This window comes from Neobacillus camarae, assembly GCF_054950115.1.
Window position 1 is genome coordinate 405,877 of record NZ_JBUCKX010000002.1, and the last position, 57,671, is coordinate 463,547.

The following is a 57,671-nucleotide window of genomic DNA, read 5'->3' on the forward strand; positions in this document are numbered from 1 at the left end:
AAACAGCCACGGAGAGTATGAATTTAAAAAAAGTAGGGTAGGCAATCATGATGGAAAAAATCACAAAGTTATTAAGTCAGCAGGAAGATAATTATATATTTCCGTTCCTTTGGATGCATGGTGAATCAGAGGAAGTCATTAAAGAGTATGTCAAAGCAATCTATGAAAGCGGCATAAGGGCTCTATGCGTAGAGCCCCGGCCCCACCCGGACTTTGTTGGGGAAAGATGGTGGAAGGACTTAAGGGTGGTCCTGGAAGCCGCCAAAGAAAAGGATATGAAGGTTTGGCTGTTTGATGATGCCCATTTCCCAACCGGTTTCGCCAACGGAGCCATTGTCAAACATTATCCTGAGTTAAGGAAAAAGTTTTTAAAAATTAATCAGGTGGATTTTCATGGCCCGCAAAAAGATGCAGGGATTATTGTGAAATGGCATGCGGGCGGGGACAGACGGACGATTATGTCAGTAGGAACCGATCCGGCCCAGATTCAAAAAGCTTTAGCCCAATCCGGAGAGACCATTATCGGCGTTGTGGCCGCAAAGGTCAGGGATTATGAAACCGTTGATACGGATACCTTAGTCGATATCACGGAGTATTTGGAAAATGGCGTTGTTTACTGGGATATCCCTGAAGGAAATTGGCGTGTGTTTACAATGGTCGAAACGTTTAATGGCGGGGAAGCCTCGACAGAAGGATACCTAAATCCCATTGATCCGGCGGCTACGCAGGTTTTAATTGATACGGTATACCAACCGCATTTTGACCAGTTTTCCGAGTGCTTCGGAACAACCATCGCTGGGTTTTTTACCGATGAGCCTAGGTTTGGAAATGTAAAAGGGCCGGATGCCGCGATTGGCAAGATGGAGATGGTGCTTCCTTGGCGATCTGATTTACTTTCTTTAATCGAGGAGAGAGTGGGGGAACAAGGGAAAACCCTATTGCCGTTGCTCATGACCAACGGTACAGACAAACAGGGTCTGATCCGTTATGTGTATATGGACATTGTATCGCAGCTGTATTCCGAGAACTTCTCCGGAAAACTAGCGGAGTGGTGTGGGCAGCATGGGGTCGAATATGTTGGCCACTTAATTGAAGACAATAATGCTCACGCAAGATTAGGATATGGGGCAGGCCATTTTCATCGGGCGATTGACGGACAATCCATGTCTGGGATTGATGTGGTGCTGCATCAGCTTTTGCCTGGACTGGATGAGGGGTATTTTAAAACCTTTACCTCAACCGGCTGGGACGGGGAATTCTTCCATTATGGTTTAGCTAAGTTGGGCTCTTCCTTTGGCCATTTGGATGAAAAGAAGAAAGGCCGGACGATGTGTGAAATCTATGGTGCGTTCGGATGGTCGGAAGGCTTGAATCTGATGAAATGGATGACCGACCATATGCTGGTCAGAGGGGTCAATCATTTTGTCCCCCATGCTTTTGATATGGCTCCGTATCCGAATACCGATTGCCCGCCGCATTTTTACGCGCATGGGAATAATCCGCAGCATCGGTACCTGCATCATTTGATGAACTATACGAACCGTGTTTCAGAACTGTTGAGCGACGGTGTTCATGTGGCTTCATCCTTGATTCTATATCATGCCGAGGCGGAATGGTCAGGAGAGGCGATGCTGTTCCAAAAACCAGCAAAAGAATTGACCCGCAATCAAATTGATTTTGATATTGTGCCGATTGAGATGTTGGATCAAGCACTGGTCAAGGAAGGCAAGATTTATTTGAATCAGGAAGTGTTTGAAAATCTGATTATTCCTTATGCGGAGCGGCTGCCAAAAGTATTTTTTAAGAGGGCAGAGGAACTGGCCGCACAAGGGGCGGACATCCTCTTTGTGGATGGATATCCAATGGGCGACAGTGAAAATGGTACGATTGAAGCTTCTATCACGGCATTTGGAGAAAGCAACCATGTGCAAGTTGTCGCCTTGAATGATTTGGCGAAGCACTTGCGTTCGGCAGGAGCTTATGAAATCTCACTTGAACAGGAATCTCCTTCCTTGCGTTATTACCAATATCGACATGGTGGGGATGAAGTCTATATGTTCTTCAATGAATCGCCGGATGTGGAGATTGATAACACTGTGACGATGAAACAAGCAGGATGGATTAATCAATATGAAGCAATGGAGAACACGTTATATCGTATGGGTGATGAAAAACAGAATACGATTTCGTTGAAGTTAGCCCCGCAAGAAGCAACGATTTATATAGTTACTTCGGATAAAATCGATGCCGAGGAAAAGCCGGTTTTAGAAAAAGTGGAAGAGAAGGAAGTGGCGGGAGTCTGGAATGTTTCTTTAGCTGCGGCACAAGAATATCCGGTTTTCTCGAACCATTTTACTTTAGAAAAATTGCAGAATATCGCAAAGCCCAAACTGTATCCTGATTTTTCCGGGACGATTCAATATGAAATTGGCTTTGACCTGGATGAGGCAGCCTCTCACCACTATGTACTAGATTTAGGTGACGTTTACGAGGTAGCAGAAGTATTTATCAATGGGGAGTCCGTTGGAACCAAGATGGCGAAGCCTTACCGTTTTGATGTGAGCCGCTTTGTGAATGAAGGGGAAAATGTGCTTAAGGTAGAAGTAACGAATACATTAGGGACCCAGCAACAGGATTTCTTATCTCAATTTAGAGCTTTACAGCCGAGTGGCTTGCTTGGGCAAGTGAAGATTGAAAAGTTTAAGAGTTTATAGGGATATGGTATCAGGGTAAACCCTGATACCATATTTTTTTATTCTCTATTCCTGCCGACACCAAAACGAGCTTGTCTACATATTTTATTATCTATGAAGTCAATGCTTAATAGAAAGGCAGGAAAGTCTATGGGAGTAAGAAAACCAAAGAAAAAGTGGAAGAACAAAGTTTTCGATTATATTGTGATTGGGGCGGGTACGGCAGGTGGGGTGATCGCCAAAAAATTAACGGATGACCCGCACACATCCGTATTGGTGCTGGAGACTGGGGTCAATAGCACGGCCCATCAGAGCAGTCCCTACATTTTTGATGCGGTCGCATCGGCCAGTGATAATAAGTTTGCCTTTAACTATCAATCAAGCTTAGAGCCTTCGCTTCAACGGCAGCTGGCTACGGTGAATGGACGGGTCATTGGGGGAGGTTCAGAAGTAAATTATATGCTGGCCGTCCGCGGGAGCAAAGAGCTTTATGACCAATGGCGCGACCTGACCGGCGAACATCGCTGGGGCTATAGAGAGATCCGTCAGTTGTTTATGGAAGATGAAACGTATACAGGACAAACCCAAAGTCCCAGCCAAAGAGGGAGAAGCGGACCTGTCTTTATTAGGCAGCAGCATACTCCACAGGGTGGTGGACTTCCTGAATTGCTGGCAGAAGCCACGCAAACCGTATTAGGGATTCCGAAGGTGGTGGACTATAATACTGGAGTTCGGGACTGTACTTTTTCAAAAGGCCAATTAATCCAAAGGGAAGAGGCGGATGGGACGATGACCCGCTCGTCAACCGCGACAGGATATTTAAACGATAGCATCGTCACTCAGGGAGATAAGTTGGATGCCGATGAATGGGGAGTCGGACGAAGAAAGCTAGTCCTTTTCGCTAATACCACGGTGAACAAGGTGATTTTTAAGAAAAAGAAAGGCCACTTGATTGCTGCCGGAGTGGAATATGTCAAAGAAGGTGTTTCCTACAAAAGATTCGCCCGTAAAGGTGTCATTGTATCCGCGGGATTTCACTCAGCTGTGATCCTTCAACGCTCGGGGATTGGCCATCCAATGGATTTGATGAATGCTGGAATTAAACCGCTGGTCGAAAATCCGAATGTCGGATACCAACTGCAAACCCATGCCTATGCCGGATTGGGGGTAGAAGTAGACACATCTCAGTTACTCCCCTTAGTGGAAGCCGATCCTAATCAGCCGCTTCTCTACGGTGCTTTTGTGGCGGAACACCGGAATAGCCAGGAGGGACGCCGTCTGCAAATTTCAGGAGCGCCCGCCCCGCTATTTCTTCCTAATCCTGTTGTGATTGAAAGAGGTTGGGAGTTGGATGTAACGAGAGCAACCAATATTGTCAGCTTTGGCCTGATTGACCTTAATCCAACCAGCAAGGGGACCATCATGGCCGCCCATAATGACCCTGCAGCCCTTCCTTCGTTTTCCTTCAATCCATTGCAGCCAACTACCAACGATTTAGATTTTTTAGTCGATCAATATATCAATATGTACAAGATCATTGTAGAAGCTAGGAAACAGAATAGCGGCATTCATAGAGTGGTCTTTCCTGATGAAGGAATTTTCATGATGCCGGATGAAGAAAGAAGAAGAGAGCTCCGGCAATTTGTCCGATCCTCTTATTCGAATTTCTTCCATTACGGGGGCCAATGCAAAATGGCGGATAGCGAGGAGAACGGCGTGGTGAATGGGCAGCTGGATGTGTTTGGCACTATGAATCTGAAAGTGGCAGACCTATCTATTGCACCGATCCTGCCAGATGGCAACACCTCTGTAGCGGCCCGAATGATTGGATTAAATGCTGTGCGTTTTATTCAAGACAATCCTCATCCTTATGTGCTGGATGATAATGATTTTGAGGATTTATAAAAAAAGGGACCCTCGTTCTTCGAGGGTCCAAACATATATAAAGGGGGAGATGGTTGAAAAAGTTAGCCTCTTCCATGTGAATATAGTAACGGATGAACCTTAACTTTTTATTAACTTGGCCAAGGGTTTCAATCAAACGTTTGATTAAAAACAGGGGGATATTTAATCAAACGTTTGATTGAATCGTTCAAAGTGGTAGACATTTAAGGATTTTTGCAAAAAAAAGGGCTCGCTGTTCAAAGGGAAAAGAGATTATGAAAAAGAAACTTTCATGTTGAAATGGCAGCGGATGAACCTTAACTTTTGGTTCTTTTCAGAGTACATTCCCCTCTGTATTTGTTCTTTAAAGTGAGCTGTTTTTATTTGAATTAGTTTATCAACCCAACTTATCGGTTTATCAACGCTTTTTCATGTTCTATCAACCAAAAGGAACTTCCTATCAACATATTGGGATCCTTTATCGACCGATTCCCCTCTTCTATCGACATTTACCATTTTCATATAAATGCCAGGCCGTGGCCTGGCTTACTCTTTGAATTTTGACTAGGAGTCATTAAATCAAACGATTAATTAAAAATAGGGGGATATTTAATCAAACGTTTGATTAAAAGGGTTCAGTGTTTTACAAAAAAATAGCCCTCGACGATTTCGAGGGCAAAAGTATATATAAGGGGGTCATGAAAAAGTAAAGCTTTCTCATGTTTCTATCTTAACTCATAAAAATGAACAAATTATTAAGGGCATATGAAAATTTGTATAGATAGACTGGAAAAGAGGTGTCATTCTGCCATTGCATGGAACAAGGCAATCTTTAATAGAAAGTCCACGGAGACGAATCTGATGTCTATTTAAGGCAACAAAAATAGGGCCCTCGCTCTTCGAGGGCCCAAAGTATATAAAAGGGGGGGATGAAAAAAGTCAGTTAGCCTCTTTCATGCTTGTATCTTAACTCATGAAGCTTAACAAATGATTAACTTTGAGCTTAATTTAAAGTTTACAAAAAAAAACCCTCGAAAGCAGCTCGCTATTCGAGGGGAAAAGAGAAATATAAAAAGGGAGATCATGAAAAAATAAACTTTCATGTTGAATATATAGTAGCGGATGAAGCTTAACTTTATATTAACTTTACCAAGGTGCTTTTTTAATCAAACGTTTGATTAAAAAAAGGGGGATATTTAATCAAACGTTTGATTGAAAGGTTCAAAATGGTGCGCATTTAAGGGGTTTTACGAAAAAAGGCCTCACTATTCGAAGGAAAAGAGAAATAAAATATAGGAGATCATGAAAAAATTTCCATGTTGAAATAGAAGCAGATGAACCTTAACCAGTGGTTCTTTTAAGAGATTATATTTCCTTGTATATGTCCTTTAGAGAGAACGTTCTTTATTTGAATTAGTTTATCAACCCAACTTACCTGTTTATCAACGCATTTCCCTGTTTTATCAACGCAAGGGGACCTCCTATCGACCTTCTGGGACCTTTCATCAACCGATTTCCCCCTTTTATCGACATTTGTCCTTTTCATATAAAATGCCAGGCCGTGGCCTGGCTGGCACTATGAATTTTGACTAGGAAACATTTAAACAAACGTTTAATTAAAAACAGGGGGAATTTTAATCAAACGTTTGATTGAAAGGTTCATAGCATGCAAATCTAAGGATCCTTACAAAAAAGCCCTCGAAAGCGGCTCGCTATTCAAGGGAAAAGAGAAAAATATTAGGAGATCATGAAAAAGAAACTTTCATGTTGATATTGTAGCGAACGGAACTTAACTTTTTATTAATTGTAGGCCACCCAAAAATAAGCCAATCTAAATTAATGAACAAATAGATAGGTTCGTTTATCTCATGGTGCAGAATTTTCTTGCATTGTGCCTCTGTTAAATAATCAATATTTCATGTAACAGAGCCTAAATTAAAAAAAAGAACAAAGGAACCTATTTTTTTGAAAGAGGGCCGTGTTGCTTTTGATCCGCATGGTTTAATAAACTACTCGACTTCAAATCCTGCTTACTTCCAAGCAGTAGTTCCTCCTTCAATAAAAGCAACATCTTCAAACCCCATCTGTTTTAAGAGATAGGCACCTAGTGCTGCCTGTCCGCCGGCTCCACAGGTGATGATAACAGGACGATTTCTATCCGATAACCTTTCATCACGCAGATGCTCCGGTACTAGCAAATCGGCTCTTATGGGGAGAATGCCTAACGAAATATTAACACTGCTTGGTATAAGCCCACATGCTCCCGCATCAGCTGCATCCTGAACAGGCACATGCTTTTGCATCCAGTTTTAGCTAAATCACCCTCACGTCAAGCATCATATGTAAAACAAGGCCCTCCAACCCACTGGCCTTCCTTACAAGCTTATTTAAAAGCATAACTCTAATAATTTTCCTCAAAATAATGAATTTATACTAGCAGCTATGCCAATGTTTGCGAACATTGGTTACACATGCCGGGTCAATTTAAAGGGTTCATGGGGCATTACTACTATAGTGCAACAAATGAAAAGAATCATGAGGAGTGACATATAGGTGGAATTACAATTAGCATTAGATTTAGTCAATATTCCTGAAGCCCTTGAGTTGATTAAAGAGGTGGAAGAGCATATTGATATTGTTGAAATCGGGACGCCTGTGGTCATTAATGAAGGCCTCCATGCAGTAAAAGCCGTAAAGGATGCATTCCCTGATTTAAAAGTATTAGCAGACCTAAAAATCATGGATGCTGCAGGATACGAAGTCATGAAAGCAGCTGAAGCAGGTGCCGATATCATTACCATCCTAGGAACCGCAGAAGACGAATCCATCAAGGGTGCTGTGGCAGAAGCCAAAAAACAAGGCAAAAAAATCCTTGTCGACATGATTGCGGTAAAGGATCTAGCAGGACGCGCAAAAGAAGTAGATGCTATGGGTGTCGATTATATTTGTGTTCATACTGGATATGATTTGCAGGCAGTAGGAAAAAATTCATTTGAAGATCTTCACACCATTAAAAGCGTCGTAAAAAAGGCTAAAACAGCCATCGCTGGCGGCATTAAATTAGAAACACTTCCTGAAGCAATCAAAGAACAACCAGAATTGATCATTGTAGGCGGCGGTATTACCGGACAAGAGGATAAAAAAGCAGTGGCGGCAAAGATGCACCAAATGATGAAAGCAGAAATGGATGTCCTTCACTAAAAGATGCAGACTACCCAATATTTAGAAGAAATTCTGAAAGAACTAAGCCGCTCGATTCCCATCATTAAGGATGAAGATGCTGAAAAACTGTTAAACGGCATTCTTGAATCTAAGAAAGTCTTTGTGGCTGGCGCAGGAAGATCCGGATTGATGGCAAGATCCTTTGCCATGAGAATGATGCATATGGGGATTGATTCTTATGTAATCGGAGAAACGGTAACCCCTAATTTTGAAAAAGAGGATTTATTGATTATCTGCTCGGGTTCAGGTGAAACCAAAAGCCTAGTCTCCATGGCTGAAAAAGCAAAATGCATTGGTGGAAAAATAGCAGCTGTAACCATAAATCCCAGTTCCAGCATTGGACAATTAGCTGATTTCACCACTCCGTTAACCGGGTCACCCAAAAATCAATCAGAGGGCGATTCTCAGACCATCCAACCAATGGGCTCACTGTTTGAGCAAACCCTTTTGCTTTTTTTTGACGCCGTCATACTACGGTTCATGGAGAAAAAGGGATTAGACACCAATAAGATGTATGGCAGGCATGCCAATCTTGAATAAAGAAAATAAAGACTGCAAAGAGTTTAAAAAACTTTGCAGCCTTTAGCTTATCAGTAATGGAAAGTGCCTAACTGACCTGTTTTAAAGAGTGACCGGTTTCTTCTAGATGATGCTTTAAATGATGTTGGATCAGCACCACCAAGATGAGAGAAACGATGATACATCCGAATAAGGTGATGGTAATGCCGTTCCAGCCGTATCGATCGTAAGAATGGCCGCTGACCGTCCCGATGACACTCGAACCAATATAATAAAACAACAAATAAAGTGATGACGCATAGGCCTTGGCACTCGGGATGGCGGAACTCGACACCCAGCCGCTGATCAGGCTATGCCAAGCAAAAAAGCTGCAAGAAATCACAAACAGGCCAACCAGCACGATTACTAGCTGTTGAGCCGCAGTTAATGCAATGCCGATAAAGGAAAAAACAAGGGCAAAAACCAGCAGTTGCATGCGGCTATAGCGGTCACTCAGTCGGCCAGTTGTCATGGACCCTATCGACCCCATCAGTTGAAAAACAAACACGAACCCGACTAGCGTTTGGCTCAAACCGAACCGGGACATTAGTGGAAATGAAATATAGTTAAAGATCGCCACATAAATGCCCAGTGCTAGAAAGCCAAGTCCGTAGAAATACCATAATTTTTTTTGCTTGCAGGCATTCAAAATACCGGTCAGCCAACTTTTAATGGAAAAAGGCTGAGGCGTAAAGTTTTTGGATGGAGCGACTAAAAAGATAAACACGATGGACAACAAAAGCGTCATGACGCCAAGCGTCCAAACCGCGATTTTCCAGTTGGTCAAATCCAGCATCGAGCTGGAGATAATCCGTCCGATAAAACCGCCGACACCGGTGCCTGTGATATAGACCGCCAAGACTTTTGGAAACTCTTTAGGCGGCAGTTCCTCTGCCAAGTAGGTAATCGCGATGGCAGGAAAACCGGCGACTGCCAGGCCCAGCAGAGCGCGAATGACCAATAAGGTTTCAAAGTTAGGAGTAAAACCCTCAAGAATATATAAAATCGACGAGCTGATCAAAGAAAAGGCCATAATGTTTTTGCGGCCCCACCGATTGGAAATGGCCGCCATTATCAGCATGCCAAACGCGAGCGTAAAGGTAGAGATGGATAAAACCAAACTCGCTTGTGAGGCCGAAAGCTGAAATTCATGAGTAAAAGACTGAATAAAGGTTTGGGGGCCATAAATATTGGCAAACGTGACAAGACTGCCAATCAGCATTCCCCACGTAATACGACTCTTCACAAAAATTCCTCCCCATTCCATGATAGTACTTGTGTCCAATAACGTCTAATAATCGATATTAATGATGGCCATAACGATTGGTTATGGCAAGAAACACAAAAAAATAGCCCTCGAACCATTTCGAGGGCAAAGGTTAATCTTTAATAATCATTCCCATGAGTGCGGCAAACTGAATGGCCTGATGGGAGGAGACCTTGCAGCCTTTTAAGCTTTCCATTGTAACAGTAAGCGTATCAAAAACAGAAGAACTAATATCGATTCCTTTTAAAGAGGTTTGATCAAAATTCGCTCCATCAAGGTTACATTCTTGGAATTCCACTTTTTTAAGTTTACAGTCAAAAAAATCGGCACTATCTAATGAGGCTTTTTCAAAAACCACTTTTTCCAACTTAGAACTTCCGAATCCCGCCAAGTTTAATACCGAATTCTCAAAACGAACATTCCCTAAACTGGATTCAGCAAAATTTACACCGATTAGTTTGCTATTTTTAAATTCCACTCGATGGATAGAAGAATGGCTGAAATTCACATTGGCTAAATCGCAGTTTTCAAAACGAACATCTGTCAAATCAATATTGCTAAAATCGGTATTCGTGAATTTGCCATTTTTAATCACGACATTATAGAGCCGGACGCGATCGACCGATTCATTTTCAAAAGTAGAGTCGACGATTTCACACATTTCGAGTATCGGGTCTTCTTCATAAAAAATATCACGAAAATCCCTTGAAGCTAACTCTGCTGAAATTCTGGGAATATCTATTTTCATCTATTAAACCTTCTTTCGTTAGCTAACTAGTAAATAGAGTGTATCATACACCTGGTTGGTTTCAACAAATAAAAAAATGGCCCTCGCGATTCGAGGGCCTCCAGATATATATAAAAGGGGGTGGGGTGGTTATGAAAAAGGCTTGCTTGCTCTTTCATGTTTGTATCTTAACTCATAAATCTTAACAAATTATTAACTTCCAAAAAATTTTTTAAAAAATCCTAGAAAACCGGAACCTGGGCCATTTAAGAATCCTTTTAAGAGTCAAACGAGAATAAGGTGAAAAAGGTTTCTCCAGATACCATTGAAATCCATAAATGATGAAGGCATATGACATGGCCGCAATGAGATGATGGATTCGGGTAAACTTAACGTATCTGATAAATCCCACTTTTTCGAGGAAGTTTAAGATTGGAAAGGCATAAATGAAATTTTGAAGTAAATTGGTCAAAGCATATAACCAAAACTTCCGATAAGTTAAATGCAAAATCCAGATGGTTCCTACGGCAAAAGGACCTAAAATGACAGATAAGATGTTATAGATTCTCGTTTTTGTACTTCCTTTTACTTCCCAAGCTTTATAATGAGAACCAACAAAAACCGTAGTCATAACCAATAATGCTGCCAGTGTGGAAGCGGGCAGGTATCTTTTTACTGTTCGTTTAGGAATAAAATAAACTGTAAGCCAGGACAAAATGAATCCTATTCGAAGCAGAGGTGCAAGCATAAACTTTTTTCTCTCCTCTTTCCTTTTTTTATAGAATTTACTCTGACATAAAATTTATACGAAGTGGAAAATGTTGCCATTTGGTCGTTGCCAGCCAGGGTTACTCTCCTCATTTGCGAAGGACTGGAATCATTCCGGTGGACCTTTTCGCCCTTTGCAGCAAACCGTAGACCAGATAGGAAACCGTGAAAACGAGGAAGGCATCCATCAGATTCCAGAACACACTATGCGTCGCATCCCCTTCACCGAGATCGTTAAACCAGAGGTCGACCATGTCGATGAAAAAGACGTGAATCGTGTAGATCCCCAAAGACTTAGCTCCAATTTTTGAAACCGATAATCCCTTTCCCAACTGCGGATGGTTAAGGGTAAAAATAAACAGAAACACGGTCAGGAAAATCGTCGAGACAAAGTATTCGCCATGCTTTGCCGACAACACCTTCTCGAGCCAATACCCTTCCACGCCCTGCAACACCGCAAACAAACAAAACCAAAGGAAGTAGGCTCTGTTGCTATAGCTCCGCGCCTTTTGATATGAGGCAAACCAGAAACCCATGGTCGTATATAATAGGCCAATATATAAGGCGTCGCGGGTACTATCCACTGGGAGCTCATAAAAATAAGAATACGACTGACCGAACAGCCCGACCAGATTCATAATCAAACTAAGTACGAGCAGCAGTCCTATTTTCTTCAGACGGAAAAATAGATAAAGAATCGCAATGCTCCACACAAGGGCAATCACGAACCACAGCTGGTAACCGCTTGTTCCTTCCCCGTAATAGACCAGGTTGCGGAACGTCAAGTTCTCACGATACTTGGACAGCTCATTGCGCATGTTCCCGCCGTTCTCCAAATACATACGCACCAGATCATAAGCAAAATAAAAAAGCAGCCAGCAGACATATATTTTCAAGATTTTAAAGATATATCGTTTAAAATAAGCCCAAGAGTTTGGGTTATCCTTCACTTTAATGGCGAACAAGTACCCCGAGGCCACAAAAAAGTAAGGCACGGCAAACCGGGTAAAGTTATCGATAAAAAAGAATCCAAGCTCGTGGTCGGCGGGAAACGTATGGATCAGCACAACCGCCACGATGGCAAAAAATTTGATAAAATCAATCGCATAATTCCTCTGCATGGCAACGGCCTCAATTCCTGACATCATCTCACAACTAGTCGTTCTATTATTACCCATAAGACAGGCATTATGAGTGCGAGACGAGGGGCTTTGTTTTTAATTAAAAAGTATCGTTTATGTATCCTTTTTGCCAAGTTTCGGCCGCTTCCCATTTGTGTGTATCTAAAAAGCCAGGCAGCTGCCTGGCAGGGTCATTGATTTCCTTTTTTGATATTATTTTCGTTCTTTATAGAGGAGTTATTCATTTTGATTTGTTTTTTAAATAGAACTAATTTTATTTGAATTAGTTTATCAACCAGATTAATTTGTTTATCAACACTTTTCCCTGTTCTATCAACAATTTTGAACCTTTTATCAACCGAAACCGCCATCTTATCAACCAATTTCCCCAGTCTATCAACATTTCCATATTTTGGGATATTAAACCCCGCAAGTTTGATAAAATTGGTCCAAATGAAAGCACATTCTTAATCGGGTGAATGTGCCCAATCTGTTCGAGCAGACACACAAATTGCAACCAAAAAGCCAGGCAGCGGCCTGGCAAGGTAATTGGTTTTCATTCTGTATAGTGGAATTACCCGTTTTAAATTGTTCTTTTAAGCGAGCTATTTTTATTTGGATTAGTTTATCAACCAAATTAATTTGTTTATCAACGCATTTCTTTGTTCTATCGACCGGTTGGTACCTTTTATCAACCGAAACCGCCACCGTATCAACCAATTTCCCCAGTCTATCGACATTACCACATTTTGGGATACCTATTAGAAAAGCAACCCCCATCAAATTTGCTAAAATTGGTCCAAATGAAAGAACATTCCTAATCGGTTGAGTGTGCCCAATCCGTTCGGGCAGACACACAAATTGCAACCAAAAAGCCAGGCAGCGGCCTGGCAAGGTAATTGGTTTTCGTTCTGTATAGAGGAATTACCCGTTTTAAATTGTTCTTTTAAGCGAGCTATTTTTATTTGGATTAGTTTATCAACCAAATTAATTTGTTTATCAACGCATTTCTTTGTTCTATCCACCGGTTGGTACCTTTTATCAACCGAAACCGCCACCTTATCAACCAATTTCCCCAGTCTATCGACATTACCATATTTTGGAATATCTATTAGAAAAGCAAGCCCCTTCAAGTTTGCTAAAATTGGTCCAAATGAAAGAACATTCTTAGTCGGGTGAGTCGTGCCCAATCCTTCCAGCAGACACACAAATTGCATCCGAAAACATGGCTAGGTAATTGGTTTTCGTTCTGTATAGAGGAGTTACGCGAGCTATTTTTTATTTGGATTAGTGTATCAACCAAATTAATTGGTTTATCAACGCATTTTCTTGTTTTATCAACCGAAACCGCTCTCGTAACAACCGATTTCCCCATCTTATCGGCAAATCCTATGTTCTGGAATTTTTATAAAAAAAGCAAACTACCGTCATCTGTTTCTATGCCAAATCCCCCATTTATGATTTTTGTTTTTCACCATATAAAATTCATAAATGGCTCCAGTAGGAAATAATCGATGATACCTTAACCTCACGAACCAAGAACGATCGGCCACATCTTTTCCGCATGCCCTCATAACCGTTTTGTAATGATTCCTTTCAAGCCCGGTAAGTCTTGTCATTGGTTTGATTATCTCCACTCTCCATTGAAGAAGACTAGAACCATAATCTTTAGAGAAAATCTTGCCCAGGGCACGGATAAGCTCCTCTTGATCCTGGTCAGTGGTCGTCATCAGCGTTTCCGTTTTTGGACAATCGGAGCCATTCAGTTTTGCCCCCCATGTGTCGGCTGGAAAAATAAAAAGCAAGAAGAGGAAGGGGAATAAGATTTTTCTCATGTTCTCACCTCAGATATAGTCTGCGGCTAAGAACGATGATTATGTCAACCTTTGAAAAAGAACAAAACAATGAGGCAAATGATTAATCCAATGACAAAAATAGGGCCTAATCCGGTACTATATACGACATACACTTTAATATGGGTAATGACATGAGCAATCACTAGGATCACTAAGATGGATAACAAAATAAGGATTATATTGACATTCTTATTCCTATACAAAAAGACAGCCCCCATCTTGGTAGGGAATTTTGTGGACATCCTTATTTATAGATATTTTCATTTACTTTCTATTATTCATGAAAATTCTTGTCCCGACGTCCTCGGAATAATTACTTCAACCTAGTCAAATACTAGCCGCAAACACGGTCGAGGTGATTTTTTTGAAAAAAATAATTCCCCTCCTGATGGGGATGTCCCTGATTTCCAGCCTATTTTCACTACCGATACACGCTGAAGTTCCAAGATTAACACCAGATTGCCTGGAGCAAAGGAAGGTTCGGGATGAACAATTTACCAATCAAGTGATGAAAGACGTGATCGCGACTTTCAATCTTGATATTAATGAACAGAGCTACAGCGAAATATCTTCGAGGGATTTGGATGCGGCCCATATGATTTATGGCGGCAAGGAGAAAGATGATATCTATAATTCGTTAAAAAAACATTTCTTTGTGGCAACACGGGGAAATCCTAAATTGTTTGTCAGACCGCAGGAGGCTTATGTCTTATACAAGGAACACGATAACACCAATGTGATGGTCCATTTAAAACTCAAAGATAAAAAATGGTCAGTAACCGACCGGAAAAAGAAACAGGGTAACCAAATACAATATGAAATCCTTCCATGCGAGAAGGAATATCTCAAAAAGAAAAAAGAATTTTACTCGAAATGAAAATAGCAGCCATGTTTGGCTGCTATCTGATTCTCCTATTATTTTCTTGGCATTCTTGATAGTTTAATGAAAACACCCAAACCAGCAAAGAAAAATCCTAAACAAAACAAACTACCTGGACTGCCCCAAACGATATCTCCCATAAAACAACCCCCTATATTTTAAAATATAGTATAATTTTACCATATAAAAGTATTAAAAAAATCAATATTGATAGATAAAGGACCTTTTTAAAAAAGGGATTTAACAGACCTTTATCTAAATAATAGGTAGGTAAAATACTATTTTTTTCATGAGGGATAAAATGAACAGACATATTGAGTACATAGGCACAAAGATAAAAGAGATGGATAGGAACATATTACCAATAGATAAGCGTGTCGAATTTGAAAATTTGGATTTCCTATGGGGAAATTTATTTGCCCCTTTAGGGGAGTATTTAATAAACCAGACGGATGACAATAAAAATAACCTAATAGTCTTCATACGGGAATTTGGTTTTAACTTAATCCAAAGTAAAGCTTCTCTGGATGATTCCATTCATCTGGTATACCTGACTCGATACTCGATTATGGATCTACTGGAACAACAAGTCCTTCAACAAAAGATTTCCATGCAAAACTACTTTGAAGTGATGAAAATAATTGAATACATCTATCAGCTCATTTCTAAAACGCTTTTGACTATTTATAACGAGGAAATGTCATTTATTCAACATGCCTTGGATGAGTCGAGGGAAGATTTAAAAATGACGCTGAAAGAGTTGGCGGATTTAGAGACCGTTTTAAATGAGGCCACTATTTTTGCCATATCGGATCGTGAAGATAAAATTTTATATGCAAACGATAAATTTTGTTCTTTATATCAATATTCCAAGGAAGAGTTAATAGGGAAAAAGCATGATTTGTACTCTTCGAACTATCATCCCCCGGCATTCTTCGATGAAATATGGGAGACGATCGATAGGGGGGAGGCGTGGAAAGGGGTAATACTGAACCAGGCGAAGGATGGGACCCAGTATTGGCTGGATACCACGATTATTCCGTTTGTTGATTCAGATGGGCAGCGGTATAAACATATCTCCATACAATATGACATAACGGAAAAAAGGAACTCGGAAGAAACGTTACGCAAAGCGGAGAAGCTCTCAGCCATTGGTGAACTGGCAGCCGGGATCGCCCACGAAATCCGCAACCCGTTAACGACCATCAGGGGATTTGTCCAGCTGATGAATCAAAACGTAATGGAACCATACTATGCGACCACTATCCTGGATGAAATTGACCGGATTAATTTCATTGTCAGTGAATTAATGGTCTTTTCTAAGCCGCATCAAGTCCAATTCAGTGGCTGCCATATTAATAGCATCATCGTGAGTGTGGTTAAATTCCTTGAGCCAGAAGCGATTCTAAAAAACGTCAAAATCGAGTGCCAACTTCCAATTGAGGAGGTTGTAATCGCCGGCGAGAAAAATCAATTGAAACAGGTATTTTTAAACTTACTGAAGAATTCCATTGAAGCGATGCCCGCCGGAGGGAACATCATAATTCTGGTGGAAAGGGACTCCCAAAATCAAAATATTGTCATCACAATAAAGGATGATGGAATCGGAATGGACCCGGAACAGGTAAAAAAACTTGGAGAGCCTTTTTTTACGTCAAAACAGGACGGGAATGGGCTGGGCCTTATGGTCAGCTACAAAATCATTCAAAACCATAAAGGCTCTATTCGTGTAAATAGCAATCTACATCAAGGAACTACTTTTATTATTTCATTTAATGGCTCCAGAACTCATTCATGAAGATCAATGATTCAAACGGGCAAACTGAAAATATATTCATGCAAGTAAACTGAAACGATGATTCTTCCCATCCTAGGAAACCGCTAGAAAAGGTCTGTTTGAGCTAGGATGGGATCGATTATCAACCTTTTTGCCAAAGTAGCAGGCCATCCCCCTTAGGGCACAAACTTGGCTGGGCTTTCCCATGCCGTTTTGCCGGCGATTTTCCCCTCAACCGCATTTTTCGACAAACCCTTGAAACCTTTCACAAAGTCAATCGTATATATAGATGTAACACCACACATAAAAGACAGGAGAAGAAGTTATAAATGAAAAAAGCCATCAAATCGTTGTTGTCACTCGTGTTACTCGTTTCGCTTGCGATGCCGGTGAGCGCGAATGCAGCGGGATTTAGCGGCGGCCCTCAAGCAAGTGCAGTAGGGCACACCTATTCCACTAAAGCCAATTCCCCTCAAGTAACCCAAGTCAAAACCTTAAGAAGATCCGGTTCATCCTACCGTTCAGGATATCGAGCTCCTTCGAGCAGTGTGCGAAAAGCACCATCCACCTCACAGAGCCCTTATACCAATACACAGCCTACCACGAAAAGTACCAGCGGCTTTTGGAAGGGAGCAGCACTCTTTGGTGCAGGCAGCCTGTTCGGAAGCATGTTCCATCCATTTGGCGGCTATTATGGAGGCATGCACACGGGGTTCTCCCTAATGGGTCTATTATTTGATATCCTTCTCATCGTTGTAATTGTTTCAATGGTAAAAAGAATTTTTAGAAGAAGATATTAATGGCAAAAAAACAGCCCTCGACCATTTCGAGGGCTAATCTTATATATAAAGGGGGGGTTGAAAAAGGTTTGCTTCTTCAATGGTTTAATCTTATCCCATGAATGTTAACATTGTATGAATAATCTATAAAAGAAGTGTGGATTTGAACTCATTCATGCAGCAAGGGTAAGGGGTATAATCACTTGTATCATGTTAGAAACTATCCGGTAACATGACTATTTTAAAGGAGAAAACGAATCGATGAAAAAAGTCATCAAATCGATGATGTCTCTGATGTTACTTGTTTCTATCATGATGCCACTGACTGCGGAAGCAGAGAGAATGAGCGACGGCCCAAGCACAGCGGAACAAACGGAAACCACGGAACAAAATACGAATAATGAAAACTCTGTTCATATCAACAGAGCAAGATCGGTCAGAAGATCTGGTTCCTCCTACCGGTCCGGATATCGGGCTCCTTCGGGAACCGTAAGAAGAACACCGTCCACCACCCCACAAAGTCCCAATACCGGATCCCGGACAGGTGGAGGGTTTTGGCGGGGAGTCGGTCTCTTTGGTGCAGGCACCTTTTTCGGCAGCATGTTTCACCCATTTGGCGGCTATTACGGCGGGGGTTACACCGGTTTTTCCTTTTTTGGACTACTCCTTGATATCCTGGTAATCGTAGTAATTATTTCGTTGATCAAAAGAATTTTCAGAAGAAGATACTAAGGCAGGCGTTACGAAGTGGAAATTTTATTGAATGAACAAGACATCATCGACAGTATCAGTGTGTATGCGGCAGAAAGAGATCGTGTGGCACCGCAGTCTGTCCAAGTCCAATTGGAATTTAACGAAGCTTTCGGCATTAAGGCGAGAGTGGTTACGTTTGGCGGGGAATGGGGCTGCAATGAGCAGGAGATCATCGATGCGATTGCGGTCTACTTGCGGGACTACCATCAATTTCAACCCGACAACTTAATGGCAGAGCTGGCCTACGACGAGCTTGAAGGCATTACAGCCTCTATCCTCGTAAATAAATAACCAGAGGGGACGACTTTTTTGCTTCAAAAGGGGGCAAGGACCGTCCCCTGTTTTTGGGTAAATGGCTTTTCAGTGGGTCTGAAGAAGGTTACATATGAAACTTAACCCATGATTAATAACGAAAAAAAAAGCCGGCCACCATGTAACCCGTTCTGTTTGAATGTGCAAACATAACATCAACATTCTCAAAATAAGACCAAAGGAGTAGAGAGAATTAAGACCCTGGCTCATTATATTATTGTTTTCCCCCTACTATAATGAACACTGCGAGAGGCCGCAGTTTTTTTACAATAGAAAACAATAGAGCAACTTGGGGGTTTAGAGAATGAAAAAAATAGGACCAAAAGGTATGAAGTGGTTGAAAATGATCCACGTATTTCTAGTCGTATTATTTTTCGGAGGGATTTTAAGTTCGTTGGCTTTAAATCTTCATATTGATTTTACGAAATATGATGAATCATATCTTGGCTATAAGAACCTTATCATAATTAGTGATCATATTATCAGATGGGGGGCAATTGGCACTTTGCTGGTGGGCTTCACCTACGGATTTTTCACCAACTGGGGCTTTTTCAAGCATAGATGGGTTGGCGTAAAATTTGTTCTTTATATTATTCAAACGGTTGTGGGAATATTTGTTGTAGACAAGCTGATGGTGGCTAATATGGAATTATTGGAAACGCAAAAAGAAATGGCTTTAAGGAATCCTATTTTTATTCAAAATCACGAAATAAGACAATATGCGGTTTATTTTCAAGTCGTTGTAACCATTTTCATCTTTATTATTTCGTTTTTAAAGCCTTGGAGGAAGAAAAAACCTCAATCAAAATAAGTTTAATTATTTCCAATCCACCAATAAAAAAGATGCAAACCATTGAGGCTGCATCATCCATTTACATAACCTTCTTTTGAAGATGATCGCAAGGACCGTCCTCCTGTTTTACTTCAGAAACCAATGGGAACATTAACAAAAATTGTGTGCCTTGATTCAGTTCGCTTTCAACATTCCAGGTTCCGCCCATTTCTTTGATGATTTGCAGGGTGACCATGATGCCGAGACCCGTGCCTTTTTCCTTGGTGGAGTAGTAAGGGAGACCTAGGTTCTCAATTTGCTCCGGGGTCATGCCGGTACCGTTATCGGTGATTTTGACCTCGGCGTTACCCTCTTTTTTGCAGAGAGTCACCTTGACTTGGCCGGCGGGACTGGCCGCTTCAATCGCGTTCTTGATTAAATTGACGAGCATTTGCTGGACGCGCCCCGGAACACCCAACACGGCGACATGATCATTAAGATCAGAGGTTACCTCCACATTCTCCATTAGCGCATAAGAAGACAGCGATTTAACTGATTGGGCAGCAACCAAACTAAGGTTAACCGAGCTCAGCTTTTCCTGTTCGAAACTCTTCCCTAATGACAAATAATCCGAAATGATTTTATTGGCGCGGTCCAGCTCCATCATGCAGACAGAGAGGTAGCTTTTTTCCGACTCCGAAATGGTGGGCGAAGCGGATAAAAGCTGGACAAACCCGCGGACACTCGTCATCGGATTACGGATTTCATGTGCCACACTGGCGGCCATTTGCCCCACCACCTGGAGCTTCTCATTTAACCTGATCTCATTTAGCAGCTGCATTTTTTCCCGATGCGATTCCATCAGGTGGACCGCAAGCCATACGGTAATGCCATTCGCAACAATATAGATACCGTAGATAATGAGCCGAATCTTAGTGACGGGAACGTCCAGCATCACCGATCCGATATAGGGAATCGCATACGAGGTAATCAGCAAGAAGATCACCGAATTGCGGATTCTCTTTGGGCGGCTCCAATTCATAAAAAGCGGGCGGAATTTAAAAATCACTAAGCAGCAGATGGTCATAATCACAAAGGCAGGAATCATCCCATGGCCGCCTACCAAAAACCGGATCACGATAAACAAGGCAGACACCAGGAGTCCAATAGCGGGACCACCGTATATAAACGCTAAAAACCAAGGAATCATCCGCAAATCGAGAAAGATGCCATTATCAATTTTGATTGAAAAAATGACACAAAGCGACACCGTCAACGCGCATACCACAAACCAGTAGGCGGTCTCGATGTGTTTGTCCATTTTCTTATCGCTTAGGAGCGCTTGGTATAGAATAATCGGGAACAGCACCATCAACATCTGTAGCAGCAAATGGTCGTATTGAATCATCATGGAAGGTACCTCATCATACGTACTAGTAAAATAGACTCCCTAATTTTATTCGATAAGATTCGAGCAAATCCTCTTTTATTTTTACTGGGTTTTTTACCCAATTCTTTCTTATGGTTCACTGTCTGACAAAGAAAAAAGGCTGAGGAATGAATGCCTCAGCCAGTTCTTAATGTAGAATGTAATACGTCATTCTCTTAACATGCGTAGTACCAGCCCCACCTTCGCTGCGTACCGTGATGGCCACAGGCGCCATCCAACCCAAAGATAATTATAATAGAAAACGCTTACAAAATCAATATCAATCTAGGAAAATTTCAATTTTGGGTGGAACAAACGGGTTTGTTCCGTAAAAAATTCTATGGTCTATTTGTTCGATCCAGCAAGACATTTTATGTTTACCGGCGCATACCGGCGTTTTTTTAAGCCCCCGCAATCAACCGTTTTGCCCTATTTACCGGCACTTGTCCATGCCAAAAATAAAAGGAGTCGATTCCATTGTGGTGAAGTGGCTTGTTACGTGCTAATCTAAATTTATCATTTGGTATTTTGAGAGGGGATTTTTGTCGATGCAACTATTAGAGCGTGTGAAGCTCTCTAGAGAATTTCAAGAGGTGAGAAGAAAACTCGATGGTCATATCCAAACCAAGCTAGAGGAAATTGAACCTGAGCTGCGAAGCCATGTCATAGATTGGATCAATGAAACATGGCATCAAGCAACCGGAAACGTTCGCGAAAACAGTGCCGCTAAACTCCAACAGATGCAGGACCATTTTGCGGCACAGGCCGAGCTGGTCCACAGTGAGCTTTTTCGGATTGGGGAAGACGTTACACTTTCCGGTTTTGAACAGGGATTCTTCCAAAAGAGCAATCGAATCCATGTGATTTCTGCCGCCTACAGTGAAATCGACTACCTCTTCAAACGAATCGGCCTATCCGATGAGGAGATTGTAAAAGAATTTCGGGCGGCCGCCTATGAGTTGTTTGAATTGGGTTTTGAATTCGGCGAAAAACACCGTGTTCAGACCCATCTATTCATCGGGCATGGTCCATTGGGTGATAACCGGGAAAGCAGGCCGACAACAGCAGCGGATACCTCTGCTATGGGCCAGTCCTCTATTAAAAAAAGAACCAATCAACTGGCAAAGAAACACGAACAACTTCAACACGAATTTGATCAAAAGAGGACAGAATTAGAAAGTCTTATAACAGAAAAACAAGCCGAAATCGAAGCATTAGAGAGGACGCCGGATGATGATCGCTTTAATGGGTCGACAGCAATTGGGTTAGGGAATGTCATGATCATTAACGGATTTATTGCGGCATTTTTTGCGATGGCCTATACATTTGGAGAAACGGAACCGCAGCCAGTGCAGAAAACTCTGTTTATTATTGCTACCATTTGCATTTTTCTCTTTGGATTCTTTAAAAGAAAACAGGGGAAATATTTTAAAAAATTGGCGGAAGAAAAAGAAGCGGCGGCCTCCAAAAGAATCGATGAACTAAAAGAAGAAATTAATAACATCCATTCAAAAATCAACACTTATGATCAGAAACTGCAAGAAGACATCCAACTCGAGGAAAACAAAGCCCAAGTGCAATGGCCATTCGAATAGGAAACAGATAGGCGGGACATGTACGTGACCGTAAACGCTGAAGGAACTAGTTTTGGGTCATGTAGACAGACTCTACGTGACCGTAAACGCTAAAAAATCTAGTATTGGGTCACATAGACAGGCTCTATGTGACCGTAAACATTGAAAAATCCCGATTATGGTCACGTAGGCATTCCATTCCCTCCTGCGTGACCATAATTATTTTTCAGTGGCCCCAATTCCAAATTCAAGGGCGGCGGGTAAAAGGTTGTTCTGATTATATAAAGAAACAGCAGCGAAGAGACATCGCTGCTAGTTTTTAACTACCCCTTTTAAACCTTCTCGAATCCTTATACAAGAAGACAATGAGTAAGATTAATGATATAGGGAAGACAAGCCATGTTCCAAATATAACGGCTAAAAATATGCTATGAGCCAGTGGTCGATTTGGCACAGCAGGCTGATCGATAAGATTGGCAAAACCCCAGCCATCGTTTGAGGTGGAAATCATCACAAACAAAGTGGTAACCACGACAACAAACATCGATATGATTCGATTCCTTTTATCATTGAGATCTCTTTTTTCTTGGTCAAGATCCCTTTCTTCTTGTTCCTCTTTCTCGATTTGCTGCCTTACTAAAGTGGACAAATCCTGTATTTCTCTATAGATCTCAGATACCACTTGTTCGACTCTGAATGCCAACCTAAATGTTTCATAGAACGATTGTACCGCCATAATATTTGAGACTTGACTAAAACAGGCCTTTAATTTAAAGAGGGCTAATTGTTTTTCTACATCAAGAACCGTTTCCTTGTGAACATCCAGCATAGAAGCCACACTATAAAAGTTCATTAAGTATAACCGTTGGTAAAGAGCCAATAAAGTTAAGTAAAAATCCACATGTTTGGTCCGGCCATACAGATTGTGCAGTATATATGGATCGACTTCATCATTTTCTAGAATACTGACACAAGCAGCTCCCTCAAGTGAAATTTTCCAATAACTATTTCTTATAAAAGAGATGACTTCATCCTTTTGGTCATTGGAAGCTAAGAAACGAAGCCCGGATGTTTGGGTCAGGGAGACTAGTTCTCTTTGTACAAGGTTTTCAAATGTATCTTTGTCTAAATGTTCCGGTGCACCCATTACAGCCGATGTATACTGATAGGAATCGTACAATTCACTTCCCGTCGAGAAGGAATGGATGATTTGTAAAACCGTTTCTTTTAAATCGACTTCTATTGTTTGGGACGCATCTCTACTTATTTTTCGCTCATAGGATACCGTTACATTTGGAAAATGACCCAATCCATTTTTCAACAATTGGTTTAGGAATGATAATTCTTCTATTAAATTTGTATCTGCCTCAATATACAATGATAAGAATCCTATAGGATGGAATAAAAAAAGCTCTATGTCTTTTAATCGAAAGAAGTGAGTGGCTCCCTTACGCGGCCGGCCGATTCCCAATAAGCCATTAGGGTTGTGAGGCAGACCAAAATTCTTACGTTCGTTAGGGTTCAATTTGAATACTTTATAATTCTTTTCGTTGAGGAAAAACTCTTTCACATGGGGTTGGAGATCCATGCCAAGATGAAATTTCTGCTCCACCCAAACCGCTTCGGATCCGGGAGCGGGATTGAAATTGTTTAATAGAGGGTCTTGGTGATAGTCAAAGGGGATGACGACCCTTGTGAAATGTTTTATTATTCGGGGTTTTTCCATACTTTCAACATGATCAATATCGTATGTCAACATCTGCCTTAGCCTTTCTTTGCCTATATATGCCTATATTATAACATCATTCCAAGAAGGTGAAACAGGAACATAGTAGGGGAATGGCGGCCATTTTCTTTTCGTTTACAAACTTTTTACCTATAAATTCCTAAAATTTACACTATTTACAACTGTTTTACAGTATGATAGAGTGTGTCATTTATCATACATAAAATATCGGAAAAGGGGGACTCATAAATGACTTTCTACGGAATCATACTTACTCTCCACATTATCTCGGCAGTATGTGGACTGGGAGCTACTTTTGCTTTACCGGCCGTCATGAAATTACCAAAAAACGTGACTCAAGCAAAATTTGCTCTTTCTATTAATGAAAAAATCGAGAAGATCGCAAAGCCCGCCAGTATCGCGCTGCTTGTCACCGCATTACTATTAGGGGCTCTCAATCCATCGTTATTCAAAACAGGCTGGTATATTGCCTCCATTGTCATCTACATAGCTGTCCAGCCATTAGTCGCGAGTATTCTTCCGAAAAAAGTAAAGTTACAGGAGGAGTTACTTGAAAAAGCAAAAGGCGAGGAACTTCCTGTAGAGTTTGTTGAAATTGGAAAACAGGCGGCACCATTTAACATGGCCACACACGTAGCAGTTGTCGTGCTTATTGTGCTAATGACCCTAAAACCATTCTAGTTTCGTTATTTAAAAAGACGTGGATAAATCAATAAAAAACGCACTCTGAATTCTTATGGAAATTCAGGTGCGTTTTCCTGATGATTTTATTGGTTTTTAATTACCCCGTTGCATCATAAAGGGATGCACAAGAACGTCTCCCGTGGTTTATCCCAGATACACCAACTCTTTTAATTCATCGGTAGATAGCTCGGTAATCCAGTTTTCGCTTGTGATGATTTGGTCGTTGAGGAACTGCTTCTTCTCCAGCATCGCATCAATCTTTTCCTCCAGCGTTCCGGTACATATCAGCTTGTGCACATGGACAAACCGCTCTTGCCCGATCCGGTACGCCCGGTCGGTGGCCTGGTTCTCGACGGCCGGATTCCACCAGCGGTCATAATGGATGACGTGGTTCGCTGCCGTCAGGTTCAGCCCGGTGCCGCCCGCCTTCAACGACAGCAGGAATACCGGAAACTCCCCGTTCTGGAACCGCTCAATCATCAGATCCCGCTGCGTTTTCGAGACACTTCCGTTCAAGAACGGCACATCGACACCGAACTTCTTCTTCACCGTAGCCCGAATCATTTCGCCCATCTCGATATATTGGGTAAAAATCAAACAGCTCTCGCCCGAATCCAATACCGCATCCACCAGTTCGACCAGTTTCTCCAGCTTGTTCGACCGCTCCAACAGCTGCCTTCCCGTCGCTTGTTCCTTTAAATACAACGCCGGGTGGTTACATAGCTGCTTCAAACGGCTGAGCATTTGTAAAATTAACCCCTTGCGCTCAAATCCAGACAGCTTCTCAATCTGGTCAAACGTATCGTGTATCAGCTGCTCATACAACGAGGCCTGCTCCGCGGTCAACGGGATATACTCTTTTTGCTCCAGCTTATCCGGCAGGTTGAGCGCAACTTCCTCGTCCTTCTTGGTTCGGCGCAGTAAGAACGGCCGGATCAACGCTTGCAGCTGGACAACTTTTTCCTTCTTTTCATCCTTCTCAATCGGGAGGATGAACCGCTTCTGGAATTGCCCTAGGCTGCCAAAATAGCCATGGTTGGTAAAATCAAAAATCGACCACAACTCGGACAGGCGGTTTTCCATCGGTGTCCCTGTCAGGGCGATATGGTGCCGGCCACGTAAATGGCGCACGGCCTTCGATTGCTTTGTTTGGGCGTTCTTAATGTTCTGCGCCTCGTCAATGGCTATCGTGCCCCACAGAATCGAATTGAACTCCTCAGAGTCGAGATGGCTCAACCCATACGAGGTGAGCACGACATCGGCCTCTTGGGCCTGTGCCGAAAACTCCTCCTGCTTTGGACGGTTCGAGCCGTAATGCAGGTACACCTTCAAGTCCGGCGCAAACTTCTCGAGTTCCTTCTGCCAGTTTCCAAGAACGGAAGTCGGGCAGATGATCAAGGCCGCGTTGGTCGGCGTCTTTTTAGCCATCTCCTCCGCCTTTTTTATCCGGCGCGGTTTTGGAGCAATATCATCATCAAGAGAAATCACCGAGTCAGGATCCACTTCCTCCGCTAGTTCGGGTTCCTTGACGACTTTAAGTTCAGACTCCTGGTCCTTTACCAATAACATGTAAGAAATCAGCTGAATCGTTTTCCCAAGCCCCATATCATCCGCCAAAATAGCCCCAAACCCATGCTGACGCAAAAACCACAGCCAGCTCATGCCGAGCTGCTGGTAGGGGCGGAGTTCGCCGTTCAGCCCGTCAGGCACAGGCTCAAGCGGAATCTCGTTCGTCTCGGACAGCTGCTTCACCATTTGTTTCCACTGCCGGTTCAATTCAATTTGGATTTTGGCAAATGCCTTCGGATTTTCCAGCTCTTCTTCATGAGCCTCCGAACCCACCAACTCCTGCTCCAGCAAATCACGGACATGCAAGCCTTCTTTTTCGGCTCGCTTCATTAGATCCTGAATCTGGCGGATAAACTGCGGGTCGAGCTTGACCCAGCGGCCTCGGACATACACAAGCCTGCGTTTCTCCTCAACCAGCTTGCTAAACTCGTCTTCCGACAAATCCACCCCGTTCATTGAGAACCGCCAGTTGAAATCAAGCATCGCATCAAGCCCGACAAACGACGGACGGTGGCTTCCGGAACCTTTTACGGAGGCCTTCACGCGCAAATTGGCATTTTTCATTGCCTGCCACCAGGAAGGGAGGAGGATCTCCACATCGAGCGCCAACAGCGTCTCGCTGACTTCGGTCAAAAACAGCCAGGCTTCTTCTTCCGTAAGCTCTCTTTTGAGAGGCGATGGAGTATCATCCTCGCCAAGCCAAGGAATCAGCCGTACCCATCGGTCTTGCTCGCGGTCGACCCGGTCCAGGTAAGGCTTCCACTTAGCCGGAATTCGTTTGACATCCTCGACATCGAAAACCTGGTCCGGGTTCTTTTTGCCGCGCAAAAACACATCCAAGGTCCAATCGCCTTCGCCCTCAAGCGGCTCATCCAAGCGCAACCCGATGGTAAAAGGCGTATCGTTCTCGGTAATCCCGACCCACTCGGCCCAGCTTTCCTCATCAAAATAACGGGCCAGGTCCCGGCCGGAAATATTCTGCTTACGCAGCAAATCCAACTTCGGCCCGAACAGCTCCTTCATCGCGGAGTTCCGCGTCAAATACGCATCAAGGGCACTGTTATATAAATCGGAAAGATAGTTTTTTGCAGTCCATGGGGACGGTTCTCCTGGCTCATTACTCCCGCCATCCACTTCCTGCTCCCAGAAAGACGGCAAAAACTCGTCCTTGACCCGCTCCGGCATCTTCCAACGAAAATCGCCGTTCTCCCAGACGGCAAAATCCGGCAGCCAGTCTTTTTCGACGATACCCTCAAACATCGCCTGCGAAGCGGCGAGGCAGATTTCCGACTGTTCGTTCCAGTCCCACTCGATGAATCGGTTAAACGACTCTTTGGCAAACAGCGAAACGAGCTGCCAGCCATTTAGGGCCACACCTTCGATGCCGTCTACTTCCGCAGTTTCGAGCAAGGTCCCGAAAAAGCTCTCCTCATGGCTGCTAAACACGATACTTTTCCAATCGGATGGGGGAAGGTATTCGCCGTCTTGGTCCTGGGCGGCCAGCAGAAACCGGTCATCTTCTAATTTGATTGTCAGTAATTTCATAAACCTGGTTCTTAGCATGGTGTTGCGTGCTCCTTCTATTCGGGGATGTCTTTTACATTTACCCCTTTGAAAATTACAAAATGGTCTTTTATCCATTCAATAAAGAAGGTGACTGGTAACCAAACCAGCACCAAACGCAGGGCTATGCCTGCCATCAATATAAACTTACTCCGAGGGCTTTCCAGATGGATAGAACCCTTTTTCTCCAAAATTCCATATTCCTTTATTATAACCAAAAATTGATAAGAAAGGTTTAGATAAAGAGTATGCTTTATAAAAATGCTTTTCTTATCAAAATTAGAAAGAGGGGAATCGCGAGTGAGTAAAGAAATGATTAATCGGGAAATGTTATCTGCCTAACAAAGGTCTAAACCATAATATGGGGAAACGACGGAGGATTTCACGTGAAAAAATGGATCTATTTTGTTCTTTTGTTAATTTTCATAATTAGCCTATGCACTTATATAAAAATAGAGAAATTCCCATTTGGTTTTCGTTCAGTGGAAAATAGGCCTAACACAACCATTCAGCGGTATAAGGTGAATCAGACCTTTGAAACAAAACAGGACATCGTCCGATTTCTCGAAAAAAAGCTGGAGTATTCAGTGGACCCCAAACGGATTATCGTGGAGAAGGTTGCGTGGAAAACCGTCTACCTGTATGACTACACCAATAAAGAAATCTACTGTTCATCACAATATATCAAAGTTTCGGAGGCCGGGGATGTATTGGAATACAGCAGCTGCGGCAAATAGGGGAGAGCGGGGGAAGGTTCCTCCGCTTCGTTTTCCGCTCACTGCCTCATTCCAGAACGCATAGAAGGCGAGCCTACGTGCCCGAAACAGCACCAAAAAAAGGCCGAGGGTCACGTAGAAAGTATCTACGTGACCGAAGCGGTACCAAAATGAGGCCCGGGGTCACGTAGAAGGCATCTACGTGACCAATCCAGCACCGAAAAGAGGTTTAGGGTAACATAGCAGGCACTTACTTACCCGATAGAGCCACAGTCCTAAAAACTCTTTCACCCACAGGACAGACGATAAAACCGTCTACCTTATATCAACTTACTCCGCTGACACTCCTCATGGAACGCCCTGAGCCGTTTGGTCCGATCAAGCAGTTCCCCGATAAAGTACTCCCAGTCATCAACCCGCTTCAGCTTCTTATACAACGTCCGCAGCTTCTTCAAATGGCGGACCGCGTGGCGGTAGCTGGAGCGGTTCTTTTGGTCAATCTCCTGCTGGGCCGACTGGTGGAGCAGCCCGAGCAGGACCTCCGGCTGTTCCTTCTCAACCACCTTCACCCGTTCCTTCGGCAAATCCTGAAAACTCATCCCGACAAACGCGTTCAGCTCACCCCAGCGGTCATATTGCCCGCGCTCAAACAGCAAATACTCATACTCAGCAAAACTATAAGGTAGCGTCACCAGCAGCACCCGCTCATACAAATCCAGCCGGTCATTCTCTCCGCAATAGGGTGCTACCGTCCGCAGCACATTCCTCGTGAACTTGGAGCGGCTATGATAAGAACCCAGCGTCTCCATATAGCCTTTTAACTTTTGCAGGAGCAGCTCAATCATCATGAACGCCCGGCTCCACACTTTGCTGGCGGAAAAATAACCGATCCAATAGACCAGATAGGGCGTCACCACTACATCATCCATCCGGTTGATAAACTTCAGCGCCAACTCCTCATTCCCGAGCAAGAAATACAAATGGGCCGTGGCAATCTCGAGCGGAACCGGGTTCTCCCACTCCTCAAGCCTCTTCAGGCGGTCGCCAATCTTCAATACTTCTTCCTGGCGCCACTCTTTGTTTTTAAACAACTCCGTCCACAACAGGCGATGAACATAAATTCGTTCCAGTTCGAACCTTTTCGTGCAGGTCAACACCTCAAAGGTGTCATCCTTTAGCCGCTCGATAAACTCATCAAACGCAAACGGCATTGTTTGGACGCTGATTTTATCGGTGAGGTCCGCAATGTCATCCATCAGGTTATGGAACAAATGAATATAGACCCGCCGCACCGTGTCTTCATCATGCCCGAGCTGTTCGCTGAGCACAGCCAGCTTGCGAAACGACACCACCGAGCTGACCAAGTCATACAACAAGTGCCATTCTTGCTCGACCGGCGCGCTAGCCCCAATCCGCTTCTTATAGATGCCGAACAGTTCCGGAATCACATAGGCACTCGTGTACTTCTTCGACGCCAGCAGCGTATCAAAACTGACCTCGAATGATTGGACCCAGCGGCTGTAATCCGGCTTCAGCACGCCGTTCGCCTTGATCAAATCCTTCGCTTTCTGCATGCCCCATTTGGAAAAAGAAGCCTGCTCCCGCATCGGTTCGCGCCACTCGGACACCCAATCGGTCACACTGCCGATCTGCGAATAGGCCGCAAAAAAGGTCGCCATCCGATGGCGGCAAAATCCGTCGACCGGACAAGAGCACGAACTTTCCGACAAAAACGTATAGTTGAGCTTCACGTAACAAGGACTCACATCCTGAACTGTAGAAGTGGCGTATTCCTTCCAAAACTGCAGCTGTTTCACCCGCTCTTGCCGGTACAACATTAACCCACTTTGGACTAACTTCGCATCATCCGGGTCGTTCGGGTCCACATACCCGGCCAGCTGTGCCGCAAGGCCTTGTATCTCGTTCTCATATGCCATTTCCAAGGCCGAAGCCCCCTTTATCTCCAAAAATCCATATTTTATTATTATACCCCAAAAATCAAAGTTGAACTATGTGCGAGCCTGTTAGTTACGGATATGTCGATAAAAGAGGGATTTCGGTTGATAAGAGGTTCTACTCGGTTGATTGAATAGGGAAATGCGTGGATAGACATATAAATTGGGTTGATAAACTAATTCAAAGAGATAAGCAGGTTCCAATGAAAGCCACAGTCTTTATTTAAAAGTGCCGATAATATGAGAGGAGCGGTTGAATTTGGTCAATATTCAAATCAAATCTTGTCATTGCCGGACCTTTCGGTCCCCATAAAAAAACCCAGCACCAACTATTGGTACCGGGTTGAAACAGTAACTAATAAAAACTCTTAAAACTTTCAAAATGGGATTTGTAATAGGAATTTTCCAGGCTAGAAACAGTAACACCATCATCACTGGCGTGGATGAACTGGTTGTTGCCTAAATAAATTCCCATGTGAGAGATTCCTTGTTTGTATGTATTTTGGAAAAATACAAGGTCGCCGGGCTTCGGCTGGTCGACATAATAGCTGCGCGCGTGGTAGCCTTCGGCGGAGTAGCGGCCAATCGACTTACCGGCTTTATTGGTTACATAATAAATAAATCCGCTGCAGTCAAACCCGCTTGGCGTGCTGCCGCCCCATACGTAAGGAACACCTTTCAGGCTGGTGGCGATGCTCACCATTTGGGAAGCCAGACTGGAATCGGAAGTAGGAGCTGCACTTTGACTAGGCACCTTCAGCGTTTGTCCGGCATAAATCATATCATATGTAAGACCATTTAACGTCTTTAGTTCCTGTACAGTGGTTCCGTACTTGGCAGCGATTTTGCTTAGTGTATCTCCGCTCTGGACTGTATATTCCGAACCGGCTACAGGTGTTGGAGCCGGCGTGACGGCCGCGGGGGCAGTGACGGCGGGAGTCGAACTGGTCTGTCCCGGTACCTTTAACGTCTTCCCGGCATAGATCCGGTCAGAGGTCAGCCCGTTCAGTGTTTTTAACTCCTGTACAGTCGTGTTAAACTTTGCGGCAATCTTGCTCAAGCTGTCCCCGCTGACAATCGTGTATTCACCTGCAGTGCTTGTTTGTGCAGCAGGAGCAGCGGCAGCCGGCTGGGTGGCTGGTGCTGCAACAGGAGCGGAAGTGGATGAACTACTGCCAGGTGCGGATACATTCAAAACTTGTCCGGCATAAATTAAAGTACTGGAAAGATTGTTCCACTGCTGCAATTCGCCCACTGTCACATGATACTTATTGGCGATCTTAATCAAGGCATCTCCCTTAACTACCGTATAGGTAGTGGCTGAGGAAGTTTGCTGTGTCTGTGCAGGTGCAGCGGCGGCAGTCGTTCCTGAAACATTAAGGACTTGATTCACATAAATGCGGTCCGATGATAAGTTGTTTAATGCTTTTAATTCATTAACTGTTGTTTGGTATGTATTGGCGATTTTCCATAAAGAATCGCCCGATTGAACCTTGTATGTAGCTGCGTGGGCCGTTCCGGCATAAGCAATCGATAGCAATGCGGATGTCGATAAGACACGAATGACAGTTGGTTTCACTCCATAATCACCCCATATTAGTCTATTATTCTCTATATTTTACCATAGTTTGCTAATTAGGTGGTCTTATATTTAGGAAAATAGTAAAGAAAAGTGTATAAAATTGTAAGTCCTCAATTCCAAGCCACACTCCCAACAAATTCCGACAATTACTAACTTTGTAACAAATTCTAGCTGGAAAGATATTTACAAAAAATTATGAATCTATTACTATAGAAGGACGTGAGAGAGGAGAATGGAAGGAAGTGGAACAATTGTCCCAGAGAAATCACTCGGAAGAAGTCGATTTTTCAGAGATTTTAAGAAAAGCATATGAAAAAGGTTCGACGGAAACGGAGATGACCGTTCAACAATTAATTGAATATTTAAAAATAGACCTCCAGCAACTGGTGGTAAATGATATATAAATCACAAGCTGCCCGAAACCATTTCGGCAGCTTTTTACATGCAAAAAAATAAGCGGGCAAGCCCGCTTATTCGCTAACCAAATATTTAATAAGATAATCGCTCCACACCTGATACCCTTTGTCGCTCGGGGCACTCTGATCGGCGGTTAAGTATTCTTTGATAGCAACAGTATTAGGATCTGGCCAAGAGGCCCAATGGTCAAGATATGGGATTTGATTTTCCTCGGCGTATTTCTTTAACTCCGCTACCTCTTTTGGATAATTCTTCGCTTGGTACAGCGGATGGGAGGGCTGCAGCATCACCACTGCCTTAGGATTTTTCGTATGTATCGCTTCGATCATCTTCGTCATGTCTTGAATAGTCTTGTCGATTTTGAGAAACCCGTTGTTTCTTAATATAAAGGGTTCCAAAATAATCATATCGGCAGCATCAGCGGCCACTTCATTTTGCTTGCCGCTGCTCAAAACCTGGGTAGAAGTAGTTTTATAGGTTCTAATAGACACCTGAACAGTACCCTCGCCAAACGTGTCCACCAACTTCTGTTTCACCGCCGGATAAGCGCCAGTGGTCTCTGTTCCAAAAGCGTCGTTACCGACGAACAAAATCTTGTAAGGACGTTTCTTTTCCAAAGCCTGCTTAAAAATTACCAATGCTTCAGCTGGCCAGTTTAAAGTATACTTAAGCAAGTCAGCATGGCTGGTTTCAGCTTGTTTGTCTTGATCTTCTGTAGCTTCCGACACCTGTTTAACAGCATCTGTCACGCTGCTGGATGATGAGGCGATCTGCTGTTTCCAATGGACTTGCCCGAAAATCACAACAAATATAAAAACGATGCCGAGTAACACGGTTAGAATTTTATGCATGTATTAAGACCCCCATAAACTTTTGCACATCTATTATAGCAAATGTTATCAGAAAATAATGCCAAATTCACTAGTTTCTTCATGTATCTTTAGACATAAGGTAATATCCACCATGTGGGGATAAGCCCTTCAATTTTGTCAAAAAAAGTAGTTTAATAATTATTGTAGTGATTTTATTAGACAGTATTCGTACTAAGACGACAAATTGTGTTATAATTATAAATGTTTTGTATCTATGTACCCAGGAGGACGAAATGGAAGAGACTATTAGTTTGAAAGAGTTGTTCGAGACCCTGAAAAAACGATTATCTTTAATCGTGTCGATAACCCTTATAGCGGCCATCGTGAGTGGCGTGGTCAGTTACTTTTTCTTAACCCCAATCTATCAAGCTTCTACGCAAATACTCGTAAACCAGACAAAAAATGACCAATCTTTATACAGCACAAATGAAGTGCAAACAAACCTTCAACTCATTAATACCTATAACGTGATTATTAAAAGTCCGGCCATCTTGGATAAAGTGGCAGAGGAACTTGATTTGAATATGACCACTTCGGAATTAAATGGAAAGATCACAGTTGGCAGTGAAAAGGATTCCCAAGTCGTCAACGTCTCCGTACAGGACCCGGATCCAAAAACAGCTGCAACCATTGCCAATAAAACAGCGGAAGTATTTAAACAACAAATTGTTCAAATCATGAACGTGAATAATGTAAGCGTGTTGGCATGGGCTGATGTGCCTGCCAATTCATCCCCAATCAAGCCGAGACCTTTATTGAATGTAGCAATTGCAATAGTGGTCGGTTTAATGGCTGGTGTAGGCCTGGCATTCTTGCTGGAGTACTTGGACAACACCATTAAAAACGAACAAGATATCGAAAAACAACTGGAATTGCCTATTCTAGGGGTAATCTCGCAAATTGACGATGATAAAATGGAAGAGTTAAAAGCACGCCACGCCGCGAGAAAATCAGCAATAAGAGGTGAGACCCTTGGCTCTTAGAAAAAAAAGAAAATCCCAATCAACCGACCCTAGCAGAAAACTGATTACGGCACTCGCACCTAAGTCACCGATTTCTGAACAGTACCGGACGATTCGTACCAACATTCAGTTTTCTTCAGTAGATAGTGAAATGAGAGCAATTATGGTCACTTCATCCGGACCTGGAGAAGGGAAGTCGACAACGGCTTCCAACTTGGCAGTGACCTTCTCCCAGCTTGGGAAAAAGGTACTGCTTGTCGATGCTGACCTGCGCAAACCGACGGTCCATCATACATTTGGTGTGAATAATTTATTTGGATTTACCAATGTATTGACGAAACAGAAAACACTTGAGAAAACAATCCTTGAAACCGAAGAACAAGATTTATTCATCCTTACTAGCGGCCCGATACCGCCGAATCCGGCTGAACTGTTAAGTTCTAAGTCAATGGAACAGTTCATTGAAGAGGCTAAAGAATACTTTGATTATATTATTTTTGACACACCGCCGTTACTGGCTGTTGCGGACCCGCAAATATTAGCCAATCTAGTGGATGGTTCGATTCTAGTGATATACAGCGAAAAGACAGAAGTGGAACAAGCCAAAAAAGGTAAGGAACTGTTGCAAGGAGCCAAAAGCAAGCTTTTGGGAGTGGTTTTAAACCACCGAGAGGTTGAAAAGAGCGATTATTACTACTATTATGGTACAAAATAACCGCATTTGACACAATTCGACAAATTTTCCCCTTTACTGGATATTTTGTCAGTGATACCATGGGAGATGTAATAGAAATTGACAATTTTATGGAAAGAGTGGGGCTTTTGATCGATTTACATTGTCATATATTGCCTGGGGTTGATGATGGGGCAAAAGACTTGTCGGAAAGTATCGAAATGGCCCGCCAAGCAGTCGAACAAGGGATTCATACGATTGTGGCAACACCGCACCACTTAAATAATCAGTATGAAAACCCAAAGCAGACTATTATTAGCAGAGTAGAAGGTTTAAATCAGGCATTACAGAACGAACAAATAGATTTAAAGATTTTACCTGGGCAGGAAACCCGTATTTACGGTGAAATGCTGCAAGGGTATGATGCGGGGGAGATTCAACCAATCAATGGCACCCAATATGTGTTGGTTGAATTTTCTTCAAGCCATGTTCCGAGATACACGGAGCAGTTGTTTTATGATTTGCAGATGAACGGACTAATCCCCATCATCGTCCATCCAGAGAGAAATCAAGAAATTATAGAACGACCCGAGATTCTCTATCAGCTTGTGAAAAAAGGCGCATTCACCCAAGCGACCGCCGCGAGTATATGCGGGGATTTCGGAAAAAAGATTAAGAATTTTACCTTGCAGCTTATTGAAGCAAATCTCACTCATTTTATCGCTTCGGATGCCCATAATCTGGCCAGCCGTCAATTTAGAATGAGACAGGCTTTTGATACTATCCAATCAAATTACGGAAATGATCTGGTTTACTTATTAACAGAAAATGCAGAGTTGGTAATTAGAGGCCAGTATGTGCATAAAGAATCACCCGATCAGATACAAAAGAAGAAATGGTATAAAATTTTCTAGATAACCAGCCTTCAATCAAACAGTAATGTTATTGCCTCAAGGGCATGATAGTTGCAGTATTCAAGCATAAATAGTGACAGCTTAAGAATAATAGACTGACAACTATACATCTATCAGGCTGCAAGAAACCTGATCGGCGAGGCTTCCCTGTCCGTTATCAATGGGGGCACTCGGTCATGCTGTGGGTCTTAAGAAACAAGACCTTAGACGCATGTCGTCAAGAGCATGATGTGAGGGTGGGTTAGATGCCCATTTAATTAACAAAGATAAATACTTAATGAAAGAATAAGTGTGAAAGCACTTGCAATTCCATTAGGTATTTATTTTTTTGCCACATTATTTAGAAAAACGAAAGAAATTATAGGGGGGCTAACGTTGAAAAAAGTAAGAAAAGCAATCATCCCGGCAGCAGGCCTCGGGACAAGGTTTTTACCCGCAACTAAAGCGATGCCGAAAGAGATGCTGCCAATTGTGGACAAGCCGACGATTCAATACATTGTAGAAGAAGCGATTGCCTCCGGTATTGAGGATATTATTATTGTGACAGGTAAAGGGAAACGGTCAATCGAGGATCACTTTGACTTTGCGCCGGAACTAGAAAGAAATCTACTAGAAAAAGGTAAATATGATCTGTTGGATAAGGTACAATACTCTACCAATCTGGCAGATATCCATTATATCCGTCAAAAAGAACCAAAAGGGCTTGGACATGCAGTTTGGTGTGCCCGCAACTTTATTGGTGATGAACCGTTTGCTGTCCTGCTGGGTGATGACATTGTCCAAAGTGACACACCATGCTTACGGCAGCTGATTAACCAATATGAAGAAACCTTTTCTTCTGTAATTGGAGTACAACAAGTTCCTGATAACGAAACACATCGTTACGGAATTATTGACCCTTCTTCCCGAGAAGGACGCCGATATCAAGTGCAAAACTTTGTGGAGAAGCCAAAGGCAGGAACGGCTCCTTCCAATCTTGCGATTATGGGCCGTTATGTATTGACACCTGAGATTTTCCGGTTCTTAGACCGTCAAGAGACAGGAGCTGGTGGAGAGATTCAATTAACGGATGCAATCCACCAATTAAACCAAATTCAACGTGTGTTTGCCTACGACTTTGAAGGAACACGGTATGACGTAGGAGAGAAATTCGGTTTTGTTAAAACAACCATTGAGTTTGCCCTGCAGCACGAAGACCTTCATGACGAGATGCTGGAATACCTTAGCAATCTAGTATCTTCTTTAGAAAAAGAAAAAGTAACTGTATAGAGAGAGGGAAGGGTCGAGGGTGTCAGAGTTTGCCAATCAAGAGGCTGTGTATTTAGAAAAAGAAAAAGTAAGTATTCCGGTGAATAACGGAAAGATCTATTTATTCTCTAAAAGATTAATTGATATGATCGGCGCCTCCTGCGGAATCATCCTGTTAAGTCTTCTTTTGCTTATTATTGGCATCTTAATCAAGATTGAAGATCCTAAAGGGAAGGTTTTCTTCGCGCAAAAGCGTGTTGGGTTAAATGGCAAGGAATTCAAGATGTACAAATTCCGTTCAATGGTTTCAAATGCTGAGGAAAAGCTGGCTGAATTATTAAAATATAATGAGGTAAGCGGTGCAATGTTTAAAATGAAAGATGATCCACGGATTACGAAAGTGGGAAAGTTTATCAGGAAGACGAGCATTGATGAACTACCCCAACTATTCAATGTGTTAAAGGGCGATATGAGCTTGGTGGGTCCTCGTCCGCCGCTTCCTAGAGAAGTTGCTGAGTATTCAGAATATGATAAACAGCGATTAATGGTCACCCCGGGTTGCACCGGCCTTTGGCAGGTAAGCGCAAGAAACAGTGTTGGGTTTAAGGAAATGGTCGATATGGACCTCCAATACATACGCCAACGCTCATTTCTGTTTGATATTAAAATTATTTTCAAAACGGTCCTCGTATTATTCGGGTCCAAGAATGCATTCTAGAAAAGAGGTAAATTTAAATCATGAACAAAGACTCCAAAATATATGTAGCCGGCCATCGTGGTCTTGTTGGCTCTGCTATCGTTAGAAAATTAGAAGAAAAAGGATATACTAACTTAGTATATAGGCCAAGTAAAGAATTAGACCTAAGAGATAAACAATCCGTAGACTTCTTCTTTGAAGAAGAGAAGCCTGAATATGTTTTTCTTGCAGCTGCCAAAGTTGGTGGGATTGTAGCCAACAATGAATATCCAGCTGACTTCATTCGTGATAACCTATTAATTCAAACAAATATCATTGATGCTGCTTATCGAAATGATGTTAAGAAGCTTTTGTTCTTAGGAAGTACTTGTATCTATCCTAAAATGGCACCACAGCCTTTAAAGGAAGAGTACTTATTAACTGGTGAATTAGAGCCAACTAATGACGCATACGCCATTGCGAAAATTGCCGGAATAAAAATGTGCCAATCGTATAATCGTCAATATGGTACAGAATATATTTCGGTCATGCCGACCAACTTATATGGACCAAATGATAACTATGATTTGCATACATCACATGTGTTGCCAGCACTAATTCGTAAGTTCCATGAAGCAAAGGAAACCAATGCTCCTTTCGTTGAAGTTTGGGGAACAGGTACACCATTACGCGAGTTCTTATATTCAGATGACTTAGCGGATGCTTGCGTTTACCTAATTAATAACTATTCCGGTAATGAAATTGTGAATATTGGTGTTGGTGATGACCTGCCAATTAAAGAGCTAGCTGAAAAGATTAAAGAAGTTGTGGGCTACAATGGACACATCCAGTTTGATACCTCAAAACCAGATGGAACACCAAGAAAACTAGTAGATGTATCCAAGCTTAACTCTTTGGGATGGAAAGCTACTACCTCTCTAGAAGAAGGATTAACGAAAGCCTACCATTGGTACTTAGAAAATGAACTTACAAAAGTAAACTAACATACAACGGAGGAAAAAATGAAAAAAGCTTTAATTACTGGTGTAACTGGACAAGACGGTTCTTATTTAGCAGAGTTTTTATTAGAAAAAGGGTATGAGGTGCACGGAATTATCCGTCGCAGTTCTTCTTATAATCAAGAACGTTTAGAAGACATTCTTACTGAAGAAGATGCTAATGCATTATTAAACAATATCAACTTCCATCTTCATTACGGTGATGTGACCGATGCTTTAAACATTACAAAAATAATTGGTGAGATTCAACCTGATGAAATTTATAATCTAGCTGCACAATCTCATGTTCGTGTTTCTTTTGATATGCCTGGTTATACATTAGATGTTGATGCTAAAGGAACTCTGAATATCCTTGAAGCTGTCCGTATTTTAGGTTTAACGGAAAAAACGCGTGTATATCAAGCTTCAACATCTGAACTATTTGGTAAGGTTCAGGAAGTTCCACAAAAAGAAACAACAGCATTTTATCCGCGTTCTCCATATGGTGTAGCAAAGATTTATGGTTACTGGATTACAAAGAACTATCGTGAATCTTACAATATGTTTGCGGTAAACGGGATTTTATTTAATCATGAGTCAGAACGTCGTGGAGAAACATTTGTAACTCGTAAAATTACACTTGCTGCTGCTCGCATTGCTCTGGGTAAACAAAAGAAGTTAATGTTAGGGAACCTTGATTCTCTTCGTGATTGGGGTTACGCGAAGGACTACGTTGAATGTATGTGGTTGATTCTTCAGCATAATAAGCCAGAAGACTTTGTTATTGCAACTGGGGAAATGCACACTGTTCGTGAATTTGCCGAAATTGCATTTAAACATGTAGGTATTGAGGTCGGTTGGACAGGTCAGGGTGTAGATGAAAAGGGTATTAATAAATCTACAGGTGAAGTCATTATTGAGGTTGATCCGCATTTCTTCCGTCCTGCAGAAGTAGAACAGTTATTAGGGGACCCTACAAAATCAAAGACTCTATTAGGTTGGAATCCAACCAAAACTCCATTCCATGATTTAGTACGTATAATGGTTGAGGCTGATATGAACAAAGTGTCAAAAGAAGAGCGTATAAAGAAGATATTTGATTAATCCTAAGGCAGAAGTGACATATATTTATTATTCACTTCTGTCTTTTTTGTTCATTTACAAATGTGCGTTTGACTAATGTTCCTCATTAGTGGGTTTGCTGTTTATAAAACTGGATAATAATTGATAAAGAAATAGACAGGTGAAAAAGCATGAAAAAAAAAGGTAACACAAATGGTACAGGGTATACAAACTCTATTTTCAAGAGTCAGGTAAATAAGTCTTTAATACCTACCTGTAATATCCTTGGAGTCGAAGTTGCTGCAGTAAATATGGAGTGGCTTCTCGATTTTATTAAGAAAAATGTAAAAAATAATTCTGGTAACCTTCTGGCTGGAAATTATATATGTGTATCCAATGTCCACACCACTGTTACATCTTACGAGGATAAGGAATACTGTGAAATTCAGAATGGTGGGATTATGGCTATTCCAGATGGTGGTCCACTTAGCTCAGTGGGACGTAAACGAGGGTATAAGAATATGAGCAGAACAGCCGGTCCTAATTTGATGGAAGAATTGTTCAAGATTTCAGTAAAGGAAGGCTATCGTCACTATTTCTATGGTTCGACTGAAGACACTTTAAAGAAACTTTTTAATGAGTTAACTTCTTCCTTTCCAGGAATTGATATTGTGGGACTCTATAGTCCACCCTTTCGACCGATGAATGATAGCGAAGATGAGGAAATTGTAAACCTGATTAATGAGGCTCAACCTGACTTTGTGTGGATTGGACTAGGTGCACCAAAGCAAGAAAGATGGATGAAGGAACATCAGGGAAGAATTGCTGGATTAATGATTGGTGTTGGTGCCGGATTTGATTACTTTGCCGGGAATATTGATAGAGCCCCACTTTGGATGCAGAAGTATAATTTGGAGTGGCTATTTAGGTTAATCCAAGAACCAAGGAGATTATTTGAGAGATATTTATACACTAACACAAAGTTTATTTGGCTAGCAATGATAAGAGGTAAATGAGAATGGAGAAAAGATTATTAAAACCAAAGATTTTAATTGTTCACAACTATTATCAAATCCCTGGTGGAGAAGATACAGTAGTTGCAAATGAAAAACGGTTACTTGAAGACCGAGGACATGAGGTAATTCTTTATAGTCGTAAAAATTCAGAGTTACATGAGATGAGTTTGTTACAAAAACTGTGCTTACCACTTACAACAGTTTTTTCTTTAAAAACGTATAGAGAAGTCAAGAAAATAATAAAACAGCAAAACATAGATGTTGTTCAGGTTCATAATACACTGAGTTTGATTTCCCCTTCTGTTTACTATGCGGCTTTTGCATGTAAAACCCCTGTAATTCAAACTATTCATAACTTTCGGTTACTTTGTCCTGCTGCAACGTTCTATCGTGAAGATCACACAGGCAATGGTCAAATTTGTGAGCTGTGTGTAAGTAAGGGGCTAAATTGTGCAGTAAAGTTTAGATGTTATCGAGGAAGCCGCCTTCAATCTTTTGCAAGTGTTATTACATTAAAAATTCATAGATTATTAGGCACCTATAAAAAGCTAAACTTTATCTGTTTGACTGAGTTTAATAAAGAAAAATTGTTAATGATAAATAAAGGGAAAAGACAAATTATTAATCCGAATAAAGTATTTATTAAACCGAATTTTGTGATATCCCATACAAGATGTGTTCCATACGAACAACGCAAGAATCAGTTTATTTTTGCTGGCCGCCTAGATAGATTGAAAGGAATTAGACTTTTACTTGAAGCCTGGAAAGAAATTAAGGGCCCGGACTTGATTATTTGTGGCACTGGTCCAGAGGAAGAGTGGTGTAAAAGATTTATACAAGAGCATGAATTGGATAATGTAAAAATCTATGGATATGTACCAAACACAGAGGTTAAGAAAATAATTGCACAATCTAAAGCGCTGATTCTGCCAACACAATGGTATGAAGGCTTCCCAATGACTATAGTAGAAAGCTTATCTACCGGCACACCGGTTATAGGTAGTGATATAGGAAATGTAGGTAATGTTATTAATGATGGAGTCACAGGTTTAAAATTTAAATTTAATTCTGTAGAAAGTCTTAGAAACACTATTAAAAAATTTAATGATATGGTTGATTCTTCTATAAAACAGTTTGATTTGAATTATTCATCAGACGTTAATTACCAAATATTAAGAAGAATTTATAAATATATACAAACTACATCAAAATAGGAATGAAAAACAAGATCAAAGCTACTATTAAAAATCCAGATAACTATAGTGAAGGTTTTTTATATGACTAAACAAAATGTTAAGAACTTCGGAATACTACGTCTATATTGTGGAATAAGTGGACAAAAGGGTTTCTATAACCTCCAAGAGCTTGGATTAGCAAAAGGTTTATCTAAGCAAGGGTTTAATATTTATATATTTTTATTGGATTCATCACTAAAAGAAAGAAAAGAAGAAATTATATCCGAAAATATTTGTATTGTTTATCTACCAGCGAAGAATATTGCTAATCATGGTTTCTTCGACTGTTCTATACTATCCGAATATAATATTAATATATTACAATTGCAAAGTGATAATCAGATATTTGCTCCATATATTATGAAGTATTGTAAAAGAAATAATATTCACTTTTACAACTATGTTGGAACTATATATAGTGACAGCGACAATAATTTAAAAAGGTTTATTATGAATTTATTTTCGAGAAGAAATATTCGTTATTTTAGTAAATATCCTACCTTTGTTAAAACGCCAAAAGTCAAAAAACAACTAAATGATAAAGGTGTTAGGAACATAGAGGTTATCCCTGTAGGTCTTGATATTGATGTTATTCCTCAAGTATTGGAAAGCAAGATTATAGTAAGAAAAAGGTTGGGTTTACCCAATGAAAAAAAAATATTGGTTTTTGTTGGACGATTGGAAGAATATAAGCAGCCTATGGATATAGCAGAATTATTACATTATCTAGATGATAATTATTATTTAACAATTATCGGAAACGGTAGTTTAAAGGATCAATTACTTTTTAAAATTAAAAAGTATGGATTAATAGACCGTTTTAAGCTGATTGAGAGTATACCAAATCATGAAATCCATCTTTATTATAAGGCAGCAGATTGTTTTATAAACTTAAATAGACATGAGATTTTTGGTATGAGTATTTTGGAAGCAATGTACCAAGGATGTCCTGTAATAGCACGTCATGCGCCGGGTCCGGATTACATTATACAAGATGGGGTTACTGGTTTTCTTTGCGACGACTACAATGCGATGGCGAACTGTTTGAAAGATTTAAATCAAAATATGGGGATTCTTTCAAGAGAGCGAGTAATACAACAGTTCAATTGGGACAGCATAAGTAAAAAAATTGTGAAACGTATAAACATCCTTTGAAGGAACGTTCAATTATTAACTTAATAAAATTAGCAGATGGAACGAAAAGGAGATACTTTAATGAAACCTATTAAATTATACTATGCAAAATTACCTAATATGGGAGATTTATTAAATGAATATATCGTACCTATGGTAACAGGTAGGGAGGTACAACATTGTGAATCGGTTTCTCGGTTCGAAATAATGGGAATAGGCAGTTGTGGAGGAGCAATTTGGGGTAGGAAGCATCAAAACCTTAATAATACTATTAAAGATACTGTGAAAAGGGTATCTTGTATTGGTGATAAAAATCCATACGCTGTTTGGGGAACAGGTTTATTAGAAGATTTCAGGGGACGAAAATTAAAGCTAATTCGAAATAATGTCAATTTCATAGCAGTTAGAGGTGCTCTTACACAGAGCGTTATAGAAGAATCCCTAGGAAAAAAAATTTCTCCGGTCTTATGTGATGGTGGTATTTTATCATCAGATCTTCTTAAACAATCGCCAAATAAGGAGTACGAACTTGGTATCATCCCACATTATAAGGAAGAGCATATTTTTAAAGAGAACGGAATTTATGATGGGTTTTTAAAAATGAATAAGTCTGTGAAAATTATTAATCTTCGCGAAGACCCTATTAAAGTAATAAACGATATAGCGAAATGTAATATTATTATTTCAAGCTCCTTACATGGTTGTGTTGTTGCTGATAGTTTTCATATTCCAAATATGCGGATTCAAGTTTCTTCCATTCCAGGTAGTGGCTATAAATTTGATGATTACTATAGCGGATTCGGAATTACAAATTCAGCGTATATAATTAAAGATGGAAGGAATATACCAAGTTTGAATGATGTAATTGATCAATATCTAATTAAGTCTGAGGATGTTGAAAGTAAAAAACAAGCTATGCGTGACTCCCTTGCAAGTTTTGTAAGTGAAAAGCTTTAAGGATTGGATACTTGGCTATAAAGAAAACTACGTATCTGAACAGAGGACAGAAGAATTAAGATTACCAGGAGATTATATATGAAATACCTTATACTAATTGATACTAAATTCCCATATCGAGCTGGAGAAACGTTCTTAGAAACCGAGATACAGGAGATTTCAAGCAGCTTCGATAAAATTTTCATATTCCCAATCGATGCAATAGTTGGAGATGAGCAGACACGACCAATTATAGCTGAGAACGTAACAACTATACCTTTCGAAACAGGGAATACCTTAATTAGGAAATGTATGAGTGCCGTAAAAGCTCTTTTAACTATGTGGACATATGATGGGAAATACAAGCATAAATTTCGGGATGCATATTTTGAATCCGCAGCTAAAGCTCAAGCTAGGAAAATAATAAATCATCTTAGCAAAATCAGGTTTAATCAGAAAGATCAAATATATGTTTACAGTTACTGGTTTTATATTGGCGCACGTGTAACAGTGGAGATAAAAAACTATTTTTTGGAAATAGGTATTCCCGTAAAGGCTGTCTCTCGGGCCCATGGTTTTGATATTTATGAGAACTATCACAAAAGTGGTTATTTGCCTCGCCGTGAATTCTTGTTAGATAATATTGATCGTGTTTTTACATGTTCAAATAATGGTAGTTATCATCTTAAGAAAAAATACCCCATTTATACAAATAAGATTATCACTTCCCACTTAGGAACATATGACCATGGAGAAGGCATAACGAATAGAAATAAGAGATTGCATATTGTATCTTGTTCTAGGGTGGTTCCTATTAAGAGAGTGGATAAGATTATTGATGCATTGAAACTTTTGGAAAAGGAAGGATACAGATTATCATGGACCCACATTGGTGGTGGAGAGCTCCTTGATATTTTGAAAAATAAAGCATCTGCTGAATTAGAGGGAACTGAGGTTCATTTTACAGGTGCTGTGGCAAATTCGGATGTATATGAATTTTATAGTCAAATACCTACTGATTTGTTTATTAACGTGAGCTCTTCAGAAGGTTTACCTGTGTCAATAATGGAGGCAATTTCTTATGGAATACCAGTAATAGCAACAAATGTGGGGGGGACATCTGAAATTGTAGTAGACAAGGTAAGTGGATCGTTGTTAAGCTTAGATTTTTCCGATAGAGAGCTAGCTACTTCAATTGCGAATATTGCTAGACTATCAGACGAAGAATATTGTCAATTACGTGCCTCTACACGTAATTTCTGGTTGGAAAATTTCCAAGCAACTAAGAATTATAAAAAATTTGCATCTGATGTCTTGTATCTAGTGAAGGAGGGATGAACTTGGTAAAACAGAGAACTAAGAATAAAGCATATATTTATGGCTACTTCGACTTCCCGAGAAAAGGAGCAACATCCAATTATATACAATACTTGGCACTAGCTATGATGGCTATTGGTTATGAGCCTGTTGTATTGATTCCCGCACGATCCAAGGCACAGGCTGAAGGCATTTCATTTAAAGGAATACGTGTTGAGTACATCCGACTACCAGAAAATAGGTTCCGTCACTTCTTTGATTTTAACTTTCGCTTAGGAACTTACTTTGTTAATAGATTAGAGAAATTGGGTGTACAAAAAGGAGATATCTTGATTTCGTATACATTTAATGGCTTAGATATTTTGCCGGTACTTAAGTTGGCTCAAAGGTCAGGTGCAAAAGCAGGTGCCTGTGTTACAGAGTATTTTTCATCTGATAAATTTAAAAAGGGCAAATTAAACTGGCGATACTGGCGTTATGAATATACTTATAGTAGTATTTTCCCGAAACTCGATTTTATGTTTCCTATTAGTAAATATATAGCAAAAAAGTATGAGAATGCACATTGTAAGGTAATGTGTCTTCCAATTATGGCAGATACTAGCGAATATCCATTTTTAGGAAGAAGTATTAATAACAAAATTAAAATTATTTATTCAGCAAATGGCGGTATAAAGGACTCATTGGAGGAAATGTTAGAAGCTATCTCTAATCTTAGTAAAAAAGAATTAGAAAGTTTAGAGTTTCATATTACTAGTGTAGGGAGAGATATAATTGAACAAATCAGTGATAAAAGAATAAATGCTCTTTTAGACGATGTAATTATATTACATGATTGGCTAGAATATGATGAACTAATAAAGTTATATCAAAGAATGAATTTTTTGTTGCTTGCTCGTGAAGAAAATCAAATGACATTGGCTAACTTTCCAAGCAAAGTTCCAGAAGCTATGACACATGGTGTAGTGCCTGTAGTAAGTCGGGTTGGTGATTATACTAAATATTATTTAAAAGATGGTTTTGATAGCATTATTTTTAATGGTAGTAGTGTAGATGATTGTATTAGTGCTATTCGAAGGGTACTTTCTTTATCAACGGAAGAATATGTTGAATTATCTTTATCTGCACGGAAAACGGCAGTAGAAAGATTTGACTATAAGAACTGGTTAATATTAATCGGTAATTTTTTGAAGAGTATTAATTAATGTGTCTCCTTTATTTCAATTCAGTGTATTTATGAAACTTATCTTGCGTGAAATTAATTATTTGTATAATTACTAAACGAGATAGTTGTTTAAATGTAGCTATAAAATTACTTAATAAAAAATAGTATTAAGCTACACATAACTAACAGCATTGCTGGGAGAAATTAAAATGAAAATTAATATACAAAGAAATAAATGGCTTCAGTATGCATTGATTTATTTAATGCTTATTGTTAATCAATCCTCTTTATATCACAATTTTTTGAATGATTATAATTATATTATTGTAATATTCTTTTTGGTTTTGACTTTATTTAGCAATAAATGGAGCAAACATATTTGGGGATTCCTTCTGTTTTTATTAATTACTTGTTTAGTAGTTAGATTATATACATTAGGTGGTGTTGGCGTTACAACTTGGTTTACCTGGGCCTCAATGATATTAGTTGCATATCATGCAATTAAAATAAATGTAAAACAGTTCTTATATAGATACGTTAATTTAGTATCCTTAATGGCTTTTATTAGCTTAGTAGGATTCCTATTAGGTATTTTATTCCCGCAGCTATTTGAATTATCTCCATTTAATTACGAAATCGTATCAGCATGGAAAGATTGGAAATCATCTACGGATTTTGTTTTATACCATTACCATGCACATGGACTTTTCCTTTTTGTCTTGAATGAAAATCATTTAACACGTAATTGTGGAATATTTACAGAACCTGGAATTTATCAAATGATACTAAATTCTGCTATTTTTTATCCTATTATTTTTCGATAATAAATTAACTATGAATAATAAAAAGAAAATTAAAATGTTGACTGTTTTGATAATAACAATAATAACAACCCAGTCAACTACTGGTTATATGGGATTAGCAGTTTTGCTATTATTTTATTTGACTTTTAAAAGAAAAAAACAAAAAGGTTTATATAGTCAATTAATGTTTTTTGTTATTGCTTGTGCTGTTACTCTCTTTATAGATTATTCTGTGCGTGGTGAAAATAGCTTATTATATTCTGCAATTATTTTTAAGGTTTTTAACACTTCTGGAGGCTTTGATTTAAGTGCTACAACCGGTGAGGCAAGAATGGGGACAATCTTGCTATGTATTAGAACAATGTTAACTTATCCTTTTGGGATAGGTTATGATTCAGTACATGAATTACTAAATGTTAAGGTTACAGGTTATCTTGCAGCACAAATAATGCAAACTGGGGCTGCTTTAGGAATACTTCCTTTTATTATTATTTTAATATGGATTTTTATTCCAATTATTAAATCGAATATTAAATCATCTGTTAAAATTCTTTTTGTAATTTTGTATTTTAATACTGCTTTAGCACAATCTCGGGAATTTTATCCTGTGCTAATAATCATTCCAATATGGGTTCATTTGTATTCCTATAAAAATTTAATGAAAGAAAGTACTTAATGAATATCTTATTTTTATTGTAGGATCTCTTAAAGTAGTAATGGCCCCTTAGGAGTACATGAATATACTTAAAATAGCGAAGAATTAAGGATTGTTATAAACCAAAAAATATTCTATTAGTAAAATATTGAGGGGATTAAAACATATGAGTGAGGATAAAAAAGAGTTGAAGAGTAAGGGAAATGCACTTGTTGTAGGTGGAGGTAGTGGTATTGGTCTAGCTTTAGTATGCAAATTATTAAGGCAAGGATATGATAAAGTCATTATTGTTGGGAAAAGTGCACCCAAACTTTCAGATATATCTGATGATTTAAAAGAGGAATTTAAAAATAAAACGGATTTTTATCAATTCAATTTTGTAAATAAAGATTTTGACTTTTTGTATAAACTTGATAATATTAACACTTTAATAATTACAATAGGATTTGGAAGAGTATCTAGCTTTGAGGAACTTACTGATGCTGAGATAATAAATATGGTAATGGTGAATGAGCTATCTGCCATACGCTTAATCAAACACTTTTATAATCAAATAAATTCTGGGCAGCAGTTTTATACTTGTGTAATGGTTTCTATCGCAGGTTATCTATCATCTCCGATGTATTCCGTTTATGGCGCTACCAAAGCTGCTTTAGCAAAATTCATAGAAAGTGTTAATATAGAACTATCTGTAAGTGGTTCCTCGAATAGGATATTAGATGTTTCACCAGGATTCTTAAAAGGAACAAAGTTTCATGGGGGGACTAATAATCTAAGTTTGCTAGATAACTTGACCGATACGATATTAGATAAGTTATTTAATCGAGAGATAAAATTTATTCCAGATTATGAAAATGTTTATAAAGATGTAATCAGGCGTTACAATACTAGCCCAATTCAGTTTGGTATTGATAGTTATGAATATAAAGTAAAGAATGAACGGATTAATAAAAGGCCAGCATACAAAATAGGATACCTAAGTGGTACATTTGACTTATTTCATATAGGGCATTTAAATTTGTTACGAAATGCAAAGCAATATTGTGATTACCTTATTGTGGGTGTTCATGAAAGTGGTACATGGAAAGGAAAAGAAACATATATACCGTTAGAAGAAAGAATGGAGATTGTGGAAAATATTCAGTATGTAGATGAAGTAATTGTATCCTATCCAGAAGATTGTGACGCATGGTATGATTTTCATTACCATTATCTATTTGTAGGGAGTGATTATAAAGGTTCAGAACGTTTTAATAGATACGAAAAGTTCTTTAAAGACAAAGATGTTGAGATTGTCTATTTTCCATATACAAAAAAAACCAGTAGTACGCAATTAAGGGCGGCAAGTTAAGGACATAAAAATAATTAGTCCAACAAAAGTAAATAATAGCAAAAAATTAAAAGTTCAGGTTCGCAAATCTTCTATAGAAGGGAAAGATATAATAAATACTGAAAAAGGGGTTGTTGAAACCACTATTAGTGATAGGAGACATTATTTTGCTTACAAAAGTATTTGTTAAATATAATTCAATGCCTTTACCAATGAAGGCAGCAATGTGGTTTCTGTTTTGCAGCATATTACAAAAATGTTTTTCTGTTATTACAACGCCAATTTTTACCAGGTTACTTACAACTGACCAATTTGGAGAGTTTACTATCTATATATCTTGGTTAAACATTTTTGCGATATTTACAAGTTTTAGGCTAGATTATGCTGTATTTAATAAGGGTATGTCCAAATATAGAAATGGAAAAGATGATTATACTGCTTCAATGCAGTCAATAACTACAATTTTAACATTAATATTATTTGTTATATATTTACCTTTAAGGAACTTAGTTTAATAATATAACAGGCCTGTCAACATTTGTTACCCTATGCATGTTTTTAGAATTAGTTTCTAGTCCCGCAATCAGTTTATGGACAATTAGACAGAGATATGACTTTAGATATAAATCAGTAGTGCTAGTTACGATCATTATTCTATTGATAAATTCAGTATTTGGTGTTATTGCAGTATTAATTTCAGAGGAAAAAGGAACGGCACGTATTCTTTCGAGTATATTGGTTACTTTAATTTTCGGGTTAATTATTTATATAAATAATATACGAAAGGCAAATTATTTTATTGTATGGAAATATGTAAAATTCGCTATATTATTTAATATCCCACTCATTCCTCACTATATATCTGCTTATATCTTATCATCATCTGATAGAATAATGATACAAAAAATGTCTGGATTAGATAAGGCCGGAATATATGGTGTTGCTTATAATATTGGACTTACGATGACTATGGTTACTACAAGTATAAATAACGCAATTACTCCATGGCAATATAGGAAATTAGAACAAAAAGACTTTAAAACAATTGGAGAGTATTTTAATCAGATAATGGTTGTTATCATGATACCTATTGCATTATTTATAGCATTTGCACCAGAAGTTGTGAAAGTTCTCGCTAGTTCGGAATACTATGAAGCAGTATATGTAATTCCACCAGTTGCAGCTAGTACTTTCTTTATATTAATGTATGGATTATTTAGTAATGTGGAATATTATTATGAAGCAAATAAATTTACCATGTATGTTTCAGGTTTTGGAGCAGTTCTTAATGTTGTATTAAATTACTTTTTTATTAAGTTGTTTGGCTATGTAGCTGCAGGTTATACAACGCTTTTCTGTTATATTATTTTTACATTTACACATTATGCGTATTCCCAGTATATTGTGAAAAAGAGAGAAGGATACATAATATTCTCTCCTAGGGCAGTCATTATATTAACACTTTTAATGGTTGGAATAACAATATTATTAAGTCTTTCATATAAATACTTTTTACTGGGAGGTATGGTTTGATATTGTTAGTTGCTATTGTATTAATTTATAAAAGAGAATCATTCATACAATTTTTCAAAAATCTAAAAGAGAATAGTTCTGAGAAATGGGGGTAATTATGGATAGCAACTTTATAAATTCTGAATATAGAGATGAATATTGGGTAGATGAAAAAAGAAAAAAACTTTGGAAAGTTGAACTAGATACACTAGAAGTCTTTAAAAATATATGTGAAAAATATAATCTAAGCTATTTTCTTATAGGGGGGGCAGCAATAGGTGCTGTACGACATGGTGGTTTTATTCCATGGGATGATGACCTAGACATAGGAATGTTAAGAAAAGACTATGATAAGTTTGTCAGTGTTGCAACAAAAGAACTAAAAGAGCCATATTTTTTACAAACCCCTTTAACAGATAAGGGATATTTTTGTGGTGGAATCTTAAGGATTAGAAATTCAGAAACTACAGGGATAATAAGAGATGATGATAGAAAACAAATAAATGGTGGTATATTTATTGAAATCTACCCATTTGATGGGACCCCCGACGACGAGTTAGAAAGAAAAAAACATTTGAGGGCAATGGAAAGGATGTATCTTTTGCTTAAGATTGCTTCTGATAATAATGTTCCAAAGAGATGGTATAAAAAGGTTGTTTATAAATTTCTTCAAAGTATATTAAGATTGTGGAAGATTGAGAATTTATATAGTCAATTTCAAAACCTAAGTAAAAAATATTCTTTTTCAAATACGAAATGTGTGGATACTCCTTCATTACCCTACTTTGCAAAAAGGGGTATTCATAAATACCCAATTGAAGATGTAACTAATACTGCGGAAGTGCCATTTGAATATACAAATGTAAGTATACCGTGTAATAATGATAGATGTCTCAGAATTCATTTTGGGGACTATATGGTTTTACCTCCCGTTGAAGAAAGGGGAATACATCATAAAAATTTGGTTTTTTATGATCCAGATAAACCGTACAAAGAATATTATGGCAAGGATTTAAAAGAATACTTTGGTGCGTAAAGTAGTGATCTTATAATTAAGATTGGTATCCTTCTTCTAAAGGCGAAAAATATTATGTAAGTTTACGTAAGATTTTTTAATTGTTTAGGATTCATTAAGCTCTTTTCATTTAGTAAAATATATATTTATGGACGTGTTGATAACAATGCGGATAAAAAAATATTAGCATGTGGGGGTTCCTATGTGAAGGTTAAGGACATGTTAATAAACATTTTTAAAGGGACGCTTTGGAGATTATATAAGAGTATTTTGAACGTATGATTGATAGTATAAAATGCTGTTTTAGTGGCTTGGAAAATGTATGGCATTAGCAGTTTTCGAAGGGAGAACCCCTCGTTTTTTTTAGTTTTAATTTCTGCCATTACAAGTGAAATGTTCCAATTATAGATTATTATAAGTTATAGAAGACTATAAATTAGGAGGGTAGTAATGAATATTCTTGTTACTGGAGGAGCAGGATTTATAGGTTCGCATACTTGTGTTGCTTTGCTAGAGGCAGGGTATTCCGTTATTGTTGTAGATAATCTTTGCAACAGTAAAGCTAGTACTATAGACAAAGTTAGACAAATAGCTGATAAGGATTTATCTTTTCATGAAATCGATGTAACGGATGAAGGTGCTGTAGAAGCAATATTCTCAAAGTATGATATCGAGAGTGTTATTCATTTTGCAGGCTTAAAGGCTGTTGGTGAGTCAGTTAAAAGGCCTTTAAGTTATTATTATAATAACATTGTTAGTACTATCGTACTTGCCAGGGTCTGTCAAAAATATGGAGTGAATAAATTTGTTTTTAGCTCTTCTGCAACGGTGTATGGAAATAATTCAGTACCATTTGTAGAGACCATGAATCTTTTGCAAACTACAAATCCATATGGTGAAACAAAAGCAGTTTGTGAACGAATTTTAACAGATTTAGCTAGGGCAGATACTGGTTTTTCTGTATCCATTCTGAGATATTTCAATCCTGTGGGGGCACATGAGAGTGGACTGATTGGTGAAGCACCTAATGGAATACCTAACAATCTTATGCCTTATCTAACCAAAGTAGCTAAAGGGGAACTAGAAAAGTTAAGAATCTTTGGAAGTGATTACCCGACAGTAGATGGCACTGGAGTTCGCGATTATATTCATGTGATGGATTTAGCTGAAGGTCATGTAGCGGCACTGGATAACCTTACTGAAGGAGTCCACATTTATAACTTAGGTACTGGCCAGGGGACTAGTGTACTAGAGTTAGTGAAAGCTTTCGAAGAAGCTAATGGAATTGAAATTCTATATGAAATTGTAAACCGTAGGCTCGGAGATATTGCTAAATGTTATGCCGATGTCTCAAAAGCACAAAAAGAGCTAGGTTGGGAAGCCAAGCGGGATATTTTGACCATGTGTCGGGATGCTTGGCTGTTTGAAAAGAACTATAAAGAATAAATTAAAGATAAAATGTATCCTAGTACTTGTCACGTAAATATTATTTAAATTAACAGTTACGAACGGGTCGATATGGCCTGTTTTTTTGTGGAGGGATAATATGAAGCTTGTATTGCTTTCAGGTGGATCTGGTAAGCGGTTATGGCCTTTATCAAACGATACAAGATCGAAACAGTTTTTAAGAGTATTAGAAGGTAATGATGAAAAGCAATCCATGGTTCAGCGTGTATGGGCGCAGTTAAAAACAGTGGGTCTTGCTGATTCATCTGTTATTGCTACATCTAAAATGCAAAGAGACATGATTAATAGTCAGTTGGGATTGGATGTTCCTCTTATCATTGAACCGGAAAGACGTGATACTTTTCCGGCTATTGCTTTAGCAGCCTCTTTTTTATATTCTGTTCAAGAGCTATCTGAAGATGAAGTGATTGTTGTTTTACCGGTTGACCCCTATGTGGAGGTTGGATTTTTTGAGAAGGTAAAGGAACTTGAGAATGTGCTACTAAATTCACAAGCTGATTTGGCTTTAGTTGGAGTTAGACCGACATATCCTTCCTCTAAATACGGCTACATAGTTCCTAAAGGTGCCGTTCAGGAAGATAACTATTTTACAGTTAATCACTTTACAGAAAAGCCAAGTGAAGAAATGGCACAATCTCTTATAGAAAAGAGTGCTCTATGGAATTGTGGGGTGTTTGCATTTAGATTAAATTATATTATAAATATATTAGAGGAAAAGGGATTCCCAATTAATTATGATAGACTTGAATTGGAATATAAAACTCTTCCAAAGATTAGCTTTGATTATGAGGTAGTAGAGAAAGCTAAACATATTGTTGCGCTACCTTACGATGGTTATTGGAAAGACCTTGGAACGTGGAATACATTAACTGAAGAAATGGCTACTTTACAACTAGGTAAGGGTGTCCTTAGTGAAGATTCCGTTAATACACATTTAATTAATGAACTCGATATCCCAGTAACTGTCATTGGAACAAAAGACATTGTAGTAGCAGCTAGTCCTGATGGGATTCTGGTTGCCGATAAGGCTTCAAGCCCGAAAATTAAAGATTTAATTGGTGGTTTCAACCAGCCCCCAATGTATGAAGAGCGAATTTGGGGCTGGTCCCGAGTACTGGATTATACCCAATATGATGACGGAAACGAAATGGTTACAAAACGAATATGCATCCATGAAGGAAAAAATTCCAGCTATCATTACCACAATTTACGGGATGAAGTTTGGACGATTGTCCGTGGAGAAGGTGAATTAGCCCTAGATGATTATATTACTCGTGTGAAAGCAGGGGACATTATTCATCTTCCAGCAGGAAAAAAACACGGCATTAAAGGACTTTCGGAGTTAGAATTTATTGAGGTCCAAACGGGAATGGGGATTAGTGAGGAAGATTTCACTCGCCTTTACTTTGAATGGGATGATGTCATTAATCATTTTAATAAGTCAAAAGCAAAAGTGATCTTATAAAATAAGGGAGGGACTAAGTTCTTTCCCTTTTTATATTAATCTATCCTGGAACCAATGATTTAAAACTTCCAAGTACATTGAATCAATTGTATAGAAATCCTTGTTCAGAAATGTGGAAGTTTCGTAGCTATTATATAACTCTGCTAAAGTTAGGTTATTAATAATATTTGTTATTTTTTTGTTTGATTTAATTTGTATTCTAAAATGTGAATTGAACCCATCTGGATTTTTTTACTTACTCTAGTAAAGGTGGAATTTAAATTGAAAATTGCTGTAGCTGGAACTGGTTACGTCGGCTTAGTAACAGGTGTGTGTTTAGCTGAAAAAGGGCATTCTGTTTCTTGTGTTGATATAGATAAGAAGAAAGTTTCCTTGATGAACTCTGGTGTTTCCCCTATTTATGAACCAGGTTTAGATGAACTAATGGTAAAAAATATGAATAAACTGACCTTCACCACTAATTATAAGGAAGCATATAAAGATGCTGATGTAATTTTTATTGGAGTTGGAACCCCTGAAAAGCATGATGGTTCTGCTAATTTATCGTATGTGTATGCAGTTGCGGAACAAATTGCCCAAAGCATTGAGAAAGACTGTGTAGTGGTTGTGAAATCAACTGTACCGATTGGAACAAACGATAAAGTGGAGGACTTGATTAAAAACAACCTTGCTCATAACGTTAAGGTATCAGTTGCTTCCAATCCCGAGTTTTTGTCACAGGGTACAGCTGTACGGGATACCTTGCACGCATCTAGAATTGTTATTGGAGTAGAAAATCAGGAAGCTGGAGAAGTACTGCGGGAAGTATACAAAGATTTTGAGGCACCTATTGTCGTAACGAATCGCAAAAGTGCCGAAATGATTAAATACGCATCTAATGATTTTCTAGCCCTTAAGATTTCTTTTATTAATGAAATTGCTAACCTTTGTGAAATCATTGGTGCGGACATTGATGATGTTGCGCTTGGAATGGGGTATGACAGCCGTATCGGGAATAGATTCTTAAATTCAGGAATTGGTTATGGTGGATCTTGTTTCCCGAAGGATACAAAGGCTTTACACTGGCTGGCTAACTTCCATGATTATGAGTTGAAAACAATTAAGGCTGCAATTGATGTAAACGAAAACCAAAAACTCAAATTAATTAAGAAGTCTCGTAAGTATTTTGATAGTTTAAAAGGATTGAATATAGCCGTTCTTGGTTTAACGTTCAAACCCGGTACGGATGATTTAAGAGAGGCACCATCTTTAGTTAATATCCCTATTATGCTGGAGGATGGCGCTAATGTTAGAGCATGGGATCCTGTAGGCGTGGATAACTTTGAGAAGAAATACCCTAACGAGATTACTTATTGCCCAACTATTGAAGAGACAATTAAAGATGCTGATGTCTGCTTTATCTTTACGGAGTGGGATGAGGTCAAAGACTTTGATCTATCACAATATAGCAAGTTAATGAAGAACCCTATCATTCTTGATGGTCGTAATTGCTATGATTTAACAAGTGCGAAGAAAGCTAAAATTGTTTATGATTCCATTGGTAGAGAAACAGTAAATACATTAGAGGTTTCACTGGTATAATACTTTAGTGAGCCTTGGAAGAAATGATGAGAGGGAGGAGATTTAAGTCCTTCCTCTTTTTGAATTACAACTTTATACATTACATAGATAATGAAATTCTTTTTTTAACAGCCCAGATAAACGTAGGTCTCCCTGTATGAAGGCCTGTTGGCTGTTTATAATATGATGATGGGGGATTAGATTCCCTGTTTGGCAACAAGGGGGAAGTGTAGTGACGAAGCAGAAGAAGTGGGCTAAAGGGGCGATTGTATGGATGATATGTATCTTTTGCTTTACGCAGCTGCCCTATTTTACAGGGGAAAACACCTCTAAAGCAATCCACAAGATAGTGGAAACGGAACATAAGGCAATCAGTACACCAAGTGCAGACAATCAGGAGGTTGGTATTTTAAACCTAATGATGAGAAAATCAACCCATTTTCTAGTGTTCGGATTTCTTGCATTTTTATTGTTTAAGTCACTGGGTGTAAAACGATTCTCTTATTTCTTGGCATGGCTAATTACCTTCTTTTACGCGATGACGGATGAATACCATCAATCGTTTATGCCAGGAAGAGTCTCTTCTTTTAGGGATGTTTTAATCGATTCATTTGGTGCCTTTATTTTCTTGACGATAACCTATTTGGTAAATAGACGAATAAAGGCAAGGACTCGTTAACCGGTACTTATTCAAACTCGGCTGCCACGAATGAGTGGCAGCCGAGCCTTTTCTATGTATATAAATTATAAGATAAAATGCAATATGATCCTCAACCAGCCGAAAAACGCTAACCACAATGGAACACTTAGAGAAGTGCCCCATACTAACCCAACTAGAAAATTCCCTTGCTCGTCCATCGAAATCAACTCCCATATAGGTTGGTTTCAATTCTTTTAGCTACGCCATAATTTGTAACCGTTTTCATTAATGTGTATACATTGAGTCGATCTACAAATCAGTTTAAATTCTGGTTATAGAATTTTTCTAGTTGCTGGTCACCATTTTTTGCTGCCATCATAAGACTCATGATCAAAACAATGAAAGTGGACC

At 39.6% G+C, this 57,671-nt stretch carries 53 protein-coding genes and 1 pseudogene (2 of these 54 only partly in view); 38 read left to right on the forward strand and 16 right to left on the reverse strand.

The window, feature by feature from the left end:
* From ACY8D0_RS09680 to ACY8D0_RS09690, 3 genes are all read left to right on the forward strand, one after another.
* Nucleotides 1–41 carry the end of a PTS transporter subunit EIIC gene (locus ACY8D0_RS09680; protein ID WP_462410306.1) on the forward strand. 1,360 nt of this gene lie to the left of the window's left edge, so 41 of the gene's 1,401 nt are visible here — the last part of the coding sequence; its start codon lies off the left edge, out of view; it ends in the stop codon at nt 39–41.
* A 6-nt stretch (nt 42–47) separates the two neighbouring features.
* A complete protein-coding gene (locus tag ACY8D0_RS09685) occupies nt 48–2,714 on the forward strand; it encodes a glycosylhydrolase-like jelly roll fold domain-containing protein (protein ID WP_462410307.1) in 2,667 nt (888 codons plus the stop codon).
* Nucleotides 2,715–2,843: 129 nt separating this feature from the next.
* Nucleotides 2,844–4,598, forward strand: coding sequence for a GMC family oxidoreductase (locus ACY8D0_RS09690; RefSeq protein ID WP_462410308.1), 1,755 nt, complete (start codon nt 2,844–2,846; stop codon nt 4,596–4,598).
* A gap of 2,009 nt (nt 4,599–6,607) precedes the next feature.
* Here the strand turns inward: ACY8D0_RS09690 and ACY8D0_RS09695 are convergent.
* Nucleotides 6,608–6,868 (reverse strand): annotated as a pseudogene (locus ACY8D0_RS09695) (rhodanese-like domain-containing protein); the annotation flags it as partial.
* Between the two features lie 262 nt (nt 6,869–7,130).
* On the opposite strand from ACY8D0_RS09695, the gene hxlA reads away from it, so the two are divergent.
* Nucleotides 7,131–7,778, forward strand: coding sequence for a 3-hexulose-6-phosphate synthase (gene hxlA, locus ACY8D0_RS09700; protein WP_462410309.1), 648 nt, complete (start codon nt 7,131–7,133; stop codon nt 7,776–7,778).
* A gap of 3 nt (nt 7,779–7,781) precedes the next feature.
* The gene (gene hxlB / locus ACY8D0_RS09705) at nt 7,782–8,339 is read left to right on the forward strand and encodes a 6-phospho-3-hexuloisomerase (RefSeq protein ID WP_462410310.1); all 558 of its coding nucleotides are present in this window, start codon (nt 7,782–7,784) and stop codon (nt 8,337–8,339) included.
* Between the two features lie 67 nt (nt 8,340–8,406).
* Here the strand turns inward: hxlB and ACY8D0_RS09710 are convergent, their stop codons facing one another.
* The 7 genes from ACY8D0_RS09710 to ACY8D0_RS09740 form a co-directional block, all read right to left on the reverse strand.
* Entirely contained in the window at nt 8,407–9,603 is a 1,197-nt protein-coding gene (locus ACY8D0_RS09710) for an MFS transporter (RefSeq protein WP_462410311.1), read from the reverse strand.
* A 133-nt stretch (nt 9,604–9,736) separates the two neighbouring features.
* Nucleotides 9,737–10,372, reverse strand: coding sequence for a pentapeptide repeat-containing protein (locus ACY8D0_RS09715; protein ID WP_462410312.1), 636 nt, complete (start codon nt 10,370–10,372; stop codon nt 9,737–9,739).
* A gap of 211 nt (nt 10,373–10,583) precedes the next feature.
* Nucleotides 10,584–11,099, reverse strand: coding sequence for a hypothetical protein (locus tag ACY8D0_RS09720; RefSeq protein WP_462410313.1), 516 nt, complete (start codon nt 11,097–11,099; stop codon nt 10,584–10,586).
* Between the two features lie 109 nt (nt 11,100–11,208).
* Nucleotides 11,209–12,240, reverse strand: a complete 1,032-nt coding sequence (locus tag ACY8D0_RS09725; protein ID WP_462410314.1) for an acyltransferase — start codon at nt 12,238–12,240, stop codon at nt 11,209–11,211.
* Between the two features lie 788 nt (nt 12,241–13,028).
* Nucleotides 13,029–13,448 (reverse strand): hypothetical protein, encoded by a 420-nt coding sequence (locus tag ACY8D0_RS09730; RefSeq protein WP_462410315.1) that lies wholly within the window; start codon nt 13,446–13,448, stop codon nt 13,029–13,031.
* 219 nt (nt 13,449–13,667) lie between these two features.
* Nucleotides 13,668–14,075 carry a hypothetical protein gene (locus ACY8D0_RS09735; protein WP_462410316.1) on the reverse strand — a complete coding sequence of 136 codons (408 nt, stop codon included), beginning with the start codon at nt 14,073–14,075 and terminating at the stop codon, nt 13,668–13,670.
* Nucleotides 14,076–14,119: 44 nt separating this feature from the next.
* Nucleotides 14,120–14,299: a hypothetical protein gene (locus ACY8D0_RS09740; RefSeq protein WP_462410317.1), complete on the reverse strand. Its 180-nt coding sequence runs from the start codon at nt 14,297–14,299 to the stop codon at nt 14,120–14,122.
* 161 nt (nt 14,300–14,460) lie between these two features.
* Here ACY8D0_RS09740 and ACY8D0_RS09745 point away from each other — a divergent pair, with 161 nt between their 5' ends.
* From ACY8D0_RS09745 to ACY8D0_RS09770, 6 genes are all read left to right on the forward strand, one after another.
* Nucleotides 14,461–14,973, forward strand: coding sequence for a hypothetical protein (locus ACY8D0_RS09745; protein ID WP_462410318.1), 513 nt, complete (start codon nt 14,461–14,463; stop codon nt 14,971–14,973).
* A gap of 304 nt (nt 14,974–15,277) precedes the next feature.
* Nucleotides 15,278–16,774: an ATP-binding protein gene (locus ACY8D0_RS09750; protein ID WP_462410319.1), complete on the forward strand. Its 1,497-nt coding sequence runs from the start codon at nt 15,278–15,280 to the stop codon at nt 16,772–16,774.
* A 308-nt stretch (nt 16,775–17,082) separates the two neighbouring features.
* Nucleotides 17,083–17,553 carry a hypothetical protein gene (locus ACY8D0_RS09755; RefSeq protein WP_462410320.1) on the forward strand — a complete coding sequence of 157 codons (471 nt, stop codon included), beginning with the start codon at nt 17,083–17,085 and terminating at the stop codon, nt 17,551–17,553.
* 240 nt (nt 17,554–17,793) lie between these two features.
* Complete coding sequence (locus tag ACY8D0_RS09760; RefSeq protein WP_462410321.1) at nt 17,794–18,264, forward strand: hypothetical protein; 471 nt, start codon at nt 17,794–17,796, stop codon at nt 18,262–18,264.
* Between the two features lie 15 nt (nt 18,265–18,279).
* A complete protein-coding gene (locus ACY8D0_RS09765) occupies nt 18,280–18,576 on the forward strand; it encodes a DUF2653 family protein (protein ID WP_462410322.1) in 297 nt (98 codons plus the stop codon).
* Nucleotides 18,577–18,901: 325 nt separating this feature from the next.
* Nucleotides 18,902–19,408, forward strand: a complete 507-nt coding sequence (locus ACY8D0_RS09770) for a DUF2269 family protein (RefSeq protein ID WP_462410323.1) — start codon at nt 18,902–18,904, stop codon at nt 19,406–19,408.
* A gap of 61 nt (nt 19,409–19,469) precedes the next feature.
* Here the strand turns inward: ACY8D0_RS09770 and ACY8D0_RS09775 are convergent, their stop codons facing one another.
* Nucleotides 19,470–20,780 carry an ATP-binding protein gene (locus tag ACY8D0_RS09775; protein WP_462410324.1) on the reverse strand — a complete coding sequence of 437 codons (1,311 nt, stop codon included), beginning with the start codon at nt 20,778–20,780 and terminating at the stop codon, nt 19,470–19,472.
* Between the two features lie 566 nt (nt 20,781–21,346).
* Between ACY8D0_RS09775 and ACY8D0_RS09780 the strand changes: the two genes are divergently transcribed.
* Entirely contained in the window at nt 21,347–22,393 is a 1,047-nt protein-coding gene (locus ACY8D0_RS09780) for a hypothetical protein (protein ID WP_462410325.1), read from the forward strand.
* 298 nt (nt 22,394–22,691) lie between these two features.
* Here the strand turns inward: ACY8D0_RS09780 and ACY8D0_RS09785 are convergent, their stop codons facing one another.
* Nucleotides 22,692–24,131, reverse strand: a complete 1,440-nt coding sequence (locus ACY8D0_RS09785) for a hypothetical protein (protein ID WP_462410326.1) — start codon at nt 24,129–24,131, stop codon at nt 22,692–22,694.
* Between the two features lie 216 nt (nt 24,132–24,347).
* Here ACY8D0_RS09785 and ACY8D0_RS09790 point away from each other — a divergent pair, with 216 nt between their 5' ends.
* Nucleotides 24,348–24,800 (forward strand): DUF2269 family protein, encoded by a 453-nt coding sequence (locus ACY8D0_RS09790; RefSeq protein ID WP_462410327.1) that lies wholly within the window; start codon nt 24,348–24,350, stop codon nt 24,798–24,800.
* Between the two features lie 147 nt (nt 24,801–24,947).
* Here ACY8D0_RS09790 and ACY8D0_RS09795 read toward each other — a convergent pair whose 3' ends face one another.
* Together ACY8D0_RS09795 and ACY8D0_RS09800 are read right to left on the reverse strand one after the other, a co-directional pair.
* Nucleotides 24,948–27,935, reverse strand: coding sequence for a DEAD/DEAH box helicase (locus tag ACY8D0_RS09795; protein ID WP_462410328.1), 2,988 nt, complete (start codon nt 27,933–27,935; stop codon nt 24,948–24,950).
* Between the two features lie 17 nt (nt 27,936–27,952).
* The gene (locus tag ACY8D0_RS09800; RefSeq protein WP_462410329.1) at nt 27,953–28,126 is read right to left on the reverse strand and encodes a hypothetical protein; all 174 of its coding nucleotides are present in this window, start codon (nt 28,124–28,126) and stop codon (nt 27,953–27,955) included.
* A gap of 195 nt (nt 28,127–28,321) precedes the next feature.
* Here ACY8D0_RS09800 and ACY8D0_RS09805 point away from each other — a divergent pair, with 195 nt between their 5' ends.
* Complete coding sequence (locus ACY8D0_RS09805; RefSeq protein ID WP_462410330.1) at nt 28,322–28,672, forward strand: hypothetical protein; 351 nt, start codon at nt 28,322–28,324, stop codon at nt 28,670–28,672.
* Nucleotides 28,673–28,971: 299 nt separating this feature from the next.
* Here the strand turns inward: ACY8D0_RS09805 and ACY8D0_RS09810 are convergent, their stop codons facing one another.
* Nucleotides 28,972–30,588, reverse strand: a complete 1,617-nt coding sequence (locus tag ACY8D0_RS09810) for an SWIM zinc finger family protein (protein WP_462411338.1) — start codon at nt 30,586–30,588, stop codon at nt 28,972–28,974.
* Nucleotides 30,589–30,961: 373 nt separating this feature from the next.
* Nucleotides 30,962–32,185 (reverse strand): C40 family peptidase, encoded by a 1,224-nt coding sequence (locus ACY8D0_RS09815; RefSeq protein ID WP_462410331.1) that lies wholly within the window; start codon nt 32,183–32,185, stop codon nt 30,962–30,964.
* Nucleotides 32,186–32,430: 245 nt separating this feature from the next.
* Here ACY8D0_RS09815 and ACY8D0_RS09820 point away from each other — a divergent pair, with 245 nt between their 5' ends.
* Nucleotides 32,431–32,592, forward strand: a complete 162-nt coding sequence (locus tag ACY8D0_RS09820) for a YwzD family small protein (RefSeq protein WP_462410332.1) — start codon at nt 32,431–32,433, stop codon at nt 32,590–32,592.
* Between the two features lie 66 nt (nt 32,593–32,658).
* On the opposite strand, the gene ACY8D0_RS09825 is transcribed toward ACY8D0_RS09820, so the two are convergent.
* Nucleotides 32,659–33,456 (reverse strand): SGNH/GDSL hydrolase family protein, encoded by a 798-nt coding sequence (locus tag ACY8D0_RS09825; protein ID WP_462410333.1) that lies wholly within the window; start codon nt 33,454–33,456, stop codon nt 32,659–32,661.
* Between the two features lie 254 nt (nt 33,457–33,710).
* Between ACY8D0_RS09825 and ACY8D0_RS09830 the strand changes: the two genes are divergently transcribed.
* The 23 genes from ACY8D0_RS09830 (at nt 33,711) to ACY8D0_RS09940 (ending at nt 57,299) form a co-directional block, all read left to right on the forward strand.
* The gene (locus ACY8D0_RS09830) at nt 33,711–34,460 is read left to right on the forward strand and encodes a YveK family protein (protein WP_462410334.1); all 750 of its coding nucleotides are present in this window, start codon (nt 33,711–33,713) and stop codon (nt 34,458–34,460) included.
* On the forward strand, nt 34,450–35,154 hold the full coding sequence (locus ACY8D0_RS09835; RefSeq protein WP_462410335.1) for a CpsD/CapB family tyrosine-protein kinase: 705 nt from the start codon (nt 34,450–34,452) through the stop codon (nt 35,152–35,154). The genes ACY8D0_RS09830 and ACY8D0_RS09835 overlap by 11 nt, the downstream gene beginning before the upstream one ends.
* Before the next feature lie 107 nt (nt 35,155–35,261).
* The gene (locus ACY8D0_RS09840) at nt 35,262–36,026 is read left to right on the forward strand and encodes a tyrosine-protein phosphatase (RefSeq protein WP_462410336.1); all 765 of its coding nucleotides are present in this window, start codon (nt 35,262–35,264) and stop codon (nt 36,024–36,026) included.
* A 375-nt stretch (nt 36,027–36,401) separates the two neighbouring features.
* Nucleotides 36,402–37,295, forward strand: a complete 894-nt coding sequence (gene galU, locus ACY8D0_RS09845; RefSeq protein WP_462410337.1) for a UTP--glucose-1-phosphate uridylyltransferase GalU — start codon at nt 36,402–36,404, stop codon at nt 37,293–37,295.
* Nucleotides 37,296–37,314: 19 nt separating this feature from the next.
* Nucleotides 37,315–37,992: a sugar transferase gene (locus tag ACY8D0_RS09850; RefSeq protein ID WP_462410338.1), complete on the forward strand. Its 678-nt coding sequence runs from the start codon at nt 37,315–37,317 to the stop codon at nt 37,990–37,992.
* A gap of 20 nt (nt 37,993–38,012) precedes the next feature.
* A complete protein-coding gene (fcl, locus tag ACY8D0_RS09855) occupies nt 38,013–38,954 on the forward strand; it encodes a GDP-L-fucose synthase (protein WP_462410339.1) in 942 nt (313 codons plus the stop codon).
* Between the two features lie 18 nt (nt 38,955–38,972).
* Nucleotides 38,973–40,052, forward strand: coding sequence for a GDP-mannose 4,6-dehydratase (gene gmd, locus ACY8D0_RS09860; RefSeq protein ID WP_462410340.1), 1,080 nt, complete (start codon nt 38,973–38,975; stop codon nt 40,050–40,052).
* 149 nt (nt 40,053–40,201) lie between these two features.
* Nucleotides 40,202–41,026 carry a WecB/TagA/CpsF family glycosyltransferase gene (locus ACY8D0_RS09865; protein ID WP_462410341.1) on the forward strand — a complete coding sequence of 275 codons (825 nt, stop codon included), beginning with the start codon at nt 40,202–40,204 and terminating at the stop codon, nt 41,024–41,026.
* A gap of 2 nt (nt 41,027–41,028) precedes the next feature.
* Complete coding sequence (locus ACY8D0_RS09870; protein WP_462410342.1) at nt 41,029–42,240, forward strand: glycosyltransferase family 4 protein; 1,212 nt, start codon at nt 41,029–41,031, stop codon at nt 42,238–42,240.
* 63 nt (nt 42,241–42,303) lie between these two features.
* Entirely contained in the window at nt 42,304–43,416 is a 1,113-nt protein-coding gene (locus ACY8D0_RS09875) for a glycosyltransferase family 4 protein (protein ID WP_462410343.1), read from the forward strand.
* A gap of 60 nt (nt 43,417–43,476) precedes the next feature.
* Nucleotides 43,477–44,352: a polysaccharide pyruvyl transferase family protein gene (locus ACY8D0_RS09880; protein ID WP_462410344.1), complete on the forward strand. Its 876-nt coding sequence runs from the start codon at nt 43,477–43,479 to the stop codon at nt 44,350–44,352.
* A gap of 78 nt (nt 44,353–44,430) precedes the next feature.
* Nucleotides 44,431–45,669 carry a glycosyltransferase gene (locus ACY8D0_RS09885; protein WP_462410345.1) on the forward strand — a complete coding sequence of 413 codons (1,239 nt, stop codon included), beginning with the start codon at nt 44,431–44,433 and terminating at the stop codon, nt 45,667–45,669.
* Nucleotides 45,670–45,671: 2 nt separating this feature from the next.
* Nucleotides 45,672–46,853: a glycosyltransferase gene (locus ACY8D0_RS09890; RefSeq protein ID WP_462410346.1), complete on the forward strand. Its 1,182-nt coding sequence runs from the start codon at nt 45,672–45,674 to the stop codon at nt 46,851–46,853.
* Nucleotides 46,854–47,022: 169 nt separating this feature from the next.
* Nucleotides 47,023–47,637 (forward strand): hypothetical protein, encoded by a 615-nt coding sequence (locus tag ACY8D0_RS09895; RefSeq protein WP_462410347.1) that lies wholly within the window; start codon nt 47,023–47,025, stop codon nt 47,635–47,637.
* Between the two features lie 34 nt (nt 47,638–47,671).
* On the forward strand, nt 47,672–48,292 hold the full coding sequence (locus ACY8D0_RS09900) for a hypothetical protein (RefSeq protein ID WP_462410348.1): 621 nt from the start codon (nt 47,672–47,674) through the stop codon (nt 48,290–48,292).
* Nucleotides 48,293–48,437: 145 nt separating this feature from the next.
* Complete coding sequence (locus ACY8D0_RS09905) at nt 48,438–49,622, forward strand: SDR family NAD(P)-dependent oxidoreductase (protein WP_462410349.1); 1,185 nt, start codon at nt 48,438–48,440, stop codon at nt 49,620–49,622.
* Nucleotides 49,623–49,768: 146 nt separating this feature from the next.
* Nucleotides 49,769–50,116, forward strand: a complete 348-nt coding sequence (locus ACY8D0_RS09910) for a lipopolysaccharide biosynthesis protein (protein WP_462410350.1) — start codon at nt 49,769–49,771, stop codon at nt 50,114–50,116.
* A gap of 37 nt (nt 50,117–50,153) precedes the next feature.
* On the forward strand, nt 50,154–51,134 hold the full coding sequence (locus ACY8D0_RS09915) for an MATE family efflux transporter (protein ID WP_462410351.1): 981 nt from the start codon (nt 50,154–50,156) through the stop codon (nt 51,132–51,134).
* Between the two features lie 97 nt (nt 51,135–51,231).
* The gene (locus ACY8D0_RS09920; RefSeq protein ID WP_462410352.1) at nt 51,232–52,149 is read left to right on the forward strand and encodes a LicD family protein; all 918 of its coding nucleotides are present in this window, start codon (nt 51,232–51,234) and stop codon (nt 52,147–52,149) included.
* Nucleotides 52,150–52,578: 429 nt separating this feature from the next.
* The gene (gene galE, locus ACY8D0_RS09925) at nt 52,579–53,574 is read left to right on the forward strand and encodes a UDP-glucose 4-epimerase GalE (RefSeq protein ID WP_462410353.1); all 996 of its coding nucleotides are present in this window, start codon (nt 52,579–52,581) and stop codon (nt 53,572–53,574) included.
* Nucleotides 53,575–53,674: 100 nt separating this feature from the next.
* Nucleotides 53,675–55,060 (forward strand): sugar phosphate nucleotidyltransferase, encoded by a 1,386-nt coding sequence (locus tag ACY8D0_RS09930; RefSeq protein WP_462410354.1) that lies wholly within the window; start codon nt 53,675–53,677, stop codon nt 55,058–55,060.
* Between the two features lie 261 nt (nt 55,061–55,321).
* A complete protein-coding gene (locus ACY8D0_RS09935) occupies nt 55,322–56,641 on the forward strand; it encodes a UDP-glucose dehydrogenase family protein (protein ID WP_462410355.1) in 1,320 nt (439 codons plus the stop codon).
* A gap of 211 nt (nt 56,642–56,852) precedes the next feature.
* Complete coding sequence (locus ACY8D0_RS09940; RefSeq protein ID WP_462410356.1) at nt 56,853–57,299, forward strand: VanZ family protein; 447 nt, start codon at nt 56,853–56,855, stop codon at nt 57,297–57,299.
* 277 nt (nt 57,300–57,576) lie between these two features.
* Here ACY8D0_RS09940 and ACY8D0_RS09945 read toward each other — a convergent pair whose 3' ends face one another.
* Nucleotides 57,577–57,671 carry the 3' portion of a DUF3789 domain-containing protein gene (locus ACY8D0_RS09945; protein ID WP_462410357.1) on the reverse strand. The gene runs 31 nt beyond the window's last position, so 95 of the gene's 126 nt are visible here — the last part of the coding sequence; the start codon falls outside the window, past its right edge — the gene reads right to left on this strand; it ends in the stop codon at nt 57,577–57,579.

What these genes read in the sequence shown, in the direction of transcription:
- ACY8D0_RS09685 (WP_462410307.1), top strand. Translation starts at nt 48, where the DNA reads ATGATGGAAAAAATCACAAAGTTATTAAGTCAGCAGGAAGATAATTAT.
- ACY8D0_RS09690 (WP_462410308.1), top strand. Translation starts at nt 2,844, where the DNA reads ATGGGAGTAAGAAAACCAAAGAAAAAGTGGAAGAACAAAGTTTTCGAT.
- hxlB (WP_462410310.1), top strand. Translation starts at nt 7,782, where the DNA reads ATGCAGACTACCCAATATTTAGAAGAAATTCTGAAAGAACTAAGCCGC.
- ACY8D0_RS09715 (WP_462410312.1), bottom strand. Translation starts at nt 10,372, where the DNA reads ATGAAAATAGATATTCCCAGAATTTCAGCAGAGTTAGCTTCAAGGGAT.
- ACY8D0_RS09720 (WP_462410313.1), bottom strand. Translation starts at nt 11,099, where the DNA reads ATGCTTGCACCTCTGCTTCGAATAGGATTCATTTTGTCCTGGCTTACA.
- ACY8D0_RS09725 (WP_462410314.1), bottom strand. Translation starts at nt 12,240, where the DNA reads ATGCAGAGGAATTATGCGATTGATTTTATCAAATTTTTTGCCATCGTG.
- ACY8D0_RS09735 (WP_462410316.1), bottom strand. Translation starts at nt 14,075, where the DNA reads ATGAGAAAAATCTTATTCCCCTTCCTCTTCTTGCTTTTTATTTTTCCA.
- ACY8D0_RS09750 (WP_462410319.1), top strand. Translation starts at nt 15,278, where the DNA reads ATGAACAGACATATTGAGTACATAGGCACAAAGATAAAAGAGATGGAT.
- ACY8D0_RS09755 (WP_462410320.1), top strand. Translation starts at nt 17,083, where the DNA reads ATGAAAAAAGCCATCAAATCGTTGTTGTCACTCGTGTTACTCGTTTCG.
- ACY8D0_RS09760 (WP_462410321.1), top strand. Translation starts at nt 17,794, where the DNA reads ATGAAAAAAGTCATCAAATCGATGATGTCTCTGATGTTACTTGTTTCT.
- ACY8D0_RS09770 (WP_462410323.1), top strand. Translation starts at nt 18,902, where the DNA reads ATGAAAAAAATAGGACCAAAAGGTATGAAGTGGTTGAAAATGATCCAC.
- ACY8D0_RS09775 (WP_462410324.1), bottom strand. Translation starts at nt 20,780, where the DNA reads ATGATGATTCAATACGACCATTTGCTGCTACAGATGTTGATGGTGCTG.
- ACY8D0_RS09780 (WP_462410325.1), top strand. Translation starts at nt 21,347, where the DNA reads ATGCAACTATTAGAGCGTGTGAAGCTCTCTAGAGAATTTCAAGAGGTG.
- ACY8D0_RS09785 (WP_462410326.1), bottom strand. Translation starts at nt 24,131, where the DNA reads ATGTTGACATACGATATTGATCATGTTGAAAGTATGGAAAAACCCCGA.
- ACY8D0_RS09790 (WP_462410327.1), top strand. Translation starts at nt 24,348, where the DNA reads ATGACTTTCTACGGAATCATACTTACTCTCCACATTATCTCGGCAGTA.
- ACY8D0_RS09795 (WP_462410328.1), bottom strand. Translation starts at nt 27,935, where the DNA reads ATGCTAAGAACCAGGTTTATGAAATTACTGACAATCAAATTAGAAGAT.
- ACY8D0_RS09810 (WP_462411338.1), bottom strand. Translation starts at nt 30,588, where the DNA reads ATGGCATATGAGAACGAGATACAAGGCCTTGCGGCACAGCTGGCCGGG.
- ACY8D0_RS09825 (WP_462410333.1), bottom strand. Translation starts at nt 33,456, where the DNA reads ATGCATAAAATTCTAACCGTGTTACTCGGCATCGTTTTTATATTTGTT.
- ACY8D0_RS09830 (WP_462410334.1), top strand. Translation starts at nt 33,711, where the DNA reads ATGGAAGAGACTATTAGTTTGAAAGAGTTGTTCGAGACCCTGAAAAAA.
- fcl (WP_462410339.1), top strand. Translation starts at nt 38,013, where the DNA reads ATGAACAAAGACTCCAAAATATATGTAGCCGGCCATCGTGGTCTTGTT.
- gmd (WP_462410340.1), top strand. Translation starts at nt 38,973, where the DNA reads ATGAAAAAAGCTTTAATTACTGGTGTAACTGGACAAGACGGTTCTTAT.
- ACY8D0_RS09865 (WP_462410341.1), top strand. Translation starts at nt 40,202, where the DNA reads ATGAAAAAAAAAGGTAACACAAATGGTACAGGGTATACAAACTCTATT.
- ACY8D0_RS09870 (WP_462410342.1), top strand. Translation starts at nt 41,029, where the DNA reads ATGGAGAAAAGATTATTAAAACCAAAGATTTTAATTGTTCACAACTAT.
- ACY8D0_RS09875 (WP_462410343.1), top strand. Translation starts at nt 42,304, where the DNA reads ATGACTAAACAAAATGTTAAGAACTTCGGAATACTACGTCTATATTGT.
- ACY8D0_RS09880 (WP_462410344.1), top strand. Translation starts at nt 43,477, where the DNA reads ATGAAACCTATTAAATTATACTATGCAAAATTACCTAATATGGGAGAT.
- ACY8D0_RS09885 (WP_462410345.1), top strand. Translation starts at nt 44,431, where the DNA reads ATGAAATACCTTATACTAATTGATACTAAATTCCCATATCGAGCTGGA.
- ACY8D0_RS09895 (WP_462410347.1), top strand. Translation starts at nt 47,023, where the DNA reads ATGAAAATTAATATACAAAGAAATAAATGGCTTCAGTATGCATTGATT.
- ACY8D0_RS09900 (WP_462410348.1), top strand. Translation starts at nt 47,672, where the DNA reads ATGTTGACTGTTTTGATAATAACAATAATAACAACCCAGTCAACTACT.
- ACY8D0_RS09905 (WP_462410349.1), top strand. Translation starts at nt 48,438, where the DNA reads ATGAGTGAGGATAAAAAAGAGTTGAAGAGTAAGGGAAATGCACTTGTT.
- ACY8D0_RS09915 (WP_462410351.1), top strand. Translation starts at nt 50,154, where the DNA reads ATGTTTTTAGAATTAGTTTCTAGTCCCGCAATCAGTTTATGGACAATT.
- ACY8D0_RS09920 (WP_462410352.1), top strand. Translation starts at nt 51,232, where the DNA reads ATGGATAGCAACTTTATAAATTCTGAATATAGAGATGAATATTGGGTA.
- galE (WP_462410353.1), top strand. Translation starts at nt 52,579, where the DNA reads ATGAATATTCTTGTTACTGGAGGAGCAGGATTTATAGGTTCGCATACT.
- ACY8D0_RS09930 (WP_462410354.1), top strand. Translation starts at nt 53,675, where the DNA reads ATGAAGCTTGTATTGCTTTCAGGTGGATCTGGTAAGCGGTTATGGCCT.